We start from the raw sequence: 57671 nt of genomic DNA on the forward strand, positions 1-57671 counted from the left end.
ATTTCAATGAACTTTTACCGCCTCATCCGGCAGTATCGTAAGACTGATGTCTTAATGTACCAAGAATGAAATTTGATATATTTCATTTGCGGGTTGCAAATATAAATCAAAATTTTATTCTTTCAAAAACTGATTAGGAAAATTTACTCTTTTTTCGGAAGGTAATTGCGAGCCCGTTCAGAACATAAGTGCTTTAATCGAATCAGTGTGCCCGCGTTTGGGATTGCAAAGGTGCAAATCTTTTTTTCAAATGCAAAAGCAAAAAGACAAATAAATTGTCTTTATATCCAACTTCTCTGAATATCAGGGAGAAAAAATATTCTTGAGCCATAACTTATCAATACCTGAAGGTTGGTAACCGCCTTCTTTGGACTCTTTGCCAAAGCTGATTGACAAATGAATAGCGTATTGATACTTCATGTGCGCCACCTGAATTCCTCCAGCCCAACTGCGAAAGGGTAAAATCATAACTGTATCCAAGGTCAACACCGTTTTGGAGGGAGAAACCAATCAATGCGATTAGAGCTTCGTTATTGGGCAATCCAATCCTGGTGGGAAAGCCACGGTACCATACACCCAGAATGATTGGGTCAAAGAAAAGCTCCATTCCAAAATCCAATTGGTCATATAAACCTTGTCTTTTGTAATTAAATGCCAAAGATAATGTCCGCTCCTGTTGGGTATTGTTGAAGTAATCATTGATGGCACCAGGTGTTAAATCAAACTTAATTCCTCCATGGGCAGAGTACCTGATCGGCAAAATGTCTTTATCTAAATCCAAGTAAGAAATATTTGGCCGGGTGAGGTGATGACCCGATACTCCCAACCAAAACCTTTCATTATAGTAAAAAAGACCTGTATGCAAATCCGCAAAACTTCTTTGTCTTGCGTCCGGAATCGCCACTCCTGCACCAGGTAAGACTACTCCCTTGCTGATGTCTAGTTGTGTGCTTAAGACCACTTCATCAAAACTTGCTGAGCGGGTAGCGTAACTTCCCTGAATTCCCATGTGCAAAAAACTAGATGACCCAAGCCTCAACCTGTAAGAATAAAGCAATCCCAATTCTGTGTTTTGGAGATTGGCAAGGCTTTCCCTGGTGCCATTTACAATAATCCCTATGCCACTGTTTTTACTTTCTATAAAATGGTCTGCATAGGCAGAAAACGCCACAAAAGTCTGGTCCAAAGCCGGCCATTGGTTTCTAAAGTTGAAACCTACACGAGTTATTTCGGAACTGCCGGCAAAGGCAGGATTGAGAAATAATGGTGAAGCATAAAACTGGGAAAACTGGGTATCCTGCGCCTTGGCATTGCCAAAAGCCATTATGACTATCAAAAAGATCAAGTACTTTCCCATTTTACCTAATCAATAAAAATCTACCGCTCTGCTCCACTGATTCCCCGTCAATGGTTACCATTTTGACCCTGTATACATAATTTCCCCCCGGCATCAATTCCCCATTGACTTTACCATCCCAACCTTCTGTTTTCAAATCATTAGTTCTAAACAGCATATTGCCCCAAAGGTTAAAAACCAAAATTTCCATTTGCGCAATTCCCCTAACTTTGGGCCTAAAAAATCGGTTCTCCTCTAAGGTGGGCGTAAATCCGGTAGGAAACATTACTCTGTAACTTTTGGTGATTGAAAGCTCCTTGGCAAACTCGGCAACACAGCCCAATTCATCAGTAATGGTCAACACTATCTGAAAAACTCCTTTTTTCCCATGTATATGTATTGGATTCTGATCTGTTGAACCTGTTCCATCTCCAAAATCCCATGACCAAGTCACCACATCATCCGGCGAAAGATCAGTAAACTGAATGGTATCATCAGGAAAAATCCCTCCATCTTCATCTCCTTTGATACCAGTTCCCTGAACTTCGAAGTCAAAATTTGCCTGAAGGGATTGAGTTACTATGATTATTTCAAATGCTTTTGGCTCTGACCAACAATCCAAATCCTTGTGCTTAATTCTTAGGAGAAAATTTCCGGATGAAGATATATTACTCATACCCTCATTTTCTATCAATTCCCCACCGGGGGTTTCTAATTGGTAATCATAACTCACCTCATCATAACCCGGAATGAATTCACGGACATCAAGGGACATACCGGGTTCACATCCAACCACAGTATCGCTAATCACCAAACTTGGTAAAGGAGGATTTATCAAGGTAAAGACTGAAGATTCGGTCGGACAGCTCTTTGAATTGTAAGCAATAACTTTATACACACCCGGTAAGATGGCTTGAATCTCTGAAACATCAGAATCAGGAATCAATATGTCATCCCTGAACCATTCATGTTTTACATATACTTCATCACCAACTGCCCTTAATATTATAGGATCCCCTTCACACCGCCTTAATTCATCTATGGTGCTGTCAAGGCCTTGGGCTAAGATGCTGACTGGTTCAGGAGATTCTTTGATTAAAAGCTTGATGTAATTCCCTGAGGATGTTTTCCCATAATTATCAGTAATCGTATAATATACCTGAACAGTCTGGTCTGTGAATCCAGTATTTGGAAAGAAAGTAAACTCCCCGCCAGTGTCAGAGGCACGGAAAGTTCCTTGGGGAAGTACCAAAACCCGATTTTCGGGTCTGCACCTAGCCTGAGAACAAATGTCTCCCTCCTCTGCCTGAATATCCTCAAGCGAACCATAAAACTGCAAACACCTTATGCTTGAATTTTCATTTGGAAGTGTAGCCTCGGCGGGAGTTATTTCATAAGTGTTTTCTTGGCCTTCGCAAGAGGCTTTGTCATCAATGTCTACTCCCTCAGGATTCGAAAGACCATCCTCATTGGAAACCTCCACAATAAGATTTCTGATTTCATGGATATTGTTCAATCCACCTGTAGAAGCAGTAAATCCTATCTTTAGATTTTTAGGAGCGGGGAAGTTGTAAGGTCTATCGAAAATAGTGACCATCCTTGGATTATTTGCCTCAGTGGAAACCAGCATCTTTACTGTCAAAAAATATCCCTCTCCAAATGGATCGGGCTGCAAATCCAAAAAGACTTTCCGGTATCCCGGAAGGTTGGGGTCAGTCACCCTGTTGGTTCCTGGGCCTCCTGAACTGATGGGAAACTGGTCAGAAGCTCTAAGTCCATCATTACCGGGCTCCATGGTTTTACGCCCTACAATAAAATTATATCCAGAAAGACCATTTCCAGGACCTCTGATTACTATAGAGTTTGGCACCAAGGATTCACCAATCCCGGCAAAACCACCAATTTTTCCTTCTTGGGTAGTTCCAAAGTTTCCGTATTCATCAAATCCGATTCCCAGATATGCCCTTGATAAACCGACTTGGTTACCGCGCTGTGCATAACCGAGGGATCCACCAAATCCTCCTGTATTGAATACAGGGGTGTCGGCATCAAATAAAAATGCCACTATTCCATCTGCACCATTGCCACCATAGCTGAAATATTCGAATTCTGCTTTGATTCCGTAGGTCGAGGAAAAAGGAATATCTATATATATGTATCCATTTTGCTCATTGACAGCATCTGTTAGTCTGAGCGCACCATTCACAATCCTTGCATTTCCTCCAAAGACCGTGGCAGATTGCGTTGAATTATCCGTAAACTTCTCACAATAGGGAAAACCAACCTGTGCTTTGCCTTCTATTAAAAAGGAAAACAAAAAAATAATTGATAAAAAAAAATAGATTGGCTGTGGTATTAATGGGTCAGGATTTTTCAATTTCATGAGAAATCTATATTGAGTTTCATTTTTGGTCATGTAAAGTACAGAAACTCTTAAAAAATAAAAAGGCTTCCTTTTCAGAAGCCTTATTTTATATGTTATCTGAGAATTGTCTGCTTTCGATCTGGGCCCACTGAGACCATTTTGATCGGAACCCCAAGTTCCTTTTCGAGAAAGTCTACATAGTCTCTCAATTCCTTAGGGAATTTTTCATATTCATTGACCTCTGCCAGAGAAGTAAACCATCCCGGAACAGTTTTATAAACCGGCTTTACCTCATCATCATTCAATTCATAAGTAAGTCTATCAACCTTGGATCCATCAGGCAATTCATAATGGGTACAGATTTTTATTTCCTCAAAGATATTGAGCACGTCCGCCTTCATCATAAATAGTTGGGTTACCCCATTGATCATGATGGAATATTTCAATGCAGGCAAATCTATCCAACCACATCTTCTTGGACGGCCTGTGGTTGAACCAAATTCATTTCCTTCTTTACGCATGGCCTCGCCGGTGGCATCATGGAGTTCGGTAGGAAAAGGTCCGCTGCCCACTCTAGTACAATAGGCTTTGAATATCCCGAAGACATCACCGATTTTGGAAGGAGATACACCAAGTCCCGTGCAGGCCCCTGCGACCATGGTACTGCTTGAGGTGACGAAAGGATAACTTCCAAAGTCTATGTCCAACAAAGACCCCTGTGCACCTTCGGCCAAAACTTTCTTGCCTGAAGCAAGGTAATCGTTGACTTCATATTCACTGTCAACGAGGTTGAGCGTTCTGAAAAAAGCAACGGCATCAAAAAAGGTCTTTTCAAGTTCTGCCAATTGGCTGATATCAAAATCATAGAAGGAGAGGATTGTCTTATGCTTTTCAACAAGTGTGTTGTATTTCTCCTCAAAATCAGGAGCCAAAATATCTCCAACCCTTAATGCAACTCTTCCGATTTTATCCTGATAGGTGGGTCCAATACCTTTAAGGGTAGATCCGATTTTTTTGTCTCCTTTGGATTTCTCATAAGCGGCATCTAACAGCTTATGCGTTGGAATGATGATAGTTGCTTTTTTAGAAATGAAAAGGTTTTTCTTAAAAGCAATATTGAATTTGTGAAGTCCTTCGATTTCCTTTCTCAAGACTACAGGGTCCAATACCACTCCATTTCCGATAATATTGAGGATATTCTCCCTAAAAATACCTGAAGGAATCTGATGAAGGACATGCTTGATGCCATCAAATTCCAAAGTATGTCCGGCATTGGGACCGCCTTGAAATCTGGCGACCACGTCATATTGCGGAGCCAATACATCCACTACCTTACCTTTTCCCTCATCTCCCCATTGCAGGCCTAAAAGAACATCCATTTTCATTTTAATATTTTGTATCTAGTATTTTTAAATCAATTCGGCCGTGAAGTTTGTCATATCCCTAAAAATTACCAAATAACTCAATCCTTTTTCTCTAGATATTACAAAATTCAAGTTTAGGATATCGCTTGCTTGGCCTCAGCAATGCTAGGGTAGACGGTAAAGATATTGTTCAACTTGGTGATGATGAGCAGTTTTTGAACGTGTTCAGAAGGTGCCGTAAGAAACACCTCTCCACCTGAATTCCTCATTTTGGTCAGCATGGTGATCAGTAATCCAATGCCGCTCGAACTGATATACCTTACTTCGCTAAGGTCTACCACAAAAAATCTGATTTTATCGTTGACTGCATCGGACACCATTTCCACAAGCTTTGGCCCAACTTCGTCTCCGATAAGGTCACCTGTTACAAACAGAAGATGGGCATTCTTTTCTTTTTCAATCCTATAATTAAGCTTCATATCATTGCTTTATTTTCGCAGTTTTCTTTAAGGCAAGTTCCATATAGAATCAATGAATGGTGAAGAACTTTGAAATTCAAAATCTCGCTCACTGTATTCTGTATGTTTTGTATCCTAGGATCGCAAAACTCAAGTACTTTGTTGCATTCGATGCAAATCAAATGGTCGTGCTGCTTGTATCCGTATGATTTTTCGAATTGGGCAATGTTTTTTCCAAACTGATGTTTGGTCACCAAGTCGCACTCTTCCAATAAGTCCAAAGTATTGTAAACAGTCGCTCTGCTCACCCTGTAATTTTTGTTTTTCATGCTGATGTAGAGTGACTCTACATCAAAGTGCCCTCCGCGTCCATAGATTTCTTCCAAAATAGCATAACGCTCGGGGGTTTTTCTAAGCTTTTTATTTTCCAGGTAGGCTGTAAATATTTTCTTTACCTCATCGAAAAGGGTCTGATTTAAGGCCATGAATTTTAGGTTTTTGCAAATATAACTTATCTTATTTAGAAAAGATTCGAATAAGCAAGATAGAAATCCTTTTAATCAAACCTCATCTCCTTGAAAATTCCTTTTATTGGGAAAAATTCTAGTGCTTGATGGCGTTTTGAAAGTTTGTTCATCAAGATTTTATCAAAGAGATCAAAAGGGGTGAAGGATTGCCAAAAAAAAGCATGAATGTTCTTAAGAAAAGGGAATTTTACAGGTTGGGATCAAGTGGTGAATTATTCTGAATACCATATTTAGATAATCCGTCTTCATTACCACCAGCAAGCAGAAAAGATGAAATTGCTAATTTTGTCTGTTATCCTTTTCCACTCCTACTCTTCTCCTTTCACCAATACTTTGGCAGTATCCCATTTCTGAGTTAGCCTGGATACAACGATGATGGTTAACAAACTACTGAGCATTGCCAAAGTACGGAACGGAAACAAGACCTTTCCATCCTCAATCATCAGATAGTCAATTAAGATCGGCAAACCCAATGAAGCTTCGCCCCCTCCAAATCTCAAAATCACGCCAACTGCAAAACCTGCAATTGAGCCGATTTTATTGGCTTTTTTGTCAAAAAGCGCTGTCACTAACTGCGGAAAGAGCAGGCAATACACAAAATCGCTGCACAATACCCAAAGGGAATAAACACTTGTCACGTTTAGTGCAATCAAAGTCGCCGCAATGCCAATAACCCAAATCGAAGTTTTGATGACTTTATTTAGATTTTCGGTCGTGATATTTGGTTTCACCAAAGGCCGATACACGTTCCAACTTGCTAGGGAAGAGGCTGATAAAATGGATGAATCAATCGAGGACATCACCGCAGCAGCAATTGCTCCAAGTCCGATCGTTGCCACCACAGTAGGTGTAAGGTAGCGAATGACGTAGGGCAAAATCATGGAATTGTTTTCTAAATTGGCTTTTGCCCCAAAATCCGTCCAATCGGTCACATTGCTTCCTATTATGCCAATCATTACAGCCGGGACTGCAGCTATCAGACAGACTACACCTGCGAAAATTGAAAGGCGAACGGCTATTTGTTCGTCTTTTGATGCCAATACCCGTTGAAAATAAACCTGCCAAGGAATACCTCCAAAGATGAGCAAAAGCGCATAATCCCACCAATACCAATAATAACTCCCCAAGGCTTCTCTGCTGGGGAATAAGGTAGCCGCTCCACCTTTCATGGTTTTATAATTTGTCCAAGCCACATCCCATCCCCCGACCTCAGAAAGTGCAAAAGGAACAACTATCGCCAAGCCAATCAACAAAATTGACATCTGAATAATATCCGTCAATGCAACTGCCAAAAGTCCTCCAATAGCCGTGTAGGCAATGGTTACAACTGCTGATATGATGATAGACGTTTGGGTATCAATACCTAAAACGGTAGAAAATGTCGTGCCGAGTGCCACCAAAATGGCTGCGGTCCAAAATATTTCACCGGCCAATGCAGGCAAAAAAAGCACTGCTCCCATTTGTTTGCCAAATCGCTGGGCCAAAGGATCTAGCATGGTTTTGAAACGGTGACGCCGCATTTTCCTTGCAAAAATCAACCCTCCCAACATCAAACTCAAAGCATATCCCCAAGGTGCCTGCACCCATACCAAACCATCTCCGTAGGCATATTCCGCAGAACCATTGATATAGCCTCCTCCAACCCAAGTTGCACTCATTGTGAAAATCGCAATCCCTAAAGGCAAACCACGCCCCGCCAACATCATGTCTGCTTTTGATTCCTTTTTTTGGGCAACATGGGTCCCATAGTAAAAAATCAAAGCATAAAAAACCATCATGGATACATAGCCATACCAAAAAACCTCAGCTTTGGTAAACCAATACAAATACATTCCGAATATGATTAAAACGCCTATCAAAAAAAGTGTAGGGTAGAATTTTTTCATGGTTTTTATAGGCTGATTAAATATTATAATACTTGATCTAGATACAGAGTTAGTAGCTCCCAACATTAAATTGACGCCCTAGGTCAAACACTAAATTGGGGAATAAATTTTATTGGTGAATTAAGGAATGCCAATATAATCACTTAAAGATTTCAACTTACTTTTTCACTGACACTTCTTTCAATCAGATGAAATTGAGTCGTATTTAATCCAACAAACAAATCAATAAGTCAACACTTCATCTTTAAACCTCAAATTTCAAACCTCATCATTTTAAATAAAAAGAATAAATTTGTCCCAGAAGCCTAGTTGCTTAATTATGGCCATCCTTTTGACAAATTTGTTGTGAAAAAATTCAGCCCTTTTCAGTACGTCCTTGCATGGTCTGTACATGCCTTTACAGCATCGGGAATGGTTTTTGGGTTTTTGGCAATTTTGGCCATCCAAAGTCAAGATTTTGCTCAGGTATTCGTCTGGCTTACGGTCGCTTTTTTGGTAGACGCCATTGACGGTACGCTAGCCCGTGCGGCTAAAGTTTCCGAGGTATTGCCCAATTTCAAAGGCGACTCAATTGACCATGTCATTGATTTTGCAAACTATGCCATCATTCCAGCATATTTTATTCATGAGGCAGGTTTATTACCTGAAGAATTCAAACTGCTGGGAGTATCTGCGATCCTTTTGGTATCCTGTTTTTATTATGGAAAAACGACCTATGTTACCGAAGATCTTTATTTTGAAGGATTTCCTATTTTGTGGAATTTTGTAGCGTTTTACCTCTATTTTGTGTTTGACTTTTCGCCTATGGCAAACTTGGTTCTGCTATTAATCCTTTGCATCCTCCCCATTTTACCATGGAAATACCCCTACCCAAGCCAAACGAAAGAATATAGACTCCTCACTTTTACAGCACTCTTTTTCATTGCAATAGGAATCATTGGAACGGTAGTTATTTTCCCAGAAAAAAATAATTGGATTCAACTGTGTTCCTATGTAGGGATAGTCTATATATTTGGAATGGCAATTTTTAAAACATTCTTTTCCAAAATAAAGAGCTGAATACCTGAGTCCAAAAAAGTCATTAACGAATCATTGGTTATTTGGGCAAATGAAAACCTGGCATTTCAAGGCATCTAATCAATTGTACTCTAACAAAATTCAAATTCTGACGGCCCATTTTTCAATCAAACCTTGTCACTTTAAGGATTCCTTCGACTTTGGATAGGTTGGACATGAGTTTTTCGAGGTGTTGTGTGCTATGGACATAAAGCTTGATCGATCCTTCAAATATCCCGCTGTCAGAATCTACGGTAATGGATCTCATGTTGACTTTCAGTTCATTGGAGATTACCCTTGTGACATCATTGATCAGCCCTACCCTGTCGGTTCCGACGATCTTTAGTCCCGCCAAAAATGCGATCTGCTGTTGGCTGGTCCAACGGGCCTTGATCACCCTATTTCCGTGGTTGGAAAGCAGTTCTAAGGCATTGGGACAGGAAGTTCTGTGGATTTTGATTCCTTCATTGATCGTCACAAAACCGAAAACATCATCTCCGGGGATGGGATTACAACATTTGGCAAGGATATAATCTACCAAATCCATGTCTTCCCCGATCAATAGTTGGTCATGATCAGGTCCTTTGAGATTTTTGATCTCTTTGGTGAAAGTGGATTCGTCTTTTACTTTTTCAAATGAAGCTTTGCCTTTTTGTTTTTTCTGTTCTTTAAATTCCTTAAAGCTTTTGATTGAAGTGGCATCAATGATGCCCTTACCTACTTTGTAATAAAATTCATTTGGGGTTTTAGTCTCAAAATAAGCCCTCAGCTGCTCTACCACTTCCGAATTGAAATCCATTTTCATCTGGCGCAATTTCCTTTGGACGATTTCTTTCCCATCCATGATGGTGGATTTTTTTTCTTCACGGAGAGCATCTTTGATTTTGGCTTTGGCCCGTGATGTTACTACCGAGTTGAGCCAATCTTCGGTAGGTTTCTGTTTGTTTGAAGTGAGGATTTCTACCTGATCACCGTTTTTGAGCTTGTGGTTGATGGAAACCAATTTTTGATTGACTTTGGCTCCTATACATTTTGCCCCGACTTCAGAGTGAATCTCAAAAGCAAAATCCAAGGCTGTGGCGCCGTTGGGAAGTACTTTCAATTCCCCTTTAGGAGTAAATACAAAAACCTCATCATGGAAAAGGTTGCCACGAAAATCATCCATAAACTCTATTGCCGAACCGTCATTTGATTCCAACAAAGTCCTGACTTGGGTAATCCACTCGTCCAATCCTGTACCTTTATTTTGGGAAGTATCCTTCTCTTTATATTTCCAATGGGCGGCATATCCCCTTTCGGCGATGTCATCCATTCTTACCGTTCTGATCTGAACTTCCACCCATTGGCCGGTCTGACTCATGACCGTGGTATGTAGCGACTCATAACCGTTGGCCCTCGGGGTGCTGATCCAGTCTCTTAGCCTGTCGGGATTGGGTCTGTAAAAATCTGTCACCACGGAATACACCTGCCAACAGTCTGCTTTTTCATTTTCAAGCTCGCTATCAATGATGATCCTGACAGCAAAAAGGTCATATACCTCTTCAAAAGGTATATTCTGTGATTTCATTTTGTTATAAATCGAAAAAACAGACTTAGGCCTTCCCTTAATGGTAAAATTGAAGCTTTGCGAAAGCAACTCTTCTTCTATCGGTCCGATAAAATTCTTGATGAATTTGTTTCTAGAGAGTCTTGTTTCATTGATCTTGTTGACAATGAATAAATAAGTTTCCGAATCTGTAAACTTCAGGTAAAGGTCTTCCAATTCTGATTTGATCGCGTACAAACCCAATCTATGGGCTAGCGGCGCATACAAGTACATGGTTTCGGAGGCAATTTTCAGCTGCTTGTGTCTTGGCATGCTGTCAAGAGTCCGCATGTTGTTGAGCCTGTCAGCCAATTTGATCAGAATCACCCGCACATCGTCGGAAAGGGTAAGCAGCATTTTCCTAAAATTCTCCGCTTGTTGGGAAGAACCGTATTCGAATACACCGGATATTTTGGTCAATCCATCAATAATCTGGGCAACTTTGGCACCAAATTCCCTTTCGATGTCTTCCAATTCCCAATCGGTATCCTCGACGACATCATGCAACAGGGCCGCGACTATACTCGTGGTTCCCAACCCGATTTCTTCCACACATATCAGCGCAACTTCCAAAGGATGGTAGATATAGGGCTCTCCGGATTTGCGGCGCATTTCCTTATGGGCATCATTAGAGACGTTAAAAGCTTTTTTGATGATCTTGGCATCACCGGTTTTCAACACCGGTTTGGCCATTTTCAAAAGCTTTTTATATCTTTTTAGGATCTCCTTTCTTTCCTCTGCCAGGTCTATTTCTATCATATTATCGAAGCTAAAGCAATTCTTTTATCAAAACAACCCGTTTTGCAGGGTATTTAACAAATTTTGAAATGAATTTTATTCCAATTTTTGCAAGTTTAATTTTACTTATTACCTTTGCAACCACAAATCGCGGATGTGGCGAAATTGGTAGACGCACTAGACTTAGGATCTAGCGCCGCGAGGCATGGGGGTTCGAGTCCCTCTATCCGCACGCTTCTTAACCCTCAATCAACTTTCCGGCTTCGAACCTGAACAAGGCCTTCGAAATAAGAAATGGGATTGGGGGTTTTTAAATTCAAATCACACCAAAATACAGCAAATTGGAAATCTCATTAGACAAGCACGCAGCAAATCAGGCTTCAGTTAAAATTAAACTAAATGAAGCAGATTATCAACCAAAGGTGGATGCGAAAATCAAGGATTATGCAAAAAAAGCCACAATGAAAGGCTTTAGACCTGGCAAAGCACCTATCACCATGGTAAAAAAGATGTATGGAACTTCGGTTCTTGTGGATGAAATCAATTCAATCCTCACATCTTCCCTTAATGAATACCTGAAAGCACAGACTTTTAAGATTTTGGGAGATCCACTTCCGGTGATTGAAGAAGCGGCGAATATTGATTGGGATTCCCAAAAAGAATTTGAGTTTAAGTATCGGATAGGTTTTGTAGAAGATATTGCTGTGGACATTGAAGGTGTCGACGCGGTGTCCTACAAAATGGATATGGATAACAAAGAAGTAGAAGATGCAATCCAAAATCTTCGCAGCCAATACGGAAAGATGACCAATCCAGAGATCAGCCAGGAAAATGATTTCCTTTACGGTGACTTGAAATCTGAAAATGGATCTTTTGAGAAAACCTTTTCAATGCCGCTTTCTGCAGTTGATGCCGGTTCATTGAAGCAATTTGTAGGCTTGAAAAAGGGTGACGTGGTAACATTTGATTTGGCCAAAACCATCAAAGAAAACCTAGCAGCAACGATTGGTATCACTGAGGAAGAAGCTGCTGACCTCAAAGGAAATTTTACTTTCACTGTTCAGAACATCAACAGGACTGAACCTGCAGACCTCAACCAGGAGTTTTTCGATAAGCTTTTTGGCGAAGGTCAGGTGGATTCAGAGGAAGCGATGAGAAATAAAGTGAAAGAAATACTTTCAGAAAATTACAACAAAGAACTACGTGTTTTTGGAGAAGAAAAAATCAAAGATAAACTTGTAGCCAAAGCCAATATCGATTTGCCGGAAGATTTCCTGAAAGAGTGGTTGTTCAGAGCAAATGAAGGTAAAGTGACCACCGAGCAGGTAGAGAAAGAATATCCTATTTATGCCAAGCAACTTACCTGGACTTTGATCTCTAACAAAATTGCGAAAGACAATAACATACAGGCAGAACATGCAGATGTTATCGAAAAAACCAAAGAAATGATCCGTGAGCAATTTGCTTCTTCAGGACTCGGCTCGCAGATGGAAGCAAGCATGGATATGTTTGTAGATAATTACCTTAAGGGCAATGAAGGACAAAATTATATGCAGATGTTGACTTCAGTACAGAATGAGAAAGTTCTTGATTTTGTAAGAGAAAAAGGAAATCTGAAAGAAGAAACCATCAAAATAGATAAATTCAAAGAGCTGTTGGAAAACTAATTTTTGGATAAAATCGTTATCAAAAAGTCCTTCTTTAAGGGCTTTTTTTATTTTTGTACAAGACTAAAACAGAAATTATGATCAACAGAGACGAATTCAGAAAATACGCTGTTCACAGCAGGGGCATCAGCGGTAACGCTTTTGACCAATACAACACTTTTGTAGAAAACATGACCAGGTCAGTAATCGAAGAAAGACCTACCAATTTCCGGGAAATTGATGTGTTTTCAAGATTGATCATGGACAGAATCATCTTTTTGGGTACCCAGGTGGATGATTTTATTGCCAATATCATCACCGCACAGTTGTTGTTTTTGGAATCAACCGATCCCAAAAAAGACGTGTTGCTTTATGTAAACAGCCCCGGAGGATCCGTAACTGCCGGACTTGGAATCTATGATACCATGCAGTACATCAATCCTGATGTGGCCACTATTTGTACAGGTATTGCAGCATCTATGGGGGCAGTATTGCTCGCCGGTGGTGCCAAAGACAAAAGATCAGCGTTACAACATTCAAGGGTGATGATCCATCAGCCATCCGGAGGCATGCAGGGACAATCTAAGGACATGGAGATTTCATTGAAGTTGATTTTATCTATGAAGCAAGAACTTTATCAGATTCTTGCGGACCATTCAGGTAAGACTTTTGAAGAAATCGAAAGAGATTCTGATAGAGATTATTGGATGAAAGCACCGGAAGCCAAAGAATATGGCTTAATTGATGAAGTATTGATTAAAAAAACTAAATAATGGCACAAATTACCTGTTCATTTTGCGGAAGAAACAAGAAAGACGTGGACCTGATGGTCTCCGGGATTTCGGCGCATATCTGCAATTTCTGTATTGACCAGGCTTACCAGATTCTTGGCGAGGAAGATAAAAACAAAAAACCCGGCAAGACTCCCAAGGTCAAGCTCAAAAAACCAAAGGAGCTTACTGAATTTCTAAACCAATATGTGATCGGTCAATATGAAGCTAAAAAAGTACTGACCGTCGCAGTATACAACCACTTCAAAAGGTTGCTTCAAAAAGGGGAAGAAAATGACGATATCAGGATCGAAAAATCCAACATCATCATGGTTGGTGATACGGGAACAGGTAAAACCTATCTTGCCAAAACATTAGCCAAAGTCTTGGAAGTGCCCTTCTGTATCGCAGATGCCACTGTACTTACCGAAGCAGGCTATGTGGGTGAGGATGTGGAAAGTATCCTTACAAGGCTGCTCCAAGCCGCTGATTACAATGTAGAAGCGGCGGAAAAAGGCATCGTTTACATTGATGAAATCGATAAAATCGCAAGGAAATCTGACAATCCATCCATCACCCGTGATGTGAGTGGCGAAGGTGTGCAGCAAGCTTTGTTGAAGTTGTTGGAAGGAACGGTGGTAAATGTGCCGCCACAAGGTGGCAGAAAGCATCCTGACCAGAAAATGATTGCCGTCAATACGGAGAACATCCTATTTATCTGCGGTGGAGCATTTGACGGTATCGGAAGACACATTGCAAAGAGGCTGAACACACAACCCATGGGATTCAATAAATATGTCGAAGGCAGACAGGTGGACAGGGCCAACCTCCTTCAATATGTCACTGCACAGGATTTGAAATCTTTTGGTCTGATACCTGAACTGATCGGAAGGCTTCCTGTAGTAACCCACTTGGATCCATTGGATAGAGACACGCTGAAGAGCATCCTGACCGAACCAAAAAACGCCTTGACCAAGCAGTATAAAAAACTGATAGAAATGGAAGGTGTCAAACTGGTTTTTGAGGAAAGCGGGATTGATTATATTGTAGAGAAAGCTGTGGAATACAACCTTGGTGCAAGGGGCTTAAGGTCTATCTGCGAGGCTATCATCACCGATGCCATGTATGAATTGCCTTCGGATGACTCGATTAAGGAATTGGTCATTGATGCCAAGTACGCACAGGAGCAGTTTGACAAGTCTAAGTTTAAGAAACTACAGGTTGCTTGATGGATTGATCAGTTTTCAGTGATCAGTTTCAGAAAACCGCATAAGAAACCGAAAGGACTTCTGCGGTTTTTTTTTAATTATTCATCAATGAGGGTTTCAAAATATTCATTTACAAAAGTCTTTTGACCATGATGGAAAATATTGGTCACGTTAAAATTTATGATGATGCCTTTAGGGGCTTTTAACAGTTTCATATATGCCAATGTTTGGGCATGAAAGAGGGGAATGACTTCTTGTACAGCTTTTATTTCAAGTACCAATGACTCTTCAATATAGAAATCAAAGGTAAGGTCTAAATCCACAAACTCCCCTTTGTAGTCAAAAGGCATTTTGACTTGTTCTCTGAATTTAATACCTCTTAGGGTTAACTCTCTAGCCAGACATTTTTGATACACTTTTTCTAACAAACCGGGACCCAAAATCCTATGAACCTCAATAGCGGCCCCAATTACATCGTAGCTTAACTTATCAAGTTGTTTTTTAGACATTTCCATTTAGACAGAGGTTAAATTAAAGAGTCATTTTTGAATAATTTCTTAATTTCTAAAATTCAAAACAAAAAAGATAGTAAGTGGAAAAATTATTACCATATAGCTCATATAGGACACATAGTTCTTGGCCAAACATTCCTTGATATCAAATTATATCGGCGCCTTAAATCCTATATTAATTCCCTCTAAAAAATCTATGTGCACTATGTGTCTATATGGTAAAATAAATTAACCTCAAATCCTGTTGTCCATTGATTATTCCAACAGTATTTTGAAAAATTATTACCATGTAGCTCATATAGGACATATAGTCCTTGGCAAAACATTCCTTGATATCAAATTATATCGGCGCCTTAAATCCTATATTAATTCCCTCTAAAAAATCTATGTGCACTATGTGTCTATATGGTAAAATAAATTAACCTCAAATCCTGTTGTCCATTGATTATTCCAACAGTATTTTGAAAAATTATTACCATGTAGCTCATATAGGACATATAGTCCTTGGCAAAACATTCCTTGATATCAAATTATATCGGCGCCTTAAATCCTATATTAATTCCCTCTAAAAAATCTATGTGCACTATGTGTCTATATGGTAAAATAAATTAACCTCAAATCCTGTTGTCCATTGATTATTCCAACAGTATTTTGAAAAATTATTACCATGTAGCTCATATAGGACATATAGTCCTTGGCAAAACATTCCTTGATATCAAAAATTAAATTTGCGCCTTAAATCCTATATTAACTCCCTCTAAAAATCGATGTGAACTATGTGTCTATATGGTAAATCAAATAACCTCAATGGCTAATCGCAAGGCTGCTGCAAATCATTTTAGCAGCGGTTTCTGAAGCTGAATCGGTCCCCAATTTTTCTTTGATTTCGGTATAGCCATCCAAAATTTCGGCTTTGTGAAAAATATTGGAAAGGATCAGGTTCAGTTCCTGACTTAGGTTTTCAACGCTGTAATCATTTTGGATCAGTTCTGCCACCACCTTTCGGTCAGCGATCAAGTTGACCAATGAAATAAAAGGCACCCGGATCAACCTTTTGGCAATGGCGTAGCTTATACCTGAGGTTTTGTAGACGACTACTTGGGGAACGCGGAAAAGAGCTGTTTCCAAAGTGGCTGTTCCGGATGTGACAATGGCTGCATTAGCATGGTGCAGCAGGTCATAAGTCTGATTGTAGATGACTTTGATACCGGCTTTGATGGCAGGTTCATATAAGGCTGTGTCAAGGTTGTCGACTCCTGCAATCACAAATTGTGCATTCGGAAACTTTTTGACTACCTGAAGCATGACATGCATCATGTTGGCGAGTTCCTGTTTTCTGCTTCCAGGCAACAATGCAATGATGGGGCTATAACTCAAACTGTTCTTTTGATGAAAAAAAGGATGTGGTTCAAATTTGGAAATTTCGTCCAATAATGGATTACCAACGTAATGAGCATTTATCTCAAATTTCTTAAAAAATGGAGGTTCAAATGGAAGGATTGAATACACCTGATCGGTAAACTCTTTTATTTTAAAAGCTCTTTTCTGGTTCCAAGCCCAGACTTTCGGCGGGATATAATAATGGACAGGTATTTTGTTTTCCTTTCCAAAAGCCGCCATTTTCATATTGAAACCCCCATAATCCACCAATACCAACACATCAGGCTTGAATTTGAGAATGTCTTTTTTGATCAAAGAAAGATATTTCAGTACTTTCCTGAAGCCCAATAGCACTTCAACAAAACCCATCACAGCCACTTCATCAAAATGTGCGGCAAGTGAAAGCCCTTCATTTCTGGAGTAATCCCCTCCCATACCACGGAAATTAGCATTAGGATCCAAGGATTTGATCGCAGAGATCAGGTTGGAGGCATGGAGGTCTCCAGATCTTTCACCGGATATGATGTAGTATTTCATGGTTTTTTACCACTGAGGGCACTGAGAACTCAGAGAAAATGAGAAATAAAAAGAGAGTAATGAGTTAAAGATCATAGAATAACCCTTTTTAATCCATTAACCAACCTTTTTTCATTGAAGTTAATTAGAAGACCCAGTGGATATTTTCCAAGTTTGAGGTATGTTAACATTTGAGCTAAATGTATCTCTTTCAATTTTTTGATGCTTTTAATTTCGATAACAACAGTCTTTTCGACGACTAGATCTAAACGATAACCACAGTCTAAAAAAATTCCGTCAAAGTAAACAGGTAATGGTTTTTCTATTTCAATAGACAACCCAATTGAATTCAACCTATGAAAAAGGCATTTTTGATACGCACTTTCCAATAATCCGGGGCCAAGTTCTTTATGGACATAAATAGATTCACCGATAATCTTTTGTGTAAGAGAATTTATCTCCATTTATTCTTCCTTGAATATAAAACCTTAAATCTCTCGTAACTCTGAGCCCTCGGTGTCCTCTGAGGTGAATAATCATTCCCCAAAGTACTCTACAAAATTCCTTGGGGTTTCGTAAAGCGTGAGTTTGTATAATTTTCCTTGAGAGACGATTTTGTTGACGGCAGGTTCGAGAATTTTCCAGAATTCCATGACAAGGTTTTCGCAACTTGCCATTTTGCCCTGCATGAAATCCACATCAATATTGAGGTTTTTGTGGTCTACTTTATCTATCACCAAAGTACGGATGATGGTACTGAGTTGCTTCAAATCCACCACGAAACCTGTTTCCGGATCGGGGATTCCTTTGACAGTGACGATCAACTCAAAATTATGACCATGCCAATTTACATTGGCGCAAGGTCCAAATACAGCAATGTTTTTTTCTTCAGACCAATTGGGATTCCAAAGCTTATGTGCGGCGTTGAAATGTTCTTTTCTACAAACGTGTACCATCCTCAGATTCTAATGAGGTGCAAAAATACATAAAAAGTATAAGGATAGACAAATCAAAAGTCTATTAGAAAAGAAACCCTTTCCAAAGGAAAGGGCTTTTATCATTCTTGAATGTTTAATAATTGAATCAATCTTATGGCATCAGATTTTTCTTTGAGATCAAGCGAATAGTCACTTATCAAACTTGTTGCTTTTTCCGTATCCTCCTCAAAAGTTTCTTTCAAATACTTGGACTTGGTTTTGAGGAGCGTGGTTTCCCCATCCTTTACGATGTATAACTCTTCAATCGTTTGAAAGGCCTTCGCTCTTTGGGAGCCATAAGTAGCCGTCAAATCATCTCCCATAGTTTTGTAATGATGGGCAATCAATGAATATTTTCCATCAACCAAAATCTCAACAAATACATTTGCCCCGGCTTGGGGTATGGAATAGCCTGATCTAAATAATCTTGGATATGATTCGGTATTGAGGATAAAACCCGAAATTTTCCCAGGATAATACGCAATCAACTGACCATCCATTTTATGTTCCAGGGTATTGTCATAAGAATTAAAAGCGATGGTCAAGTTAGCTGCTGTATCTTGTTCGGAAAAAATGATACTTCCTATTTCGAAATCCAATAAATATGCAGAACCTTTAACTTCTGAATAAGGATTGGTCAAGACCGGCCTTCCGCCTGAGGCATCATCTTTCAATAACTTCAACTGTGCAATAGCAGGATTGACTAATCCTGTCAAAAGCACAAATACTGCAATTTTTAAACTAATTTTTCTCATATTCAAAATTAAAAAAAAGGCTGGTTTCCCAGCCTTTTAATCTAAACTTTTAAGCAAATAAATTAAGAATCAGGTGCAGCAGGTCTTGTAATTCTTAACTGCACTCTTTTATAATTTTCACTTGGAGCTATTTGCGCATTTCCATCCAATTCCAGCAAAAGGTCAACAGATCCACCGATAGCACCGGTATTAAGGATGGTGACCACTGCATTGGCAGTGCTTGAATTTGCAGGGATTACAAGTGAACCTGATACAGAGAAATCGGTTCCTGCAACAGCCGTAGTACCATCAGGAACAATTTTAAATGCGATCGTTTCATCTGAAGTTCTTTGAGCACCAACAAGATTTACCTGAAGGTTCACTGTACCCACTGTATTGGCTACAGTGATTCTTGGATATGCAGGATTTGATGTCCCTGCTAGAGGTGTCCTCACCACTGCATCTTGGAATTCTACAACTGCACCTGACCATGTTGGATAGTTTTGCTCAATACAAGAAGAGAATGCCAAAACCAAGGCCAATGATAATAATGATAGTATCTTTTTCATGTTAAATTCAGTTTAGTAGCCTCTATTTTGGTTCAAGTTAGGGTTACCATCAACTTCTCTTTGAGGAATTGGAGGAAGGATTTTGAAATCATCAAAAGTTAGGTTGACAACGGGAGTGGTTTTGATAACATCCTTACCATATCTTTTCAAATCAAACCATCTGTGTCCTTCGAATGCAAACTCCTTGAATCTCTCCAAAAGAATTTCGTCCAATAATGCCTGACCTGAAAGCGTGACAGGAGCCAAACCTCTAAGCGCTTTGAAAGCATTCAATTCAGTTAAAGCAGCTGCTTCATTACCAGGAATGTGGTAGTTAGCTTCAGCCCTGTTTAGGTGCATTTCAGATTTTCTGATTACAGGCACATTATCTCCGTATGCAAATCCATTCTTAGAAGCAAATTTGATACATTCGATCTGACGGCCTGCACCTCTTACGGTATTACCTGTGGTATATAAGAAAGCTCTGACATCATCATTTCTGGTTACATCCCAGTTGTTATTATCATTCGCAGGTGTACCGATCTGCAATTGGGTCAATCCAAAGAAACCTCTTACAGTTGCATTTGGAATGAAATCACCCCAACCACCCTGAGAGTTTTTATTCGCAGTCAAGCTAAGCAAAGTGGTATAAGACGTCTGAAGTGACTCATTTACACCGATAGCTTCACCTGGAATTGCAAATCTCACCTCAAACATAGACTCAGGATTTACTTCTGCTCTCCAACCATTTACATAAGCTTGTCCTCCTAATACTGTACCGACATTACTTGCCAAGGCAGTAGTTGCTTCGTCAGCAGCTTTTGCCCAATCACCTCTGTACAATGCAACTCTGGAAAGTAAAGCAGATGCTGCTGCAGAAGAAGCAAAATAGGTACCTCTTGAGGTCAACAAAGTTTTTGCAGCTTCCAAATCTGCATAAATCTGGGTGTAAACCTGGTCAATGGTAGACCTTGGAGTCTGACGTGCCAAGGCTGCATCGGAAGTAATTACACCTTCCAATACCAATGGAATACCTCCCTCATCGGTAACACCCGGTGTATAAATAGCAGTAGGGATGTAGGAATAAACCTTGATCAAATCAAAGTAGTACAAAGCTCTTAAGAATTTGGCTTCGCCTTCCCATCTCGCCAACTGCGCTGCTGACGCACCCTGAACATTAGGAAGCCCATCGATGATCAGGTTGGCTTCGTTGATGGCAAAATAACTGTTGGCCCAAAAATTTCCTAAGTTTCCAAAATGAGCGTTTGGTTGGTTATTGTTTTCCCCAATCAATCGGCCTGAGTTGGAGGTAGTCTGTCCAACATCTGCTAAGGCATCAGAAAGCGCCAACAAATCTCTACCATAATTTGAAACAGGTCTCAATCTCGCATAAACAGAATTGAGAGCAGCACCTACTGCATCAGGAGTATTCAGTGCTCCGTTAGCGTCTATTGATTGTCTAGGATCAACTTGTAACAAGTCATCACAAGAAGTCATAAAGAATGACCCTGCTAGGACAAAGGATAAGACAATTTTATTTATAAATTTCATGTTTTTCATTTCCTTAAGATGTTTAGAATCCGATTTGAACACCTATGGTATAGTTTTTAGTCAAAGGAATCTGACCTGTACCTGCACCTACGAACTCAGGATCGTATCCCGGATAGTCTGCATAAGTCCAAAGGTTCAATCCCTGTGCATAAATTCTTGCTCTTGTCAATCCAAGATTTCTTACCAAAGTTGGGCTAAATTCATAAGCCAAAGTTAACTGAGACAACCTGATAAAATCAGCTTTCAACAAATTGGCTGAACCTGTACCTCTTGATGCACCTCGCACTTCATTTCCTGCATTGGTGGTCAAGTTTCTTGGAATGTCTGTGATCTGTCCCGGAGTAGTCCATCTTCTGTCATTGACTTCTCTCAAGGCATTAAGGGTCAATCGGGTACCATTTTCTCTTAAGAAATTGTACTGACCATCAGAAACCACTGCACCATATTCATACGTGAAGAATGCAATAAGTTCAAATCCTTTGTATCTAAAGGTATTGTTCAAACCTCCGAAGGTGGTAGCCAAGTTCGAACCTTGGTACTGTCTGTCAGCAGCCAATGGTAAATAAGTGATGTTTCCATTGATATCATACCACATCGGACGGCCCGTAGCAGGATTGACACCCGCATAAGTCGCCAAGAAGAAGGATCCTGGAGCAGCAACACCGTCATTTGCAGGGTTACCTACGGGCTGTCCTACTGCAAGGCCTGGGTTAGCTGGAAGGAATTCTAATCCATCATATAAGCTGACAATCTGATTTTTGATATAAGTGAAATTGAAAGAAGTATTCCATCTGAAACCACCTTTGTCAACGTTTATGGTAGAAACTTCAAATTCGATACCTTTATTCTGCAATTCTCCGACATTGTTGGCAATTGTTCCAAAACCGTTTGTCCAAAGTATCGGCTGATCTAACAACAAGTCTTTGGTCCTTCTATCGAATACGTCCAATGAACCTGTAATCCTATTGCTCAAGAAACCGTAGTCCAAACCAAGGTTGAATGTTACGTTTGATTCCCATCCAAGATCAAGGTTTGCAAGAGATGTTGGTCTAATACCTGCCTGACCGGCGTAGTTTCCTCCACCGCCATATAGACCTCTAGCGGCAAAGTTTCCGATTTGGTCGTTCCCTGTTTTACCATAAGAAGTTCTTAACTTCAAATCTGATACTACTTCACTGTTTTGCAAGAAACTTTCTTCCACAATATTCCAGCCTAATCTGATAGAAGGGAACAAACCGTATTGATTGTTCGCTCCAAATCTTGAAGAACCGTCATATCTAGCAGTTACAGTTGCCAAGTATTTTTTCTTGTAATCATAGCTTCCTGAAATGAAAGCACCCGCTCTTTTGTAACCTGTCCAAAATCCAGTAATAGATTCAGGAGTAGCTGCCGATTGGATTGTTCTAAACTGGAAAGTAGGGAAACCGATACCAGCACCTGAAAGACCCTGTCTTGTTTCAGATACATATTCCAAACCGAAGATTCCGGATACGTTATGTACATTTCCAAAGGTTTTGTTCCAGTTCAAAGTCTGGGTAGTGATAAATCTTGTTCTCCAGTCTGACTGCTCGGAAGCTCTACCGACTACACCTGCTCCATCTGGAGTTCTAGGATCCCTGTAGGATTCTCCTTGAAGCAATCTGTAATCCAAACCAAATAATGATCTGAATACCAAATTGTCCAATATTTTGTAATTGGCGACAATATTACCTACAACGGTGTTGGTTCTTTGAAGACCTGAGTTATATTCATTGACCAAAACAATATTTTGACCTAAAACTCCACCAATTGAAGTATTAAAGGATCCATCTTCATTGTAAATTGGGTTATGAGGCAACACCGCAGATGCGGAGAAAGCCGGGTTACCCAAGAAAGCACCATCAACAGCGAAAGGAATGTTTTGCTGGAAAGTGGAAAGGTTAAGACTTGTTTCAAGATTCAATCTTGAATTTGCCTGATGAGTCAAAGCCACCCTTACAGTACCTCTTTCAAAGTCAACAGGCTTGAAAGATGATTCTTGATAATTATATGATCCTGACAAGAAGAAAGTGGTTTTGTCATCACCACCTGAAACAGAAAGTTCATAATTCTGGATTTTTCCTGTTCCCATCACTTCTCTCTGCCAATCATATGTCGGAAGACCTTGACCGATAGCTTCCAAATCAGCAGGAGTTAATGTCTGCCAGTTAGCAGGTAGACGGCCCATGTTGTTTAGGGTATTCGCCTCTGGAAGCGTATTTCCGGAGTTTTGGTAAGCTTCTCTTCTCATTTCATACCATTCAGCTCCACCTAATACATCCAGGTATTTCATTGGCTGTGTAGAACCTCCAAAAGCATTGAATTCAAATCTAGCTTTACCCTGCTTACCTCTTTTTGTTGTGATGATAACAACACCATTTGCAGCCTGAGATCCATAGATGGCAGCAGAAGCAGCATCTTTCAAAATCTCCATTGACTCGATGTCATTTGGGTTCAAGAATGCAAGTGGGTTGGATTGGGTAAAGTTGGCATTGGATTGGTTATTCAACTGAACACCATCCACAATGAACAAAGGCTCATTACCGGCATTGATTGATCCTACACCACGGATTCGGATATTCACCGCGCCACCCGGAAGACCGTTGGCAGATCTTACCTGGACACCTGAAGCCCTACCTTGCAAAGCCCTGTCAAATGACTGCATTGGCAAGTTTTGGATCAATTCCCCTTTCACAGAAGAAATAGCACCTGTAACTTCTCTTTTTTGCTGAACACCGTAACCTGTTACGATCACTTCTCCCAAACTAGCAATGTCTGGTTGCAATTCAACGACGATTTGGGATCTGTTTCCAAGAGAAACCTCTTGGTCAACGAATCCCGTAAAACTAAATACCAAGACATTACTGCCCTCTGGTACATTAAGTGAGAATTTACCATCTAAATCAGTAGCTGCACCGATTGTAGTACCTTTCACCACGACTGAAGCACCTGGAAGCGGAAGACGATCCTCACCGGATGTCACCGTTCCAGTCACAACGCGCCCTTGTGCAAATGCTGCCGCACCTACAAAAAGAAGCATTAGTCCTAGAAGTAAAACTTTCTTCATAAATTGTTTTTTTTGGTTTAACGATATTCCAATTTTATCCATTAACCTCTGATAATCCAAAATCGTTTAAAAAATTTACATATATGGCAGTGGAACAATGATTTAAGAATATTTGGTATTTAGACAAAAGGGGACATATTATTTTCCCATTTTTAGAAAATCCGCATGATATAAAAAAAAGGAACCTGTTAACGGTGTGTTAACGAAATAAAATAATTTTTAACTTTTGTTAACAATATTTTTTGAATTACAAATTAAAGAGGTCTTTGTTACTTAATTTTTAAACTTAAATATTACACATATTTAAAATGAAAAAAATAATAAAATAGAATATAAATTGACTTTTTAAAAAAAAATATATAATTATTATAATAAAAACTAAATTCTAAAAAATTACAAATAAATCAATATAATATACTGAAAAATGTACTAAATCAGAGAATTATATCAAATACAAATAAAATATCAGAATTTTTATTAATTATTGAACGATTCTAAAAAATAATGTCTATACATCAAATTTGATTTATTAACATTAAATTAAAATTACTTTATAGAAATTGTAACCCTTCGGTTTAGCGCCTTGTTTTCGGGTGTGTCATTAGGTTGTATTGGTTCCCGATCTCCCTTTCCGTCTGTAGCTACCCTGATTTCAGGTATTCCTTTTTCCATCAAAAATTTCTTCACACTTTCAGCCCTTCGAAGGCTGAGGCTCTCATTATACATTGGATTTCCCTGATTATCTGTGTGGCCGATGATGGTGATTGCTACTTTGGGGTTTTCCATCAAAAAGTTATATAACCTCTTGAGAGAACTTGCTGACTCCTGCTTTAGGTCATCTTTGTCCAAGTCAAAAAATATATTTTCGAAAACAAACTCTTCCCCTGAACCAATGGGTATGAGTGAGACCATCAGGTCTTTCTGATTTTTGAGGTTATCTCTATCTACATTGTAAATTTTTGGAAGGTATCCCTCTTTTTCCACATAAAGTCCAGAAAAGGATTTATCCGGATAAAGCATCATAAATTCCCCGGTTTTTCCATCAGAGCGGAATTCGTAAAGTGTACTGTCGTTGCTCAGGCTTACGAGGGAAAGTCTGGCATCTACCGGATCTCCGGTCTTACTGTTAAACACTTTTCCTTGGGTAACAATAAGATTTTCTCCTAATGAAATTTCTTCAGGAAATCTAAATTTGTAGAGGTAAGACCTTTCCTCCATAGTCTCATTGAAAGTGTTTTCGGTATAGTAAGCATAATCCCTCTGGGCGGTAATAAAAAGGGAAAACTGATCTAAGTGGTCATTTATGGGATAACCTAGATTCTCAGGATTTGTAAAGACTCCATTCTCAACCCTTGATACAAATATATCCTGCCCTCCAAACCCTCTATGTCCGTCTGAAGCAAAAAACAAAATTTCATTGTTGAAGTAAATGAATGGAGAAACTTCATCTTTTGGAGTATTGACAAGACTGCCGAGATTTTTGGCTTCTGACCATCCCCCATTTGGCATTCTAAGCGAATACCAAAGGTCTCTTCCGCCAAACCCTCCCCTTCTGTTTGAAGAGAAAAAAAGAATCCTTCCGTCAGCTGATAAAGAGGGTTGAGAATCCCAAAATCTTGAATTCACGGCCTTTCCCATATTTGAAGGCCTTTGCCACTCATCGTTTAACTTGTAAGCAATATAAAGGTCACAATCCCCAAAAGAATCCGGAGTCTCGCAGGAGGAAAATATCAGGATTTTGCCATCTGCAGAAATGGTGCAGGTTCCTTCATTGTAATTGGTATTGATGACACTGGAAATACTTGCAGGCTGGGACCATAGTTGGTCTTCCTCCGAAAAGTTGCTGGTAAACAAATCCTCATGTTCAAAATTTTTAAGTCCGTCTCTTTTTACAAAAATAATTTTCTTGCTATCTGCTGTAAGGACAGGAAAATATTGGAGGGAAAATCCATTTAAGGGCTCGTCCAATTTTTCCTTTTCAATAGAAAGTGCCTTTTCAAGCTGCAGGCTGATAAATTTCATTTGACTTTCAGTCTCCCTATAATCAATGCGTTGCTTGAAGCTGGGCTCTAACAATGGATTCGCATCATTATATTCCAAAAGGGATTCCTCGAACATGCCCATGGCCAAATAGCAATGCACCTTGAGCCATTTGAATTCTCCTTTGATTTGGTTTTTTGCCTGCTTTGCTCTAGCCTCTCCCCTTTCAGCGACTTTAATCGCTTCTTGGGGTTTCCCTTTGGTCAAAAGGATTCTTCCCCATTTGATGTATGATTCCAAAAAACCCGCTTCCCTTTCAATGGACGCTCTGTATTTTTCAATTGCCTCATCATACATCCGCTTTTGAACCAATTCATCACCCTCCTGATGCATTTTGATTGCCTTGTTGTCAATGATAGAATAGCCCTGACCGAATGAGAAAGAGATGAAAAAAAACAGGATTATACTAAGCAGGCTTATCTTCATGGGCTAAGGGATATCCATAAATTTATGTGTTTGTAGCGATATTTTCCAATTTGGATTTGATTTTACGTAATCAATCACTTTTTCGGTCATATTTTCTTTTTTGCTCCACTCAGGCTGAAGAAGCTTTTGGCAGCTAGGTTTTACCTTGGAAGCATGTTCTTCTGCAAACGCAAAATCCGAATTATGATAGGCGATAACTTTCAGTTCATCCGCTTTTTCATAAATACTTGGGTGCGGTTTTTTAAATTTTTTTGGAGAAAAACACACCCAATCAAAAATCCCAGAAAAAGGATGGGCACCTGAGGTTTCTATATGTATCCTAAATCCATTTTCTTTAAGTGCATAAGTCAATGGATATAAATTATACATCAAAGGCTCACCGCCGGTAATCACTACAGTCCGTGAAGGAAACTTCATTGCTTCAGAAACGATGGAATCAACGGACCAAAGCGGCCATTTAGCTGCATCCCAGGAATCCTTGACATCACACCAAACACATCCAACATCACAACCTCCTAGCCTTATAAAGTAGGATGGGCTACCTGAAAAGGTGCCTTCGCCCTGAATCGTGTAAAATGCTTCCATCACAGGAAGTGCTGTTCCTTCCGATACTTCTATTTTGGAATTTTTCATAATTTTTGATAAAGCGGGTAATTGAACCGCTGGGTAAATAATTGATTTTAAGTCTGCAAATGTAGGGTAAAAAAGGTAGAATGCTAAAAATTGACAGAAGGGGGGATTGGAAAATTGAAAGGTTAGAAGATTGGAAGATTATAAAATTGGATTGGAAGGTTCGAAGGTTGGAAGGTTGGAAGGTTAGAAGCGTCTAATGTCTATTCACTCAAAGTACTTTTTCCATCACAATCCTGTAGTCTTTGACCTCTCCTTTTTTGATCAAATCCACAATCATAAATCCCCGATTGAGTCCAAAATGGATCATTTTTGAAAGCCTGTTTCTGGTTTTGAAAGTCACTTTGACAAATCCATTGGTTTTTGCCCAAACCTCTTGGCTTTCGGCTAATTTTGTTGCGATGCCCTTTCTCCTGTATTCATCCAAAACTCCTCCCATCCAAGAGTAAAATATATCATGTCCATACCGGCGGTATCCTACTTTAAATCCAACAGGTTTGTTACCAGCAGTTGCAATCAAAATCAAATGAGGGACATCTGAAAGCCTCTCTTCATAGGTTTTTTCGGTATAAGGCTGAAAAAATTCAGGCACTTTCTTACTGAGGGCTATTACCTCCTCAATGGTCCCTTTCCTGATATTTATTTCCATTACAAATCTATTTCCATTTTGACATCACATCTTCCATACTTTCCGCATTCGGGGGTGATGTCCCTGAATCCAAACTTCCGGTAAATATTCAAGGCCGTCTCTAATTTGGAATTAGAGTAGAGAACCACTTTTCTAGCGCCCATCGACCTTGCTTTTTCTAAAATAGAGGAAGCAAGAAGTTGTCCTACTTTTTTGCCTTGAGCTTTGGGTATGACGGCCATTTTCACCATTTCAAAAATTCCCTCGTCTGATTTTGACAAACCTACAGTTCCGATAATTTCCTCTCCTTCCTTTGCGAATAGGATCACTCCGCCTTTATTCAAGATCACTTCTTGAGGATTTAGAAGCTGTTCAATATCAAATGGTTCAAGGGAAAAATATTTTTCAACCCATTCCTTATTGATTTTTTCAAAATGAGGCTGAAGGTCAGGAGAATAATCAATGATTTGGACCATAAATTTTTAAAATAGACTAGGGAGGAGAAAAAAGCTAATTTTCAATTAAATCGGGATAAAAATAAGAAAAGCCTGATAGGTTTCCCAATCAGGCTATTAAGATTCACTATTTTCAAAATAAAATAAATGATAGCGTTTTGTTCCCAATCTAAAAATTAAGCTGAACCTGTTTTCCGATTTTGTCTTTTTGCTCGAGCTCAAGCAACTTGGATTTTCTCCAAATCCCGCCTGCATATCCTGTTAACTGCCCGTATTGCCCAACTATTCTGTGGCAAGGCAACATGATCAAAATAGGATTTGCACCAACAGCCGTTCCTACAGCCCTTACTGCTTGGGGGTTTCCAAGGTTAATTGCAATCTTTTGATAAGAAACTGTTTGCCCAAATGGGATTTTGTTTACTTCCATCCATACTTTATGTTGGAAATCAGTACCTCCCAAAGCAACGGGAACATCGAACGTTTTGAGTTTGCCTTGGAAGTATAACCCAAGTTGTATCCAAATATCCATCAATATCCCATCAAAAGAATCATTTGTGGGATCTTCTTCAGTAAATTTAAGACTGACGAGATATCCGTCCCAAACTTCTGCCCTTACATTCCCAAGAGGAGTCTCCAATACCGCATATTCTCTCATATTTACTGATCTTTAAAGGTTTGTGTCCACTAGTCAATAAACATTCCCACAATTTAAACTTACAACGATTTAAAAACCATTTTGTCTTACAAAACCCTAATTTATTTAAAAAAGAATTGAAATTGTAGAATTAATCTTAGGCATTTGAAGTTTGTAATCAAGCAAAAAAACGCCTCAAAATCCCAAATCATGCCTTGTCCACAATCATAAGCCGGAACCTCCAAACCTCCCTGATGGATCTGAGGTCCACCTCAAAAGGTTTGAAAATGGGGTTAGAAGAACAAAGTAACAGTTTTTCATTTTCCTTTACTTTGTTATAAACGATTTTAAAAGTGATGCCGTCTGAATCTGTCAAAATAACATATTTTTCACCGTCTTTGATCCGGGTCCAATCATCTACATATTCACACACTATCCAAGCTCCATCAGGAATTGGAAGCATTGAATCTCCATCAATCTGAAATACCCTGTATTTTTTATCCTGAGACAAAAACGGAAGTGAAAACCTAGGAAGATCACCGATAAATTCAGGATCCGAAAATCCAGCGAGATAGCTCGCCTTTACTTTTTGGGATACTACTTCTATCAATTCTTTCCCTTCAGCATCAACAGTTGTAGCCAATATCCTAAGATTTTTACCTTTTAAAAAACGGTCAGTATCCAATAATTCCCTCAATTTGAATTCTGAAAGTTCCTCGAGATTTTTCTTAAGAAGCAAATCAACAGAAACTCCAAGGTAATCAGCAATTTGCAGCAAAGTTTCCAAAGGAGGGTTGATGTTTAACTCATATCCCGCAAGCTTGGACCTGCTGATACCAATAGAAGATGCCATCGTCTCTTGGGTGATGGATTTTCTTTTTCTCAAGATTTTTATGTTGGCACTCAAATACATTTTGGAGGATTTATCTTAAACAATTCCGCGTGATTGAATCCAAAATTAATAGTATTGTTGAAATTGTTGTCAATAAAAAGATGATAATTTAAACAATTTGGTATAAAACAAAAAAAGCCCTGCCAAAAGGCAGGGCCTGTACCAGGAGCGGGAATCGAACCCGCACGAGATTGCTCTCACAAGATTTTAAGTCTTGCGTGTCTACCTGTTCCACCATCCCGGCATTCTCTAACTTTATTAGAGATTTTGAAATTCCTGAAAACAACAAAGCCCTTCTACAAGGGCCTTTTTGAGCGAGAGACGAGATTCGAACTCGCGACCCCGACCTTGGCAAGGTCGTGCTCTACCAACTGAGCTACTCTCGCATTATCTTACTTGACCGACCAAAAACCTTACGCCTTTGTCTTTTGTGAGTGCAAATGTAAAGCAGTTTTCTAAAATAGCAAAAGCTGTACGTTAAAAAATTTCATTTTCATTGTCATCCCATACCTCAAAAATTGATAATCAGGCATTTATTTAATTTTATTGGAGATAAGAATTTTCATTAAATCATTGGAATTCTTTGCACCAAGTTTTTTCAATATTTTTTTCCGGTGGGTAAAGACTGTATTTTTTGAAATAAACATCCTGTCTGCAATTTCTTGCGAATTCAATCCTTCCAATAATAAAAGAGAAACTTCTTTTTCTTTTTTTGAAAGAAGAAGGTCAGGGCTTGGAGTTTTGGCTTTTTCATGGGTTACTTTTTCACCGTTTTCTTTGATATAAGAATAGCTCCAATCATAGCCAATCAAATGTTCATTGTTGGTAATATGAAGCCCAATGTGAAGGTCAAAAATAAAGTTTCCGTTTATATCTATCAGGTAAGGTTTCGCTTTTGTAAAAAACCAGATTTCTTTTTTGGTGATTTTATGTAACCAACGGAGGGTATAGGACAATTCAAAAGTCTTTTTCTCAACGATACTGGCCTTCTGAAATGCCTCCAAAAATCTGTTATTGAAGGCTACATGTTCCTTTGCGTCTCCCGGATGCAATGCAGAAATCACTCCAGCAAGGCCATTAGCTCTCAAAAAATCAGCAGAATGCCCACTGATTTGTTCTATATTTTCTGTGAAAAAAGGCAAACTCATATCTCGGTAGTCAAAACAACCGATTATAATCCCCTCTTTCATTCCGAGACTGAGGCTTATCTTTTCAAGATCTTTCAGCAACTCTTTCTCATCGGGGTGAGGAATAAACTCTCTGTCATTTTTATAGGAAAAAAATTCCGATAATTTATTCTGATTTCTTAATTCATCCAACAATGAAACATCCATAGACCCAAACGCAAAAGCTATCAGTTTAAAATTTTACCTTTAATTTACAAAATTCCGATTAAGTTTCAATTTCCTAATTTTTTCTTGATTTCATTCAGTTTGATCAAAGCCTCTATAGGAGATATCGTATTGATATCTATTGCCGAAAGCATTTCCTGAGCCTCTTTGAATTTGGGATCTGCGTCGAATAGACTCAATTGATAATTGCTTTTTGGCATGTCTTTGATCCTATCCTTGGGTGCATTCATCTCTTTGTCCTTTTCCAAATGTCCCATGATTTCAGAAGCTCTCAAAACAATAGGATTTGGCATCCCTGCCATTTGGGCGACGTGTATTCCAAAGCTATGTTCGCTCCCACCTTCCTTTAATTTGCGCATAAAGATGACTTTGTTTCCGACTTCCTTGACGGACACATTGAAGTTTTTGATTTTTGGAAAGTCCTCCGCCAACTGATTCAATTCATGATAATGGGTAGCGAAAAGGGTTTTTGCACGGAACTTTGGGTGATTATGCAAAAACTCTACGATCGACCATGCTATGGAAATCCCATCATATGTGGAAGTCCCACGGCCTATTTCATCCATCAATACGAGACTTCTATCGGATAGGTTATTCAAAATACTTGCCGTTTCGGTCATTTCAACCATAAAAGTTGATTCTCCCTTAGACAAATTATCAGAAGCACCTACTCTGGTAAACACTTTGTCTATAATCCCTATCCTTGAATAGGATGCAGGAACGAAGCTTCCCATCTGGGCCATCAATACGATCAATGCTGTCTGCCGGAGTAAGGCGGATTTACCTGCCATATTCGGACCTGTAATGATGATGATCTGTTGGCTTTCATTGTCTAGGTAAATGTCATTGGGGACATACTCTTCTCCTATAGGAAGTTGCCTTTCTATTACGGGATGTCTTCCGTCTTTGATTTCGAGCGAATCTGTTTCTGCGATTTTGGGTCTGCAATAATTGTTTTTTTTGGCTACAACAGAGAATGAAAGCAAGCAGTCTACTGTGGCAAGAATCCTTGCATTTTGTTGGATCTGAGAGACATATTCTGAAGCGTCGAGTACAAGGGCCAGAAAATACTTTTGCTCAATAGCCAACATCCGGTCTTCAGCATTCAATATTTTCTCTTCATATTCTTTCAGTTCTGGTGTAATATATCTTTCGGCGTTGACCAAAGTTTGCTTTCTGATCCACTCTTGGGGAACCTTGTCTTTGTGGGCGTTGGTAACCTCTAAGTAATATCCGAATACCTTATTAAAAGCCACTTTGAGTGAAGAGATTCCTGTCCTTTGGGTTTCCCTTTGCTGAAGCGCCACCAGATAATCTTTACCGGTATTGGCTAGATTCCTGTATTCATCCAACTCATCATCCACACCCGACTTGATGATTCCGCCCTGATGTATCAGCATTGGTGCATCTTCCTGAAGTTCCCTTTCAATTTTATCCAATAAAAACTCACAGGAACTGATCTGATCTGAAAGTTTTTTGAGTGAACTGTTTTTGGATTCCTTCAGGATCTCTTTGATAGGCAGGGTATTTTTCAAAGCTCTTTTCAACTGATTCATTTCCCTGGGATTGATCCTCCCTACGGCAACTTTTGAAATGAGCCTTTCCAAATCTCCAATATGCTTCAGATGGCCTAAAATCCCCTCGGACAAGTCAGGGGATTCAAAAAAGTAATCCACCACTTTCAGTCTTTCTTCTATAGGCTCTTTTTCCTTAAGAGGCAAGACCATCCATTTTTTCATCATCCGTGACCCCATTGGGGTAATGGTCTGGTCTAGGATATTGATCAGCGGAACACCACCATCCTGTTGGGAGTAGACCAGCTCTAAGTTGCGGATGGTAAACTTATCCAACCACACATATTTTTCCTCGGCAATCCTCGAGATAGAAGAGATATGTTTGACCTCTTTGTGTTCTGTCTCCTCTAGGTAATACAATATTGCACCAGCCGAGATGATTCCATGCTCTAGCGTTTCAATCCCAAAACCCTTTAGATTGGCTGTACCAAAATGCTCTGTCAGCTTATCATAGGTATAATCCAACTGAAAAACCCAATCTTCACAGTGAAAGGTTGTAAACTGGTCTTTGAGGATTTCTTGGGCTTTTGCCCTTGCCGCTTTGGAATAAATCACCTCAGATGGGCTAAAGCTTTGCAAAAGCTTTTCGATATAGGATTGCGAACCTTCCGAGCACATGAACTCTCCTGTGGAAAGGTCCAAAAAAGATATCCCCAAGGTTTCTTTTCCAAAATAAACAGAAGCCAGGTAATTGTTTTTCCTTTTGTCAAGAACATTGTCATTGAAAGAAAGCCCGGGAGTAACAAGTTCGGTCACTCCTCTTTTGACAATTCCTTTGACGTCTTTAGGATCTTCGAGCTGGTCGCAGATTGCAACTCTATTGCCTGCTCTGACCAATTTGGGCAGATAGGTGTCGAGCGAATGGTGCGGAAAACCTGCCAATTCAATATGTGAAGCTGCACCGTTTGCCCTTTTTGTCAAAACTATATCCAATACCTTGCTTGCTTTGATGGCGTCTTCCCCGAAAGTTTCATAAAAATCCCCTACTCTAAAAAGAAGTAAAGCACCGGGATGCTTCGCCTTGATGGCATTGTATTGTTTCATCAAAGGGGTTTCTTTCACTTCATTATCCCTCTCCTTGGCCATATAGTCCCTGATTTGATTCTTTATGTTACTTTTGAAAATTAATAAAAGCTGAAATTAAAAGATATCAAAAGGGAAACAAAACCGCATGAGAAAATTAAACATGGAAGAACTCAACCGCCTGTCGGTTGAGGAGTTTAAAGGGGTGGGAAAATCTCCGATTGTAGTCGTATTGGATAATGTGAGGAGCCTTAATAATGTTGGGTCTGCATTTAGAACAGCCGACGCTTTTCTCGTGGAAAAAATATACCTAAGCGGCATTACCGGAACACCTCCCCACAAAGAAATCCAAAAGACCGCTCTTGGGGCAACAGAATCGGTAGATTGGGAATATTCTGATTCGACAAAAAACACGATTCAAAAATTAAGGGAGAATGGTTACATTATTTGTTCACTGGAACAGGTAGACCAAAGTATCATGCTTCATGAATTTCAACCCAATCCCGATTCAAAATATGCCTTTGTCTTTGGGAACGAGGTTTTTGGCATAGAGGATGAAATCATTGAATTATCCGATCATGTCATAGAAATCCCCCAGCTTGGAACAAAACATTCCCTCAATATCTCAGTCACAATGGGGATTTCCATTTGGGATTTTGTTGTAAAAATGAAAATATTAAAAAAATGAGGACAAAAAAAAAAGAGACTGACAAAGTCTCTTTTTTATTTCATTTATATTGAAATTTGCATTAATCTTCTTTGAATCTGTCTACAATGTAAAGGAATAGGTTAAATGACAGTGTAGAAATCTCTTCCTTTTTAGCATCCTTCTCACCGCCCTGTTTGAATAATGGGTTTTCCTTTTTCAGAGTAGTTGATGCAGCAGGCTTATTTTCTTTTATAGCGCTAGCACTATTTCGCTGGGCATTTTCTTGTCTCGGTTCTAAAGTGGAAGATTCAGAACTTTCATATTGAGTACTTGACTCATTGTTGTTCCTAGGCAAATCAGGAAAATTTCTTTCTCTTTCAGATTGTGCAAAAGAAATAAAGCCCACAAATACTCCTAGAAATAAGGTGAGTTGAAGCTTTTTCATTCCCATTGAAGAAATTTTTGATACTTGCAACATTTATGATGGAGGTTTGAGTAGATTTAGAACTCCCTTCAGTAGAAGAAAGTTTCCAAATATAGAAAAAATCTTATTCAATGCAAACGATTGACTTCACCGAATTTCAAAGAATTGACCTTCGAATAGGTACAATTATCAGAGCGGAGGTATTTGCAAAAACGAAGAAACCTGCTTACAAAATTTGGGTAGATTTGGGAACTCTAGGCATCAAGAAGTCATCTGCTCAAATCACATTCCATTACAAGCCTGAAGACCTTTTGGGTAGACAGGTACTTTGTGTATGTAACTTCCCTCCAAAACAAATCGCAGATTTCATGTCTGAGGTATTGGTAACAGGATTTGATGATGGAAGCGGGCAGATTGTTTTGGCATCTGTAGACAAAAATGTCCCTAACGGATCAAAATTATATTAAGTAAAAAATTTAAATCCATATTTCAAGTCCCCTGTCAGTTAATCCGACCTTATACACTTTCAAATCAGGACATTGACCGGAAAGCACAGCTCCTGTCTGAAGATCAAACCTATATTGATGCAGAGGGCAAACAATTTCATTTCTTACAATAGTCCCTTGGAGCAAAGAAGCCATCCGGTGGGGGCAAAAAGGTTCAAATGCGAATAAAGCCTCACCATTCCTTGTCACACAAATTTTTTCACCTCCCAATTGGACCAATTTGATTCCCTTTTCAGGAATCATTTGAAGTACTTGTTCTTTACTTTGCCCTAGGATAAATGTTTTCATAAGCAAGTTAAAAATACTAATTTGGAAGTCTAAACCTAATACAATCACATCATGAAAAAAATGATCTTGCTACCCCTCCTATTTTTATCCGGGTTAATTTTCGCACAAAACCTGGAAGGAGCTTGGAAAATGACCCATCAAAATGGCAAGGCCATGATGGATACTGAATACATCAAAATTTACCAAGATGGCTACTTTTCTTTTGGTGCAAAGGAAGTCGCTACCAATAAATTTGTGAGTGCCGGTGGGGGCCAATTCCGTCTCAAAGACAATCTTTACCAAGAAATGCTGGATTTTTTCACAATGAAACCGGAAATCGTAGGCCAAAGAACTGATTTCAGTTTAGACATGGTGGATGGGAAAATGGTTATTTCTACTGAAATGGAAGGGAAAGCCTTGGTTGAAATCTGGGAAAAGATAAGTGATTCAAAAGATGACCTCACCAATAATTGGGTCATCACGGGAAGAAAAAGGGACAATGAAATATCAAGAAGTACTCCCGGCGCAAGGAGAACTATCAAAATCCTCAGCGGAGGCAGATTCCAATGGGTAGCTTTTAACTCCGAAACCAAAGAATTTATGGGGACAGGAGGGGGAACATATACAGCTGAGAATGGTACCTACATTGAAAAAATTGAGTTTTTTTCAAGAGATGACAGCCGGGTCGGCGCAAGTCTAGAATTTAAATATGAGGTAATTGATGGCGAATGGCATCACAGTGGCATGAGTTCAACAGGAAACCCTATCTATGAAATCTGGTCTGCTTACAGTAAAGCATATACTCCAATTAAGTAAAACAGCCAAACTGAAAAAATTCTATCTGAAATCAAATTCAATTTGAAAAGTGAAAAAGCCAAGCACATGCATATTTCCTGTGCTTGGCTTTTTTATTTTCCTAAAGCCTTGACTTCCTCATACCGAAAGCAGTCTATCAAATGGTCGTTGACCAAGCCTGTGGCTTGCATATGAGCATATAATGTGGTGCTTCCCAAAAATTTGAACCCTTTTGATTTCATATCTTTGGAAAGTTTATCTGAAACAACAGTTGTGGCCGGCACTTGGGACAAAGATTTCAGTTGGTTTTGGACTGGCTTCCCGTTGACAAAATCCCAAATATAATTTCTGAAACTGCCGTGGGAAGCCTGAATTTCCATAAACCTTCTGGCATTGTTGATGGCAGCACGGATTTTCATCTCATTTCTAATGATGCCCGTATCTAATAATAATTCCTGGACATATCCATCGGGCAAATCTGCCACTATTTTATAATCGAATTCAGCAAAAGCTTTTCTGTACCCCTCTCTCTTTTTCAAAATAGTAGACCAACTCAATCCTGCCTGTGCGCTTTCCAATACCAAAAATTCGAATTGCTTTTGATCATCAAAAACCGGTACTCCCCATTCCTCATCATGGTACTTCACATAGTCTTCAAAACCAAGACACCATGGACAGCGAAATTTTCTTGCTTCTTGTTCTATAGGCATAGCTTTTAATTTAAATACCAAATTGATGCGTTTAGCGCTGTCGCAAAACTCACCCACATCAGGTAAGGAATCATCAGATAGGCTGCAACTTTATTGATCGGAAAGAAAACCTTGATACAGACCAGAATCATCACCCAAAGTGGTACAATAACCACCAATCCCAAAATAGGTGATTCCAAGCCGAAAAAAGCCGGAGACCAGATTCCATTGAGAAAGAGTTGGATCCCAAAAAGCCAAAGTGCGGTTTTCTTTAAGGAATGATCAGATTTCCAAATCAAAAACATGGCAATTCCCATCAACAAATAAAGTGTGGTCCACGCAGGTCCAAACAGCCAAGATGGTGGTGTAAAGGAAGGTTTGTTGATCGTCTGATACCAACTGCCAACAGAAGAAATGGTAACCAAAGCACCTAATCCTCCCGCAACCTGAGGCAAAACAATCGAAATAATCAATTTGAGAGTATTGTTCATAGCTAATCTACTGTTTCGAGCAAAGTTCTGAATACCACAAAGCGATCTTTAAATTTCTCGTTTACATCCTCTTGAAGTTTGGACGCAAATGTCATCTGGTATTCCAGTATTTTTTCCATACAGTCTGCGAAATATTGCACAGAATAATTGGTTGATCCATCCTCATTGTCATGCAGGATTTTATAAAATCTGTTTTCCAAAAACATCCCTGTGGCCAATACGTCCGGAATATGCGTTTCTTTCATCCAAGCTACCCATTCTGCCTCAGATTCTTTTTCTATATTGACGGTTACATTGTATAAGATCATAATTATTTACATTTATCTTTAATTTTGTATCATTCATTTACCAACAAATATAAGTTCATGTTGTTAATCACCCGTGAATAATCCAAAATCATTTCGGTACTATGTCCCCTAGCCTTCTCAACAAAACAGAAAACCCAACCGTGATTGAGGCCATTAAAAAAATCCAAAACAATAAAATCACTCTTTTTAAAGGAATAATTTCCGCCTTTTACATCTCAGGAATAATTGGATTGTCTATTCCTATGGTAAGATCCTATTTTCAAATGATGACTCCATTTACTTTGATTTTGAGTCTTGTCATCTTACTCCTGTTTCATTCCGGTTGGAATAAATCTTTTGGACTATTTGCAGTTTTGGCTATGGTCTTGGGCTATGGGTCTGAAGTAATGGGAATCCATACCGGTTTCCCTTTTGGGAATTATGAATATGGTCAAACCCTGGGATTTAAGCTTTTTGAAGTGCCTTTAGTCATTGGCGTAAACTGGCTGCTTCTTGTTTATCTGACAGGAAATTTATTTTCAAGTAATATAAAAAATGATTGGCTGGCTGCATGCTTGGCTGCCCTTGTGATGGTGGCCATAGATTTCTTCATTGAACCTGTGGCGATCAAACTGGATTTTTGGTCTTGGGAAGGAAATATCATTCCATTGTCCAATTATCTTGGTTGGCTAGGGGTTTCATTTATTATCCAGCTTCTTTATAGAAAATCTGATTTTCTCAAAGAAAACAAAATTTCCTCCTATTTATTGATCAATTTGGTGATGTTTTTTGCCATATTGACCTTTGTAGGTTAAAAAAAAATCGCCGATAAACATTCTTATCTACTTTGAGTTATGACACTGATGTACGCTGTATTATTTATATTGATCGGGTTTGCTATAATGGAATTTTCAGGATGGTTTATCCATAAATATATCATGCATGGTCCACTTTGGAACATCCATAAAACGCACCATGAGCCTTCAAAATCATTCTTTGAGCTCAATGACCTATTTTCATTACTATTTGGGAGCATTGCGATCCTTCTGATCTTTATTGGAGTGGATGGATTGGATTACCGGTTCTGGATAGGAGTTGGAATCAGTTTATATGGTGTGTTGTATTTTATCATTCATGACGTCCTTGTCCATAGAAGAGTAAAATGGTTTGAAAGACCAAAAAACAGCTTTTTGCTTGGAATATTCCGTGCACATCAGGCACATCATGCCACCAATAAAAAAAATGATGCTGTTTCATTCGGCTTATTTATAGTACCCAAAAAATACTTTAAACGCTAAAAAACTGTGAGTACTTATTCAATAAAAGATCTGGAACAACTGTCGGGCATCAAAGCCCACACTTTGCGTATTTGGGAACAGCGTTACAATTTGTTACAGCCCATGCGGACAGATACCAACATCAGGTTTTATGATGATGCAAGTCTCAAATTGATTCTCAATGTGGCTTTGTTAAATGACAACGGATATAAAATCAGCAAAATTGCCAACATGTCGGAAGCTGAAATGAGGGAGGAAGTTGTCAAACTCACTGAAAAAACCCTTACCCATGATGATCAAATCCACGCTCTAACCTTATGCATGATCGAGATGGATGAGGAGAGATTTGAAAAAGTGCTTTCTACAAACATTTTGAAAATAGGTTTTGAGCAAACCATGCTCAATATTATCTATCCCTTTATGTCAAAGATCGGAGTGTTATGGCAGACAGGTGCCATCAATCCTGCACAAGAGCACTTTATGAGTAACCTGATCCGGCAGAAACTTATCGTCGCTATAGATGGCCAAATCTATAAAGGAGGAGGCAAAAAGTTTTTGCTGTATTTGCCTGAAGGTGAATGGCATGAAATATCAATACTTTTTGCGGCCTACCTTGTCAAATTAAAAGGGCATAAATTGATTTATTTGGGTCAAAATACCCCTGATGAAGATCTTCAAATCGTATATAGACTTCATCAACCTGAGTTTTTGATGACCGTCATCACCACTTCACCAAACAGCGAAGAAGTTCAGGATTACATTTACAGCATTTCAGAAAGGTTTAAAAATTCGGAAATCATTTTGTCGGGCTATCAAATAGTCGGTCAAGACCTTGATTTCCCCAAAAATGTCAGAGCGATGCATTATGCCAAACAGTTAAAAGAGTTTATGGAGGAAATGGATTTGGCACTTCAAGAAAAATAGTTTCATTTATTTTACAAAATATTAAACAAGGAGAGAATTACCATTCTCCCCTTTTTTTTTGCCTTTATACTCATAAAATACCACTAATAGTTATAATGGGGGTTTTTGAAAATTTACATTTAATTTTTGTTTAAACTTTTTTATTTTTTATTAGACAAAATACTTGACATTTGTTTAAGTTTTTATACCTTTGATTAAACAAAAAATAAAAAGCCATGACGACTCTAGAATTCAGTTACTCGCTACAGAAGCTTTCCAGTTCTTTAAAGCCTTTTGCGTTAAAGTTGACCAGGGACACAGATGATGCCAACGATCTTCTGCAGGATACCATGGTAAAGGCTTTTACCAACAAGGATAAATTCACAGAAGGAACAAATCTCAAGGCATGGCTTTACACGATTATGAAGAATACCTTCATTACCAATTACCAAAGAATGGTAAGAAGAGGTACCTTTGTTGACACAACAGATAATTTGCATTATCTTAATTCAGGTGATGTTCTTGTCGAGAACGGAGCTTATGGAGACTTCGCGATGGATGACATCCAAGTTGCAATCGGAAACCTAGAAGATGTCTATAAGACACCATTTATGATGCACTTCAGAGGTTTCAAATACCATGAGATTGCAGACAAATTGGAGATCCCGATCGGGACAGTTAAAAACAGAATACATATTGCGAGGAAACTACTAAAAGATGACTTGCATATGTACAAACATAGAAATTAATGTCAAAAAACAAGAAAAATGTGGTGGTGATTGGTTCGGGTTTTGCCGGATTGTCCGCTGCCACACACCTGGCAAATGCCGGATACCAAGTGACAATTTTAGAAAAAAATAATACCCCCGGGGGAAGAGCGAGACAGTTCGAATCCGAGGGTTTTGTTTTTGATATGGGTCCCAGCTGGTATTGGATGCCGGATGTCTTTGAAACTTACTTCGGATATTTTGGAAAAAAGGTCTCTGATTATTATGATCTGAAGCGCCTCAGCCCATCCTACACCGTCGTCTTCGGGGAAAACGATTTCATGGAAATCCCTGCAAACCTGGAAGAATTCAAAGGCTTATTAGAGTCATTGGAACCGGGTGTGGGACCAAAACTGGATGAATTCCTGAAGCAGGCGGCATACAAGTACAAAGTGGGGATTGAGGATTTGGTCTATAAACCGAGCAGGTATCTGACCGAGTTTACCAACCCCAAATTACTGATAGATGTAGTTCGGATGGATGTGTTTCAGTCAATGTCCAAACATGTCAGAAAGTTTTTCAAACATGAGAAAATCATCAGATTAATGGAATTCCCGGTTCTTTTTCTAGGAGGAACTGCAGACAATATTCCTGCACTCTACAGCCTGATGAATTATGCAGACATTGCTTTGGGCACTTGGTATCCTATGGGAGGCATGTTCAAAATAGTGGAGGGCATGATCAGCTTGGCCGAAGAAAAAGGCGTGAAATTCCGGTTGGGCGCTGAGGTAGACCATATCAATGTCACCAATGGCATAGCCCGCAATGTGGTTTTGAAAAATGGTGAAAAGATCGAAACAGATATTCTGGTAGCTGGTGCAGATTATCATCATGTGGAGAATGTTTTGTTGGCTCCAGAATATAGAAACTATAATGAAGGTTATTGGGATAAGCGTGTCATGGCACCATCAAGCTTACTCTTCTACCTTGGCGTGGACAAGAAAATCGAAAACGTCACTCATCACTGCCTCTTTTTTGACGAACAAATGGGCCCGCATGCGGACGCCATTTATACTCATCCTAGATGGCCAGAAAAACCACTTTTTTACCTTTCCGCTGCTTCCAAAACAGATCCAAGTGTAGCACCGAAGGGACAGGAAAACTTAGTGATATTGATTCCACTTGCACCAGACTTGGAAGATGGAGAGGAAGTAAGGGAAAAATATTACCACATGGTCATGGACAGACTTGAAAAGCTGACAGGACAGGAGATTCGGAGCCATGTCATTTTCAAGCGTTCATATGCGCATAGTGATTTCAAATCAGACTACCATGCATTCAAAGGAAATGCTTATGGACTGGCAAACACCCTATTCCAGACTGCAATTTTGAAACCTTCTCTAAAAAATAAAAAAGTCAAAAACATGTACTATACAGGACAGCTTACTGTTCCAGGACCTGGAGTCCCTCCAAGTTTGATTTCGGGCCATGTAGTCGCAAAAGAAGTTATCAAAGAAAACAATTAGTAAATTAATTGCTATATTATAGGTATGAATGCGAGGAGCCTTTTTGACAAAACTACTTTTGAATGCAGCAAATTGATTACCCAACGATACAGCACTAGCTTTACATTGGGTATCAAAACATTGGATAAAAAATTTCATTTACCTATTTATGCGGTATATGGATTTGTCCGGTATGCTGATGAAATCGTGGATACATTTCACGACAAAGACAAAAAAGCCCTCCTTGACAGGTTCAAAAGTGATGCTTACGAGGCAATCGATGAAAGAATAAGCCTAAACCCCGTATTGCATGCATTCCAATTAATTGTAAATGAATATAAGATCGATAAAGAATTGATTGAAGCTTTCCTGAGGAGTATGGAAATGGACTTGGACTTTAAAACTTACAATGATTCAAAGTACCATGAATACATTTATGGTTCAGCAGAAGTAGTTGGTTTGATGTGCCTGAAGGTCTTTTGTGAAGGAGACAACAGCATGTATGAAAGCCTCAAATCACCTGCCTGTAAGCTGGGTGCAGCTTTTCAAAAAGTCAATTTCCTTCGTGACATCAAAAGTGATTTTGAAGAAAGAGGAAGGGTGTATTTTCCTGGGGTGGACTTTAATTCTTTTGATAAATCGACCAAACAACTTATTGAAGAGGATATTCAGAAAGATTTTGATGAGGCATTGGACGGTATCAGGAGATTGCCAAAAGGGGCCAAAATGGGAGTAAAGGTTGCTTATCTTTATTATCAAAAACTGTTCGACAAAATCAAAAGCTTACCTCCCGAGACTATAACCCAGGAGAGAATCAGGATTCCAAACAGCAGAAAATTGTCCCTGTTGCTGAGCACTTACTTTGGAACAAAACTTGGTTTCAACTGATCTCAGTTAATCTAATATAAGCAAAAAACAAGTCAATAGATTCAAGAGGATAAAAGCTTAAAAACAATTTACCAAGTCCTAAGTTACTTACCTATGATGAACTTGAAAGTACAAATCGACCAACATTCAGGCTTTTGTTTTGGAGTCGTCTATGCCATTGAAATGGCGGAGGAGGTTCTTGAAGAACAAGGTTATTTATATTGTTTGGGGGATATTGTGCACAATGATGAGGAAGTAAATAGACTGACAAAAAAAGGACTCAAAATCATAGATCATGATGAATTGAAAATTCTTTTTAATGAAAAGGTATTGATAAGGGCGCATGGTGAACCACCTTCTACATATGAACTTGCGATCAACAACAACCTTACATTGATCGATGCTAGCTGTCCAGTAGTGCTGAAACTTCAAAATCGCATCAAAAACTCATTTGACAAAGACGAAACGATCTATATCTACGGCAAACATGGCCATGCTGAAGTCATAGGACTTCTTGGGCAGACCAACAACAAGGCAGTGGTTTTTCAGGATATCAATGAACTTGATCTACCGTCGTTACCGAAAAACCTGACCTTATACAGTCAGACTACAAAAAGCACAGACAATTTTTATAAAATAAACGAAGCTTTCAAAGAAAGCGGCATAGAGGTAAATACAAATGACACCATTTGCAGGCAGGTTTCTAACAGAGACAAAGAATTAAGGATATTTGCTGAGAAATTCGACAGGATTATTTTCGTCAGTGGAACCAAATCATCTAATGGAAAAGTCCTTTACAATGTTTGCAGGGAGAAAAACCCCAATACTTACTTTGTATCAAATCCCGACCAAGTAGATATTTATTGGTTTACCGAAAATGAAACTGTGGGAATATGTGGAGCTACTTCCACCCCAATGTGGCTCATGGAACAAGTAAAAGAGAGAATAGAAACTTTTTAAGCCTTTCTTTCCTAAATTTACCGCGTGAATTACAAAGAAAAATCATCAAATTTGATTGGGAATACAGGTGTCATCATCGCGGTATGCATTATTTCCTTTTGGTTTATCTCCTTGTATTTTCTCCTGAGTTTGGATATTTCATGGTCAAATCCATTGGTTTATCTGGGCATACTGATTCAAACCCACTTATATACAGGACTTTTTATTACCGCCCATGACGCAATGCACGGGATCGTGGCTGATAATAAAAAACTAAATCATAGCATTGGCTGGATTTCCGCAATTCTTTTTTCCTATAATTTTTATTGGAGACTATTTCCAAAACACCATGAACACCATCGGTTCGTAGCTACGGACAAAGATCCCGACTATCATCCTTCCGGCAAATTCCTGATCTGGTATTTGAGTTTTATAAGACAATATGTATCTGTCTGGCAGATACTTTTGATGGCAGTGACTTTCAATGTTTTAAAACTTTTTCTTCCCACGGAAAATCTGGTGGTATTTTGGATGATGCCTGCAGTACTTTCTACCCTACAACTTTTTTATTTTGGAACATTTCTGCCCCATATGGGAGAATCCGACAACAAGCATCATTCAAAAAGCCAATCAAAAAACCACTTTTGGGCTTTCCTATCCTGTTACTTTTTTGGTTACCACTATGAGCACCATGATTCTCCAGGAACACCGTGGTGGAGACTTTGGAAGATAAAAGAAGATCTCGAAAAAGGGGGTTAATTTAACATTTATCAATTTTTTAAAATTATTTGAACAATCTTGACTAAAAACAGATTAGTACTTTGAAACTAATACCAGCATATGAGACTATTATTTACAATTATCTTACTTTCATTTACGCTTTCAGATTTATTTGCCCAAGGTGGGGAAGTCAGAGGCCGAGTTTTTAACCCAGTCAATAACGAAGGGATTCCCTTTGCAAATGTGGTTGTTTTGGGAACTGATTTCGGTACAGTGACAGATGAAGAAGGAAATTATATCTTATCAGATTTACCTGCCGGATTATATAATATCAGGGCGAGTTTTATAGGATACAGAGCAAAGACATTTTTTGAAATTCAAGTGACTTTAGCCAGAGCGGTAAGGCTTGATTTTGACCTCAAAGAGGAAGCCTCTGAACTGACAGAGGTGACGGTAGATGCTGAATTTACCCGTTCGGATGAGACTCCCATTTCAGTGAGAAGACTTAATACCAATGAAATCGAAAGGTATCCTGGCGGAAACAGGGATATCAGCAGGGTAATCCAGTCTCTCCCCGGAGTGGCAAGCACAGCAAGTTTTAGAAACGATATCATTATTCGTGGCGGAGCCCCAAACGAAAATAAGTTCTTTATCGATGAAATTGAGGTTCCGGTTATCAACCACTTTTCTACCCAGGGCTCTTCTGGAGGTCCTGTCGGAATCCTGAATGTCAACCTCATCAAGAATGTAGACGTCATCACCGGCGGATTTCCAGCAGACAGAATGAACTCCCTCAGTTCTTTCTTTGAATTCCAACTGAAAGAAGGAAGAAAAGACAAAATGTTCACCCAACTTACATTGGGAGCGAGTGAGTTGACCCTATCCAATGAAGGTCCTATTGGGGAAAAAACAACTTATATCCTTTCTGCAAGAAGATCCTATCTTCAATTTCTTTTCAGACAGCTCCAGCTTCCGTTCTTGCCTACTTTCAATGATTTTCAGTTGAAAACTACGACAAAACTCAATGCAAAAACTGAATTGACATTTATTGGAGTGGGAGCCATTGATGATTTTGCATTGAATTTTGATGTTCCTGAAGATGAAACAGAAGAAGAAAGGGAAGAAAGGCTTTATACTTTGCAAAATCTCCCTGTATCCACCCAATGGAATTATGCCACGGGTTTAAAACTGAAAAGATTTAGAGAAAACGGCTTTTGGACATTTATTTTGAGTCGAAACATGCTGAACAATCGGTCATTCAAATATGCACAAAATGACGACAGTACTCCCGAAAATCTTTTGTTTGACTATACTTCTCAAGAAAGTGAAAATAAGTTCAGGGCAGAAAATTCTATTTTCAGCAATGGATTCAATCTTAAATATGGTGTGAATTATGAGTATGCCAGGTACTTCATCAGCGAATTTGACAGAAGTACTTTAGCGACTGAAGGAGAAGTGATCAATGTGGAAGCAAAAGCATTTTTCAACAGCTACGGGGCATTTGTATCAGGAAGCAAGTATTTTAACAATGAACGCTTGCTAGTTACTGCCGGATTGAGAATGGATGGAAGCGACTTTGGCAAAACTGCTCAAAATCCCTTGAATCAATTGAGTCCAAGAGCGTCGGTTTCTTACCAAATCAAACCACAACTGTTTTGGACAGCCAATGTCGGGATTTACTACCAAAAGCCACCTTATACAGCTCTAGGATACAGAAACAGTGAGGGAGAACTCCTGAACCAGATAAACGACATCAAATTCATCAGGTCTACCCATTTCATCACCGGAATCGAAAGAGTAATCCCTGAGAAAAGCAGAAGATTCAGTGTTGAAGGATTTTATAAACTCTACGCCAACTATCCTTCCTCGATCAGAAACGGTATATCTCTAGCAAATCTTGGGGCGGATTTCGGAGTAATTGGTAATGAACCTGTAACTTCTGATTCTGAAGGCCGCGCTTATGGTTTGGAGTTTTTGGCACAGCAGAGATTGTTTAACAATTTCTATGGGATAGCTGCTGTCACTTTAGTGAGGAGTGAATTTACAAATCCAAATACTGAAGGATTTGTTCCCTCCGCTTGGGACAACAGGGTCATAGTCAGCTTAACCGCCGGCAGAAGGTTCAAGAAAAACTGGGAAGTTGGGGCAAGATGGAGATATCTGGGTGGATTGCCTTTTACTCCGGTAGATGTGGAAACTTCATCATTGAGAGAAGTATGGGACCTTACAGGTAGGGCTGTTTTGGATTTTAATCAAATCAATTCCCAGAGATTGTCAGCTTTCAATCAACTGGATTTCAGGATTGACAAGAGATATTTCTTTAATAAATGGAACTTGAACTGGTATTTCGATGTACAAAATGCTTTCAATTTCCAAGCCCAACAACCTCCCGTATTGATCCCGGTTAGAGAGTCAGACGGCAGTATCAAAATCGATCCTAACGATCCAAGCAGATACCAGATGAGGTTTATTGATAATCCTGCAGGAACTATACTTCCAACAATTGGGATAATCGTGGAATTCTAAAAAAATTAATTTTTGTCCATAAATGAAAAAACCGTCCCTAACTCAGAGGGACGGTTTTTTTAGTCAAATTGATTGGGTTTACTGTACGTTTATTAATGATTCTCGTCTTCTCATTTTTCCTGCTGGCAAGCCATACATCATTTTAAATCTTCTACAGAAATAAGCAGTGTCTTTGTAGCCAACATCCTTACCGATATCCCGAATGCTCTTTTTGGAAGTTCTCAGCAATTCGACGGCAGCTTCCATTCTTTGGTATTCGATATAATCCTGTGGATTGATACCTGTCAACATCTTGAAATACTGACCCACATAATCTTCGGATACATTGGCAACCTTTGCCAATACTTTGTTAGAAAGGTCTCCACCGATATTCTTTTTGATATAATTGAACAAGTCGATAAGCCTTGGATCTTTAAAGTAGGTGCTATTTGTCGAAAGTTCTTCCACAAACAACCTGTTTTTGAGAACATGGCGTACAATTTCAATTACCAATAGTTCAGTGTATAATTTGACCACCCTTTCTTTTCCGGGTGTATTTTGCTCCGATTCTTTGATGATATCTTCTACTATTGTAGCAATCCGATCATTGAACCTAATGACGAAGGGTGGAATACCCAAAGAGTGAAAGAAATTGACAACATCAAAAACCTTCGCTTCAAAATTCAGGATTGTAACACAATCCTCCTCTACGCTTTTGATTTCTTTGAAAGAGATTGTCTGAAGGTATTTCCTTTTGTTGTCAAGAAATCCCTCAATATTGGTTTCAGTTTTTTTCCCTTGCTGACCAAAGGAAATATTTGTCTTTCTTCCTGCAGGTATAAAAAGAATTTCACCTTCATTTACCAATTCCATTTCTTCAGAAAACTTGAGCGATCCTTGATGAAGCAGTAAAATGGTATTTTCGGTATCACTGTAATCCAAAACTGTAATAGGCTTTTCAATTTTGAAATTGTTGCCCTTCAGAAACCTAACCCCGACAGATTCGATTACTTTATTGTAATATTCCATGAAAACAGTTATTATAGGTTATGCCGTAAAACTATAACAATTTTCTAAAAGCAAGGTGATTATTCAATATTTTTTTGATAAAAAAAGAAAAAAGGTATAAAAAATAGATTTTATACCTTTTTTTCCAATTAAAATTTGATTATCTTATTATACTTCTTGATATGACTATTTTTTGAATTTCGCTCGTTCCTTCATAAATCTGTGTAATTTTTGCGTCGCGCATCAATCTCTCCACATGATACTCTTTAACATATCCATATCCTCCATGTACTTGAACTGCTTCGATGGTAACATTCATCGCCACTTCTGAAGCATACAATTTTGCCATTGCACTGGCAAAAGAATAATCCTTTCCTTCATCCTTCAACCAAGCTGCTTTGAGGACAAGAAGTCTAGCAGCTTCAATCTGCGTAGCCATATCTGCCAATTTAAATTGTATGGCCTGGTGCTGACTGATTGGTTTTCCAAATGCCTTTCTTTCTTTGGAATAAGCAAGGGCCAATTCATATGCCCCTGAGGCAATTCCCAAAGCCTGGGCTGCAATTCCGATCCTACCTCCATTAAGCGTTTCCATGGCGAATGTAAAACCAAAGCCTTCATCTCCAATCCTGTTGGAAATGGGAACCTTAACATCAGAAAACATCAAGGAATGGGTGTCAGAGCCTCGAATGCCCAATTTATCTTCTTTTTTTCCAATTACAAATCCTTCTTGTCCTTTTTCTACAATAAATACAGAAATTCCTTTATGCCCTTTGGAAGCGTCAGTCTGTGCAATCACAAGATAAACAGAGGCGGAACTCCCGTTTGTAATCCAGTTTTTAGTTCCATTTAGGACGTAGTGGTCAGCTGCCAATTCAGCCGAAGTCTTTTGTGAAGTGGCATCAGACCCCGCCTCTGGTTCAGAAAGGCAAAAAGCCCCGATTATTTCCCCGGAAGCCAACCGTTTTAAATACTTTTCTTTTTGTTCCTCAGATCCATACTTTTCCAAACCCCAACATACCAGGGAATTGTTAACCGACATACAGACCGAGGCTGAGGCATCGATCTTGGAAATTTCTTCCATCGCCAACACATACGAGATGGTGTCCATTCCTCCCCCGTTGTATTTGGGATCTACCATCATGCCCATAAATCCCAGTTCCCCCATTTTTTTCACCTGTTCTTTTGGAAACTTTCCTTCTGTGTCTCTGTCAATTACACCTGCCAAAAGTTCCGAATGAGCAAACTCCCTTGCTGCATCACGGACTGCTACATGTTCTTCTGTGTATTCGAAATTCATAAGAATATTTGGGTTAATTATTTCGCTTGGAATATATAAGAAAAAAAAATAAGGGACAATTTCTTGCCCCTTAAAGTAAACTCATTTAACCAATTTAAGTTTCCTTAATCTCTGTTGCCAAAGAAAATAAAGACATAATAGGCCAAAGTAGCCAATGCCGCAAGTGCGGCTACTACATAAGTCATAGCTGCCCATTTCAAAGCATCTTTAGACATTTCAAACTCGGAAGGAGTCACAATGTTTCTTTGTTTTACCCAAGCCAATGCCCTGTTGCTCGCATCAAATTCCACAGGAAGAGTAACCAAGGTGAAAAGAGTCATGACACCATAAGAACCTACGACAATGTATCCTATTATTTCATAAGGAAGCCCCATAAACGCTCCACCTAATAAGGAAGCAATCAGGACAATATTCAATATTTTCCCACTGATATTTTGAACAGGAACCATAGCTGAACGGAGGTTGAGCCAAGCGTAAGATCGTGCATGCTGCACAGCGTGACCACATTCGTGGGCGGACACAGCAGCCGCGGCGGCGTTTCTTCCATAGAACACATCCGGGCTGAGGTTGACAGTTTTGTTCATCGGATTATAGTGGTCAGTGAGCTGACCTTCCACAGACACCACCTTGACATCATGGATATTATTATCTGCCAACATCAATTCGGCAATTTCTTTTCCTGAAAGATTTGCCATCAAAGGAGTCTGTGAATACTTTTTGAATTTGCTTTTCAGCTTTGAGCTGACTACAAATCCAAGCACTGCGAAGACAACGACAATTAGAATAATCATAGTTTTTTATTTTTTGCTTTGTGTTTACGAAATTAGAAAGTTTTGGATACTTTTTTGGAAGTTATTTTTAGGATAAACCCTAGCGAAACAAGTCCCAAGATTAACACAGTCAAAACCTGACTGCTATGGACGATCACTGCGAATATTTTACCTTCTTCCTCACTTAGTCCATATGCCATCAAAATAAAGGCCACCAATGCGTGAAAGGTCCCGATACCCCCCTGAACAGGTGCAACCATGCCAATACTTCCCATCACCATCACCATAAGCAGCGAGCTTAGTGACAAGTTGGCAGTAGAAGGAATGGCCCAAGCTACCAAAACCAAGGTAACATAATAAATCATCCAGATTGCAAATGAGCTTCCCCAAAACCCGGATTGGTTGCGGACTTGCCTGATGCTGATGATGCCTTTGACCAAATCGCGGGTAAAGTGCCTTAATTTTTTAAAAATATTACTTTCTCTGTATTTCAGAAAAGCAAAATAAAAGAATATGGCCATTACCAATAAGCCTCCGATTAGAAGAGGAAGGTATTGGGTTACTTTTTCTACCAAAGCTTCCACAGAAACAAGTTCCGAAAAAAGCTCAAGAAACAGGTTTCTTTCAATGACAAATGCCAGGAAGATGGTGAAAACGAGAAAAAGAAGGTCGACTGTTCTTTCGAGGATTACCGTCCCAAATAATTTGCCCATTTGTAAGCCATCGGTTTTTGCCAAAACCCCACAGCGGGCCAATTCCCCGGCTCTAGGCACAAGCAAATTGGTCAGATAACCGACCATCAATGCCCAAAATGCCCTGATGGATGGCGTTTTATAAGGCTCTTCCGCATCGAGTAGTAAGGTCCATCGCCAAGCTCGAAGCCAAAATCCAATGAGAGAAACAAAAATAGAGCTCATCAACAAAAGGAAAGAAGTTTCTGAAACAGACTTCCTAAGACTTTCAAAGCTGATATCCTTATACAAAAACCAAAAAATCCAGATAGCTACTATCATAGACAATGCCACCTGGACCCATTGCTTGAGGTTTAATTTCACTTTTAAATCAGTTTATTGTGCTCATCAGGAAATACGATGACCGGTTTGTGTTTTTTAGCTTCCTCAAAATCCATAGAAGCATAGGAAATAATGATGACGATATCGCCAACCTGCGCTTTTCTCGCAGCGGGACCATTGAGACAAACCATGCCGCTTCCTCTTTCTCCTTTGATGATATAAGTTTCGAGTCTTTCGCCGTTGTTGATGTTGACGATAGCTACTTTTTCATTCTCTATCATATTGGCAGCGTCCAAGATGTCTTCATCTATGGTAATGCTACCGACATAATGTAATTCTGCCTGGGTAATTTTTACCCTGTGGATTTTAGATTTTAAAACCTGAATGTGCATGTGGGAAAATTTTGCGCGAATTTAATCAAATATGGAAATGTTGTCGATCAACCTGACGTCACCGAAGTAAGCCGCGGTACAGATTGACACATTTTTCTCTTCTCCGATACCCTCTAATACGTAAAAAGAATCAGAAGTTACCAATTCGAAATATTCCAATTTGGCTTTTGGCTCGGATTCAAACATCTGGTTGATCTTTTTCCGGATGCTTAACCAAGGTCTGCCATCTAAAAGTTCTGATTTTGCAAAAAATAATGCCTTTGAGATAATTCGGGCTGCCTGTCTCGAGTCCGAATCCAATCTGAGGTTGCGGGAAGACAATGCCACTCCATCTTTTTCTCTTACTGTGGCGACGACTTGGATTTCAACATCAAAAGAAAGGTCCTGAACCAGTCTTTTTATGATAGCGACTTGCTGCAAATCCTTCTGACCGAAGTAGGCAGTATGAGGTTTAACAATATTTAACAGTTTGGAAACGACGATTCCAACGCCATTGAAATGACCAGGCCGGAAGGAACCTTCCAAAATTTTATCCAAATGTCCAAAATCTATGGAGAGCATAGGCTTTGAGGGATAAATCTCCATGGTTTCTGGCAGAAAAAGGTAATCTACCCCGGATTTATCCAACAGTTCCAAGTCTTTATCCAAAGTTTTTGGATATTTTTCAAAGTCCTCCTGGTTGTTGAATTGGGTGGGATTAATGAAAATGGACACTACTACAATGTCAGAATATTGTTTTGCGATTTTGACTAATTCCAAATGACCTTGGTGCAAAGCACCCATTGTAGGCACCAAACCAATGGTTTTATTGTTATTTCGGAGAATTTGAAGGTTATTATTTACCTCTTCTTTGGTCCCAAGGATATACACTATTGTTGTACTTTGCGAATGTAAAATAGAGGCAAAACTATGTTATTCCTTAGAAATACAATGGATTTACCGCTTTTTTTTGTATATTTGTGCGTTTATTATCACTCATCTAAACACAACAAGGTATGTCCAAACTCCGTATTCTCTACGTTGCAAGTGAAATCAATCCGTTTTTACAGACTTCTGAGGTGGCAAATTTCGTCAGGGCACTGCCCCAGGCGATGCAGGAAATGGGGATGGAAATCCGTATTCTTGTGCCGAGATTTGGGCTCATCAATGAAAGAAAGAATAGATTGCATGAAGTAGTGAGGCTGTCAGGGATCAACATTGCCGTAGGAGAAGAAGAGAAACCTTTGATCATCAAGGTTGCTTCCATTCCAAATGCCAAGCTTCAGGTTTACTTCATCGACAATGAAGACTACTTCCAAAGAAAGAGTGTGTTTCATGATAAGCATGAAAAATTCTATGAAGACAATGACGAAAGGGCTATTTTCTTTTGCAAAGGTGTCATTGAAACAGTAAAAAAATTAGGCTGGGCTCCTGATGTGGTACATTGCAATGATTGGATGACAAGTCTGATCCCCATGTATCTCAAAACCACCTACAAAAACGAGCCTCTCTTTAAGGACACAAAATCGGTTTTTGCTATTTACAATACCGGATTTACCCATAAATTTGGCGACGATTTGTTTGAGAAAGTCAAAATGGTAGACATCGATGATGCTATCTTGGCACCTCTAAAGTCAAAAGATTACGAAGGCTTCCTCAAAATTGGAATGGAATATGCCGACGTAGTCATCAAAAGTGAAGACATATCCGAAAACCTCAGCAAACTCATCGAGGAGTGCTCTAAAGAAAAACAGTGTGAGATTAACAACGAAGAAGAGAAACTTTTTGAAAGTTATTACAACATCTATAATGACTTGGCCGGCTAAACTGTCAGCGATATTATTCATTGTTCTTACCATTGCAACTTCCTGTGAGGATCCTTCCAATATAGGTTTGGAGCTGGATCCTGAAAACAACCAGATAGGGGTATTCTACCAAGAAATATCCCTATCTGCTTCTGTTGTACTTCAAGATTCCTTGAGTACCACCAATAGCGGTGTGTTGGTCTATGGAAATGAGGAAAGCGATTTTTTTGGTAAAACAGAAAGTATAGGATACACACGACTTTTTTTCAATAGAGATATTGCCAGACCTAAAGAAAATGCAATCCTTGATTCGGTCAGGTTTTTATTCAATATGCGGGAAGTACTTACCGCAGATACCATCAATCCCAAAACCATCAATGTCCATCTTCTTACTGAGCAGATTCGCGATGTGGACTATTATAATTTCAGTAGCGTAGCCTATGAGCCTACTCCTTCTTTTAGTGCTACATTTGATTTTACAGACAGACAGGATACAATAGTGTCTACCAAAATCGACAACGCACTGACTCAGGAAATTTTTGATGAATTAAAAGATGGCAGGTATTTTCAGGACATTTTCTCTTTTCGTGAGTTTTTACCAGGCCTCGCCTTCAAAGCAGAGGAGGGTGAAAACGTTGGTTTTAGTACCGTGATAGGAAATAATACTGGTTTTATTTTCTATTTCAAAAATGAAGGGGACACAGTCTCAAGAGCCTATCCAATTGCAACAGGCATAAATTTCAATTTAGCCAGGCATTTCAGCCAAGTTATCAATGACCCTACAGGGACGCCAATTGAGGTCGTCACCGAACCGACCACATCTTATGATTTGGGTCAGTATGCCGGCGGAAAATCGACATTTGGGATGTATATCAAATTGGACATGAGCCCATTGGATGAGTTTTTAGACACTTTGGAAAATGCCAATTTCAATCAGGTAACCTTGGAAATGGGTCCAGTAGTCAATTTTTCAGCTGATAGATTGCCTCCTCAGTTTCATATAATGTTTTTTACCAATGAAACCAATGAAGTTTTATTCCGAACAGATGGACTTCCTATGGCTGTACAGCCTGAAGGAAGAGTTCAGGTAGATCCGGTAACCTCAGAACCTATTTATTCTGACCAACCGGCTTTGTTAGCTTTTATTAACAACGAAAAATTTTATAGGCAATTCATCACTTCCCACGTGAATGCTTTGTATAGAAAGAAAATGCCAAGAAGAGACTTTCTTTTATATCCCGCTGTCTCCACGCAGGACAGAAATTTTATCCAATCTCTGAAAGATTATGTCATTGACCAGAATACGATTAAAATGAAAATATTCTATTCAAGAAGCAGATCTTTGTAGAATGACATATTTTAAAGAAGTGGAGATAAAAATTGTTTTATTTTAAAGAAGGGTATTTTTTAGACCATAATTTTTGCGATAATTCTAAAAAGTTTACATTTGGGCTGTTAAATTTTTATATATGTGTGGAATCGTAGCTTATGTAGGGCAAAAAGAAGCCTTACCAATCATCATCAAAGGACTTAAGAGATTAGAATACCGGGGTTATGATAGTGCCGGTGTGGCTTTACTCGGGCAAGACGGCCTCAGCATTTACAAGAAAAAAGGGAAAGTTTCAGAACTGGAAAATCATCTTGAAAGTTTCAGGGATTTGAACTCCAAAATAGGAATTGGTCATACCCGTTGGGCGACACACGGTGAACCCAATGATGTCAATGCACATCCTCATTATTCCTCCAATGAAAAATTTGCAATGATCCATAACGGAATCATTGAAAATTATGATGTCCTCAAAACCGACCTGATCAACAAGGGTTACAAATTCCAAAGTGAAACAGACTCTGAGGTTTTTATCAAATTCATTGAAGACATCTATGCTAACAATTACATCAGCCTCGAGGAAGCAGTAAGGTTGGCTTTGCATAAAGTCGTCGGTGCTTATGCCATCGTCATCATGAACATTGAAGAGCCGGACACCCTCATTGCAGCGAGAAAAGGCTCTCCCCTTGTTATCGGGGTCGGAGAAGATGAGTACTTCTTAGCTTCAGATGCAACACCAATTATAGAATATACCAATCAGGTGGTCTACCTTGATGATTATGAAATTGCAGTCATCCGTGACAACAAACTTCAGATCAAAACCATCGAGAACGTAGAGACCAATCCTTATATCAATCAACTTGAAATGGAACTTGAGGCCATCGAAAAAGGAGGCTATGAGCATTTCATGTTGAAAGAAATTAACGAGCAACCAAGATCTATCGCAGATTGTATGCGTGGAAGATTGGATGCCAAAAACGGCAGGCTGGTTCTTGGTGGCTTGAGGGATTATATGAATAAATTCCAAAACGCAGATAGAATCATCATCACTGCCTGTGGAACTTCTTGGCATGCCGGCTTGGTAGCTGAATACCTTTTTGAAGAATTTGCAAGAATTCCTGTAGAAGTGGAATATGCTTCCGAATTCAGGTACAGAAACCCAGTCATTTCAGAAAAAGATTTTGTCATCGCCATTTCCCAATCCGGGGAAACAGCCGATACTTTGGCTGCCATCGAATTGGCTAAATCCAAAGGCGCCACCATCTTCGGAGTGTGTAATGTCGTAGGATCTTCAATCCCGAGAGCAACACACGCCGGATCGTATACCCACGCAGGTCCTGAAATCGGAGTAGCTTCCACCAAAGCTTTTACAGCACAGATTTCTGTTCTGACGATGATGGCCTTGAAATTGGGATATCAAAGAGGAACTTTGTCAGAAACGCGGTACATGCACCTATTGAATGAATTGGCAACAATTCCTTCCAAAGTAGAAAGAGCGCTTAAACTTGATTCAAAGGTCAAAGCCATTGCAGCAGAATACAAAGATTCTCGCAACTTCCTTTACTTAGGAAGGGGATACAACTTCCCGGTAGCATTGGAAGGGGCATTGAAGCTCAAAGAAATTTCTTACATCCATGCAGAAGGTTATCCTGCAGCAGAAATGAAACACGGTCCAATTGCTTTGATTGATCAGGAAATGCCGGTAGTCTTCATCGCTACCAAAGACAGCTCTTATGAAAAAGTCGTCAGCAACATTCAGGAGGTAAAAGCCCGAAAAGGTAAGATCATTGCCGTAGTCACAGAGGGGGATACCACTGTCAGAGGATTAGCAGACCATGTGATCGAAATTCCTGAAACAGAAGAAGCCTTTGTTCCTTTGATTGCAGTGGTTCCCTTGCAGCAACTCTCCTACCACATCGCAGTCATGAGAGGTTGCAATGTCGATCAGCCAAGGAATCTGGCGAAGTCAGTGACAGTGGAATAAAGGGGTTAAAGGTAACTGGTAAGAGGCGAAAGGTGGGTTCAGATTACCGCTTTAGATTTTGGTAAAAAAATCAATACAAATCATAACTGCCCTTAGGTAATTCCGAAGGGCAGTTTTTGTTTTTGGTCACCAACAAGATTCCTTTTTGAAGAATTACGTCTCAATGAAGATTTTAACTATTCCCAGTGATATTAGTAGATCATTATTTATTGAACCACAAAGAAGCAAAGAAAACAAAAGCCCGATCTTTGTTCCTTTTTGTTCCTTTATGGTAAATATGCTTTTTCCTCTGCGTTTTTGAGTCTCTGCGTGAATTAAAAAATACCATTGCATCTTTCAATTTAAGCTTTTACATGAAGGGTATTTGAAGAAATTAGGAAGCATTGCATTTTGTGAACGAATTGGCAAAAAATAAATTTTCTTCCTTATTTTCCTTTCCGCCTTCAAAACCACCTTCCCATGAAAAAAATACAAAGTCTTTTCCTGTTTTTTCTGATGTCCACACTCTCTGTTTTTGGGCAAAAAAGTCCTGCAGGAACCGCAGACATCTCCCTTCAATATTACCTTCCTTCCGGATTTACTTACAATGAAAAAATCCCCAAGCCAAAAGACATTTTGGGGTTTGAAGTGGGCGAATGGAATGCAGGGTACGATCAGGTAATCCGG

The 57671-nt window shown here is 39.2% G+C and carries 54 protein-coding genes and 3 tRNA genes (1 of these 57 running past the window's edge); 21 read left to right on the forward strand and 36 right to left on the reverse strand.

Translation table 11 applies throughout. From position 1 onward, the window contains the following. Window positions 1–337 precede the first annotated feature (337 nt). The 6 genes from NU887_RS13765 to NU887_RS13790 all read right to left on the reverse strand — a co-directional run bounded on the left by NU887_RS13765 (window position 338) and on the right by NU887_RS13790 (window position 7936). Window positions 338–1357 (reverse strand): PorP/SprF family type IX secretion system membrane protein, encoded by a 1020-nt coding sequence (locus NU887_RS13765; protein WP_258423962.1) that lies wholly within the window; start codon window positions 1355–1357, stop codon window positions 338–340. Between the two features lies 1 nt (window position 1358). Further along, complete coding sequence (locus NU887_RS13770; protein WP_258423963.1) at window positions 1359–3653, reverse strand: PKD domain-containing protein; 2295 nt, start codon at window positions 3651–3653, stop codon at window positions 1359–1361. A 161-nt stretch (window positions 3654–3814) separates the two neighbouring features. Further along, window positions 3815–5086 (reverse strand): adenylosuccinate synthase, encoded by a 1272-nt coding sequence (locus NU887_RS13775; protein WP_258423964.1) that lies wholly within the window; start codon window positions 5084–5086, stop codon window positions 3815–3817. Between the two features lie 113 nt (window positions 5087–5199). Continuing rightward, on the reverse strand, window positions 5200–5544 hold the full coding sequence (locus tag NU887_RS13780; protein WP_258423965.1) for an STAS domain-containing protein: 345 nt from the start codon (window positions 5542–5544) through the stop codon (window positions 5200–5202). After that, window positions 5541–6008 (reverse strand): Fur family transcriptional regulator, encoded by a 468-nt coding sequence (locus NU887_RS13785; RefSeq protein WP_258423966.1) that lies wholly within the window; start codon window positions 6006–6008, stop codon window positions 5541–5543. The genes NU887_RS13780 and NU887_RS13785 overlap by 4 nt, the downstream gene beginning before the upstream one ends. A 350-nt stretch (window positions 6009–6358) precedes the next feature. Beyond that, on the reverse strand, window positions 6359–7936 hold the full coding sequence (locus tag NU887_RS13790) for a high affinity choline transporter 1 (RefSeq protein ID WP_258423967.1): 1578 nt from the start codon (window positions 7934–7936) through the stop codon (window positions 6359–6361). A gap of 345 nt (window positions 7937–8281) precedes the next feature. Between NU887_RS13790 and NU887_RS13795 the strand changes: the two genes are divergently transcribed. Beyond that, on the forward strand, window positions 8282–8995 hold the full coding sequence (locus NU887_RS13795) for a CDP-alcohol phosphatidyltransferase family protein (RefSeq protein WP_258423968.1): 714 nt from the start codon (window positions 8282–8284) through the stop codon (window positions 8993–8995). A gap of 121 nt (window positions 8996–9116) precedes the next feature. Here NU887_RS13795 and NU887_RS13800 read toward each other — a convergent pair whose 3' ends face one another. Beyond that, window positions 9117–11336: a RelA/SpoT family protein gene (locus NU887_RS13800; protein WP_258423969.1), complete on the reverse strand. Its 2220-nt coding sequence runs from the start codon at window positions 11334–11336 to the stop codon at window positions 9117–9119. 129 nt (window positions 11337–11465) lie between these two features. Here NU887_RS13800 and NU887_RS13805 point away from each other — a divergent pair. The 4 genes from NU887_RS13805 (at window position 11466) to clpX (ending at window position 14960) form a co-directional block, all read left to right on the forward strand. Beyond that, window positions 11466–11547 (forward strand) — tRNA-Leu (locus NU887_RS13805). Between the two features lie 109 nt (window positions 11548–11656). Beyond that, window positions 11657–12982, forward strand: coding sequence for a trigger factor (tig, locus tag NU887_RS13810; RefSeq protein WP_258423970.1), 1326 nt, complete (start codon window positions 11657–11659; stop codon window positions 12980–12982). Window positions 12983–13059: 77 nt separating this feature from the next. Continuing rightward, window positions 13060–13734 carry a ClpP family protease gene (locus NU887_RS13815; RefSeq protein WP_258423971.1) on the forward strand — a complete coding sequence of 225 codons (675 nt, stop codon included), beginning with the start codon at window positions 13060–13062 and terminating at the stop codon, window positions 13732–13734. After that, on the forward strand, window positions 13734–14960 hold the full coding sequence (gene clpX / locus NU887_RS13820; RefSeq protein ID WP_258423972.1) for an ATP-dependent Clp protease ATP-binding subunit ClpX: 1227 nt from the start codon (window positions 13734–13736) through the stop codon (window positions 14958–14960). Before NU887_RS13815 ends, clpX begins: the two co-directional genes overlap by 1 nt. A gap of 77 nt (window positions 14961–15037) precedes the next feature. Here the strand turns inward: clpX and NU887_RS13825 are convergent, their stop codons facing one another. The 18 genes from NU887_RS13825 to mutS all read right to left on the reverse strand — a co-directional run bounded on the left by NU887_RS13825 (window position 15038) and on the right by mutS (window position 33959). After that, window positions 15038–15454, reverse strand: a complete 417-nt coding sequence (locus NU887_RS13825) for a GxxExxY protein (RefSeq protein WP_258423973.1) — start codon at window positions 15452–15454, stop codon at window positions 15038–15040. An 801-nt stretch (window positions 15455–16255) separates the two neighbouring features. Then, a complete protein-coding gene (gene lpxB, locus NU887_RS13830; protein WP_258423974.1) occupies window positions 16256–17368 on the reverse strand; it encodes a lipid-A-disaccharide synthase in 1113 nt (370 codons plus the stop codon). A gap of 71 nt (window positions 17369–17439) precedes the next feature. Further along, window positions 17440–17811, reverse strand: a complete 372-nt coding sequence (locus NU887_RS13835) for a GxxExxY protein (RefSeq protein WP_258423975.1) — start codon at window positions 17809–17811, stop codon at window positions 17440–17442. A 72-nt stretch (window positions 17812–17883) separates the two neighbouring features. Then, the gene (locus NU887_RS13840; RefSeq protein ID WP_258423976.1) at window positions 17884–18303 is read right to left on the reverse strand and encodes a 6-pyruvoyl trahydropterin synthase family protein; all 420 of its coding nucleotides are present in this window, start codon (window positions 18301–18303) and stop codon (window positions 17884–17886) included. 101 nt (window positions 18304–18404) lie between these two features. After that, on the reverse strand, window positions 18405–19079 hold the full coding sequence (locus tag NU887_RS13845) for a hypothetical protein (protein ID WP_258423977.1): 675 nt from the start codon (window positions 19077–19079) through the stop codon (window positions 18405–18407). A 62-nt stretch (window positions 19080–19141) separates the two neighbouring features. Then, complete coding sequence (locus tag NU887_RS13850; RefSeq protein WP_258423978.1) at window positions 19142–19627, reverse strand: DUF4843 domain-containing protein; 486 nt, start codon at window positions 19625–19627, stop codon at window positions 19142–19144. Between the two features lie 12 nt (window positions 19628–19639). After that, the gene (locus tag NU887_RS13855) at window positions 19640–21157 is read right to left on the reverse strand and encodes a RagB/SusD family nutrient uptake outer membrane protein (protein WP_258423979.1); all 1518 of its coding nucleotides are present in this window, start codon (window positions 21155–21157) and stop codon (window positions 19640–19642) included. A 22-nt stretch (window positions 21158–21179) separates the two neighbouring features. Then, on the reverse strand, window positions 21180–24242 hold the full coding sequence (locus NU887_RS13860) for a SusC/RagA family TonB-linked outer membrane protein (protein ID WP_258423980.1): 3063 nt from the start codon (window positions 24240–24242) through the stop codon (window positions 21180–21182). Window positions 24243–24788: 546 nt separating this feature from the next. After that, the gene (locus NU887_RS13865; RefSeq protein ID WP_258423981.1) at window positions 24789–26708 is read right to left on the reverse strand and encodes an OmpA family protein; all 1920 of its coding nucleotides are present in this window, start codon (window positions 26706–26708) and stop codon (window positions 24789–24791) included. A 3-nt stretch (window positions 26709–26711) separates the two neighbouring features. Then, window positions 26712–27341 (reverse strand): 7-carboxy-7-deazaguanine synthase QueE, encoded by a 630-nt coding sequence (locus tag NU887_RS13870; RefSeq protein WP_258423982.1) that lies wholly within the window; start codon window positions 27339–27341, stop codon window positions 26712–26714. Window positions 27342–27549: 208 nt separating this feature from the next. Further along, window positions 27550–27987, reverse strand: a complete 438-nt coding sequence (locus NU887_RS13875) for a GNAT family N-acetyltransferase (protein WP_258423983.1) — start codon at window positions 27985–27987, stop codon at window positions 27550–27552. Next, window positions 27987–28442, reverse strand: coding sequence for a GNAT family N-acetyltransferase (locus NU887_RS13880; protein WP_258423984.1), 456 nt, complete (start codon window positions 28440–28442; stop codon window positions 27987–27989). The genes NU887_RS13875 and NU887_RS13880 overlap by 1 nt, the downstream gene beginning before the upstream one ends. 148 nt (window positions 28443–28590) lie before the next feature. Then, a complete protein-coding gene (locus NU887_RS13885; protein ID WP_258423985.1) occupies window positions 28591–29076 on the reverse strand; it encodes a methylated-DNA--[protein]-cysteine S-methyltransferase in 486 nt (161 codons plus the stop codon). Window positions 29077–29263: 187 nt separating this feature from the next. Beyond that, window positions 29264–29968 carry an XRE family transcriptional regulator gene (locus NU887_RS13890; RefSeq protein ID WP_258423986.1) on the reverse strand — a complete coding sequence of 235 codons (705 nt, stop codon included), beginning with the start codon at window positions 29966–29968 and terminating at the stop codon, window positions 29264–29266. Window positions 29969–30107: 139 nt separating this feature from the next. Next, window positions 30108–30191, reverse strand: a tRNA-Leu gene (locus tag NU887_RS13895). 69 nt (window positions 30192–30260) lie between these two features. Further along, window positions 30261–30333, reverse strand: a tRNA-Gly gene (locus tag NU887_RS13900). Window positions 30334–30480: 147 nt separating this feature from the next. Continuing rightward, window positions 30481–31281 carry a response regulator transcription factor gene (locus tag NU887_RS13905; RefSeq protein ID WP_258423987.1) on the reverse strand — a complete coding sequence of 267 codons (801 nt, stop codon included), beginning with the start codon at window positions 31279–31281 and terminating at the stop codon, window positions 30481–30483. Between the two features lie 65 nt (window positions 31282–31346). Beyond that, window positions 31347–33959 (reverse strand): DNA mismatch repair protein MutS, encoded by a 2613-nt coding sequence (mutS, locus tag NU887_RS13910; RefSeq protein WP_258423988.1) that lies wholly within the window; start codon window positions 33957–33959, stop codon window positions 31347–31349. Window positions 33960–34044: 85 nt separating this feature from the next. Between mutS and NU887_RS13915 the strand changes: the two genes are divergently transcribed. Continuing rightward, entirely contained in the window at window positions 34045–34584 is a 540-nt protein-coding gene (locus tag NU887_RS13915; RefSeq protein ID WP_258423989.1) for an RNA methyltransferase, read from the forward strand. A gap of 61 nt (window positions 34585–34645) precedes the next feature. Here NU887_RS13915 and NU887_RS13920 read toward each other — a convergent pair whose 3' ends face one another. Further along, entirely contained in the window at window positions 34646–34990 is a 345-nt protein-coding gene (locus NU887_RS13920) for a hypothetical protein (protein ID WP_258423990.1), read from the reverse strand. Between the two features lie 110 nt (window positions 34991–35100). On the opposite strand from NU887_RS13920, the gene NU887_RS13925 reads away from it, so the two are divergent. Then, the gene (locus NU887_RS13925) at window positions 35101–35436 is read left to right on the forward strand and encodes a tRNA-binding protein (protein WP_258423991.1); all 336 of its coding nucleotides are present in this window, start codon (window positions 35101–35103) and stop codon (window positions 35434–35436) included. A gap of 9 nt (window positions 35437–35445) precedes the next feature. On the opposite strand, the gene NU887_RS13930 is transcribed toward NU887_RS13925, so the two are convergent. After that, window positions 35446–35763: a Rieske (2Fe-2S) protein gene (locus NU887_RS13930; protein ID WP_258423992.1), complete on the reverse strand. Its 318-nt coding sequence runs from the start codon at window positions 35761–35763 to the stop codon at window positions 35446–35448. Between the two features lie 51 nt (window positions 35764–35814). Between NU887_RS13930 and NU887_RS13935 the strand changes: the two genes are divergently transcribed. Beyond that, window positions 35815–36558 (forward strand): hypothetical protein, encoded by a 744-nt coding sequence (locus NU887_RS13935; RefSeq protein ID WP_258423993.1) that lies wholly within the window; start codon window positions 35815–35817, stop codon window positions 36556–36558. Between the two features lie 92 nt (window positions 36559–36650). Here NU887_RS13935 and NU887_RS13940 read toward each other — a convergent pair whose 3' ends face one another. The 3 genes from NU887_RS13940 to NU887_RS13950 are packed head-to-tail and all read right to left on the reverse strand — an operon-like array spanning window position 36651 to window position 38025. Beyond that, complete coding sequence (locus NU887_RS13940; RefSeq protein ID WP_258423994.1) at window positions 36651–37247, reverse strand: DNA-3-methyladenine glycosylase I; 597 nt, start codon at window positions 37245–37247, stop codon at window positions 36651–36653. A gap of 5 nt (window positions 37248–37252) precedes the next feature. Beyond that, complete coding sequence (locus NU887_RS13945) at window positions 37253–37717, reverse strand: TspO/MBR family protein (RefSeq protein WP_258423995.1); 465 nt, start codon at window positions 37715–37717, stop codon at window positions 37253–37255. Window positions 37718–37719: 2 nt separating this feature from the next. Further along, the gene (locus NU887_RS13950) at window positions 37720–38025 is read right to left on the reverse strand and encodes a DUF4286 family protein (protein WP_258423996.1); all 306 of its coding nucleotides are present in this window, start codon (window positions 38023–38025) and stop codon (window positions 37720–37722) included. Window positions 38026–38126: 101 nt separating this feature from the next. Between NU887_RS13950 and NU887_RS13955 the strand changes: the two genes are divergently transcribed. From NU887_RS13955 to NU887_RS13995, 9 genes are all read left to right on the forward strand, one after another. Beyond that, window positions 38127–38819 (forward strand): carotenoid biosynthesis protein, encoded by a 693-nt coding sequence (locus NU887_RS13955; RefSeq protein WP_258423997.1) that lies wholly within the window; start codon window positions 38127–38129, stop codon window positions 38817–38819. A 39-nt stretch (window positions 38820–38858) separates the two neighbouring features. Continuing rightward, window positions 38859–39302, forward strand: coding sequence for a sterol desaturase family protein (locus tag NU887_RS13960; protein WP_420839768.1), 444 nt, complete (start codon window positions 38859–38861; stop codon window positions 39300–39302). 6 nt (window positions 39303–39308) lie between these two features. Next, entirely contained in the window at window positions 39309–40205 is an 897-nt protein-coding gene (locus NU887_RS13965) for a MerR family transcriptional regulator (RefSeq protein ID WP_258423998.1), read from the forward strand. 215 nt (window positions 40206–40420) lie between these two features. Further along, window positions 40421–40933, forward strand: coding sequence for an RNA polymerase sigma factor (locus NU887_RS13970; protein WP_258423999.1), 513 nt, complete (start codon window positions 40421–40423; stop codon window positions 40931–40933). After that, window positions 40933–42417: a phytoene desaturase family protein gene (locus NU887_RS13975; RefSeq protein ID WP_258424000.1), complete on the forward strand. Its 1485-nt coding sequence runs from the start codon at window positions 40933–40935 to the stop codon at window positions 42415–42417. Before NU887_RS13970 ends, NU887_RS13975 begins: the two co-directional genes overlap by 1 nt. 24 nt (window positions 42418–42441) lie before the next feature. Beyond that, window positions 42442–43284, forward strand: a complete 843-nt coding sequence (locus NU887_RS13980) for a phytoene/squalene synthase family protein (protein ID WP_258424001.1) — start codon at window positions 42442–42444, stop codon at window positions 43282–43284. 93 nt (window positions 43285–43377) lie between these two features. After that, window positions 43378–44223, forward strand: a complete 846-nt coding sequence (locus tag NU887_RS13985; protein WP_258424002.1) for a 4-hydroxy-3-methylbut-2-enyl diphosphate reductase — start codon at window positions 43378–43380, stop codon at window positions 44221–44223. Window positions 44224–44247: 24 nt separating this feature from the next. Then, entirely contained in the window at window positions 44248–44961 is a 714-nt protein-coding gene (locus NU887_RS13990; protein WP_258424003.1) for a fatty acid desaturase, read from the forward strand. Between the two features lie 81 nt (window positions 44962–45042). Beyond that, window positions 45043–47448, forward strand: a complete 2406-nt coding sequence (locus NU887_RS13995) for a TonB-dependent receptor (protein WP_258424004.1) — start codon at window positions 45043–45045, stop codon at window positions 47446–47448. 78 nt (window positions 47449–47526) lie between these two features. On the opposite strand, the gene NU887_RS14000 is transcribed toward NU887_RS13995, so the two are convergent. From NU887_RS14000 to panC, 6 genes are all read right to left on the reverse strand, one after another. Continuing rightward, window positions 47527–48456, reverse strand: a complete 930-nt coding sequence (locus tag NU887_RS14000) for an AraC family transcriptional regulator (protein ID WP_258424005.1) — start codon at window positions 48454–48456, stop codon at window positions 47527–47529. A 139-nt stretch (window positions 48457–48595) separates the two neighbouring features. After that, window positions 48596–49735: an acyl-CoA dehydrogenase gene (locus NU887_RS14005; protein WP_258424006.1), complete on the reverse strand. Its 1140-nt coding sequence runs from the start codon at window positions 49733–49735 to the stop codon at window positions 48596–48598. A gap of 104 nt (window positions 49736–49839) precedes the next feature. Beyond that, the gene (locus NU887_RS14010; RefSeq protein ID WP_258424007.1) at window positions 49840–50526 is read right to left on the reverse strand and encodes a zinc metallopeptidase; all 687 of its coding nucleotides are present in this window, start codon (window positions 50524–50526) and stop codon (window positions 49840–49842) included. 32 nt (window positions 50527–50558) lie between these two features. After that, a complete protein-coding gene (locus NU887_RS14015; protein ID WP_258424008.1) occupies window positions 50559–51560 on the reverse strand; it encodes a lysylphosphatidylglycerol synthase transmembrane domain-containing protein in 1002 nt (333 codons plus the stop codon). Window positions 51561–51562: 2 nt separating this feature from the next. After that, a complete protein-coding gene (gene panD, locus NU887_RS14020) occupies window positions 51563–51910 on the reverse strand; it encodes an aspartate 1-decarboxylase (RefSeq protein WP_113926275.1) in 348 nt (115 codons plus the stop codon). 21 nt (window positions 51911–51931) lie between these two features. Then, window positions 51932–52780: a pantoate--beta-alanine ligase gene (panC, locus tag NU887_RS14025; RefSeq protein WP_258424009.1), complete on the reverse strand. Its 849-nt coding sequence runs from the start codon at window positions 52778–52780 to the stop codon at window positions 51932–51934. 125 nt (window positions 52781–52905) lie between these two features. Here panC and NU887_RS14030 point away from each other — a divergent pair, with 125 nt between their 5' ends. The 4 genes from NU887_RS14030 to NU887_RS14045 form a co-directional block, all read left to right on the forward strand. Next, entirely contained in the window at window positions 52906–53715 is an 810-nt protein-coding gene (locus NU887_RS14030; protein ID WP_113926273.1) for a glycogen/starch synthase, read from the forward strand. Next, window positions 53699–55042: a DUF4270 domain-containing protein gene (locus tag NU887_RS14035; protein WP_258424010.1), complete on the forward strand. Its 1344-nt coding sequence runs from the start codon at window positions 53699–53701 to the stop codon at window positions 55040–55042. Before NU887_RS14030 ends, NU887_RS14035 begins: the two co-directional genes overlap by 17 nt. 121 nt (window positions 55043–55163) lie before the next feature. Next, window positions 55164–57005 carry a glutamine--fructose-6-phosphate transaminase (isomerizing) gene (glmS, locus tag NU887_RS14040; RefSeq protein WP_258424011.1) on the forward strand — a complete coding sequence of 614 codons (1842 nt, stop codon included), beginning with the start codon at window positions 55164–55166 and terminating at the stop codon, window positions 57003–57005. A gap of 459 nt (window positions 57006–57464) precedes the next feature. Beyond that, a protein-coding gene (locus tag NU887_RS14045; RefSeq protein WP_258424012.1) for a M14 family zinc carboxypeptidase crosses the window boundary here: on the forward strand, window positions 57465–57671 show its beginning. The gene runs 2382 nt beyond the window's last position; only the first 207 of its 2589 coding nucleotides appear in the window; the start codon lies at window positions 57465–57467; its stop codon lies beyond the right edge, outside the window.

This window comes from Aquiflexum gelatinilyticum (assembly GCF_024741135.1).
Classification (GTDB): domain Bacteria; phylum Bacteroidota; class Bacteroidia; order Cytophagales; family Cyclobacteriaceae; genus Cognataquiflexum; species Cognataquiflexum gelatinilyticum.

Excerpts from the sequence above, each read along its gene's own strand:
- NU887_RS13765 (WP_258423962.1), bottom strand. The coding sequence starts at position 1,357 with ATGGGAAAGTACTTGATCTTTTTGATAGTCATAATGGCTTTTGGCAAT.
- NU887_RS13775 (WP_258423964.1), bottom strand. The coding sequence starts at position 5,086 with ATGAAAATGGATGTTCTTTTAGGCCTGCAATGGGGAGATGAGGGAAAA.
- NU887_RS13780 (WP_258423965.1), bottom strand. The coding sequence starts at position 5,544 with ATGAAGCTTAATTATAGGATTGAAAAAGAAAAGAATGCCCATCTTCTG.
- NU887_RS13785 (WP_258423966.1), bottom strand. The coding sequence starts at position 6,008 with ATGGCCTTAAATCAGACCCTTTTCGATGAGGTAAAGAAAATATTTACA.
- NU887_RS13790 (WP_258423967.1), bottom strand. The coding sequence starts at position 7,936 with ATGAAAAAATTCTACCCTACACTTTTTTTGATAGGCGTTTTAATCATA.
- NU887_RS13800 (WP_258423969.1), bottom strand. The coding sequence starts at position 11,336 with ATGATAGAAATAGACCTGGCAGAGGAAAGAAAGGAGATCCTAAAAAGA.
- NU887_RS13815 (WP_258423971.1), top strand. The coding sequence starts at position 13,060 with ATGATCAACAGAGACGAATTCAGAAAATACGCTGTTCACAGCAGGGGC.
- clpX (WP_258423972.1), top strand. The coding sequence starts at position 13,734 with ATGGCACAAATTACCTGTTCATTTTGCGGAAGAAACAAGAAAGACGTG.
- NU887_RS13825 (WP_258423973.1), bottom strand. The coding sequence starts at position 15,454 with ATGGAAATGTCTAAAAAACAACTTGATAAGTTAAGCTACGATGTAATT.
- lpxB (WP_258423974.1), bottom strand. The coding sequence starts at position 17,368 with ATGAAATACTACATCATATCCGGTGAAAGATCTGGAGACCTCCATGCC.
- NU887_RS13835 (WP_258423975.1), bottom strand. The coding sequence starts at position 17,811 with ATGGAGATAAATTCTCTTACACAAAAGATTATCGGTGAATCTATTTAT.
- NU887_RS13840 (WP_258423976.1), bottom strand. The coding sequence starts at position 18,303 with ATGGTACACGTTTGTAGAAAAGAACATTTCAACGCCGCACATAAGCTT.
- NU887_RS13845 (WP_258423977.1), bottom strand. The coding sequence starts at position 19,079 with ATGAGAAAAATTAGTTTAAAAATTGCAGTATTTGTGCTTTTGACAGGA.
- NU887_RS13850 (WP_258423978.1), bottom strand. The coding sequence starts at position 19,627 with ATGAAAAAGATACTATCATTATTATCATTGGCCTTGGTTTTGGCATTC.
- NU887_RS13855 (WP_258423979.1), bottom strand. The coding sequence starts at position 21,157 with ATGAAATTTATAAATAAAATTGTCTTATCCTTTGTCCTAGCAGGGTCA.
- NU887_RS13860 (WP_258423980.1), bottom strand. The coding sequence starts at position 24,242 with ATGAAGAAAGTTTTACTTCTAGGACTAATGCTTCTTTTTGTAGGTGCG.
- NU887_RS13865 (WP_258423981.1), bottom strand. The coding sequence starts at position 26,708 with ATGAAGATAAGCCTGCTTAGTATAATCCTGTTTTTTTTCATCTCTTTC.
- NU887_RS13870 (WP_258423982.1), bottom strand. The coding sequence starts at position 27,341 with ATGAAAAATTCCAAAATAGAAGTATCGGAAGGAACAGCACTTCCTGTG.
- NU887_RS13875 (WP_258423983.1), bottom strand. The coding sequence starts at position 27,987 with ATGGAAATAAATATCAGGAAAGGGACCATTGAGGAGGTAATAGCCCTC.
- NU887_RS13880 (WP_258423984.1), bottom strand. The coding sequence starts at position 28,442 with ATGGTCCAAATCATTGATTATTCTCCTGACCTTCAGCCTCATTTTGAA.
- NU887_RS13885 (WP_258423985.1), bottom strand. The coding sequence starts at position 29,076 with ATGAGAGAATATGCGGTATTGGAGACTCCTCTTGGGAATGTAAGGGCA.
- NU887_RS13890 (WP_258423986.1), bottom strand. The coding sequence starts at position 29,968 with ATGTATTTGAGTGCCAACATAAAAATCTTGAGAAAAAGAAAATCCATC.
- NU887_RS13905 (WP_258423987.1), bottom strand. The coding sequence starts at position 31,281 with ATGGATGTTTCATTGTTGGATGAATTAAGAAATCAGAATAAATTATCG.
- mutS (WP_258423988.1), bottom strand. The coding sequence starts at position 33,959 with ATGGCCAAGGAGAGGGATAATGAAGTGAAAGAAACCCCTTTGATGAAA.
- NU887_RS13915 (WP_258423989.1), top strand. The coding sequence starts at position 34,045 with ATGAGAAAATTAAACATGGAAGAACTCAACCGCCTGTCGGTTGAGGAG.
- NU887_RS13920 (WP_258423990.1), bottom strand. The coding sequence starts at position 34,990 with ATGAAAAAGCTTCAACTCACCTTATTTCTAGGAGTATTTGTGGGCTTT.
- NU887_RS13925 (WP_258423991.1), top strand. The coding sequence starts at position 35,101 with ATGCAAACGATTGACTTCACCGAATTTCAAAGAATTGACCTTCGAATA.
- NU887_RS13930 (WP_258423992.1), bottom strand. The coding sequence starts at position 35,763 with ATGAAAACATTTATCCTAGGGCAAAGTAAAGAACAAGTACTTCAAATG.
- NU887_RS13935 (WP_258423993.1), top strand. The coding sequence starts at position 35,815 with ATGAAAAAAATGATCTTGCTACCCCTCCTATTTTTATCCGGGTTAATT.
- NU887_RS13940 (WP_258423994.1), bottom strand. The coding sequence starts at position 37,247 with ATGCCTATAGAACAAGAAGCAAGAAAATTTCGCTGTCCATGGTGTCTT.
- NU887_RS13945 (WP_258423995.1), bottom strand. The coding sequence starts at position 37,717 with ATGAACAATACTCTCAAATTGATTATTTCGATTGTTTTGCCTCAGGTT.
- NU887_RS13950 (WP_258423996.1), bottom strand. The coding sequence starts at position 38,025 with ATGATCTTATACAATGTAACCGTCAATATAGAAAAAGAATCTGAGGCA.
- NU887_RS13955 (WP_258423997.1), top strand. The coding sequence starts at position 38,127 with ATGTCCCCTAGCCTTCTCAACAAAACAGAAAACCCAACCGTGATTGAG.
- NU887_RS13960 (WP_420839768.1), top strand. The coding sequence starts at position 38,859 with ATGACACTGATGTACGCTGTATTATTTATATTGATCGGGTTTGCTATA.
- NU887_RS13970 (WP_258423999.1), top strand. The coding sequence starts at position 40,421 with ATGACGACTCTAGAATTCAGTTACTCGCTACAGAAGCTTTCCAGTTCT.
- NU887_RS13975 (WP_258424000.1), top strand. The coding sequence starts at position 40,933 with ATGTCAAAAAACAAGAAAAATGTGGTGGTGATTGGTTCGGGTTTTGCC.
- NU887_RS13980 (WP_258424001.1), top strand. The coding sequence starts at position 42,442 with ATGAATGCGAGGAGCCTTTTTGACAAAACTACTTTTGAATGCAGCAAA.
- NU887_RS13985 (WP_258424002.1), top strand. The coding sequence starts at position 43,378 with ATGATGAACTTGAAAGTACAAATCGACCAACATTCAGGCTTTTGTTTT.
- NU887_RS13995 (WP_258424004.1), top strand. The coding sequence starts at position 45,043 with ATGAGACTATTATTTACAATTATCTTACTTTCATTTACGCTTTCAGAT.
- NU887_RS14000 (WP_258424005.1), bottom strand. The coding sequence starts at position 48,456 with ATGGAATATTACAATAAAGTAATCGAATCTGTCGGGGTTAGGTTTCTG.
- NU887_RS14005 (WP_258424006.1), bottom strand. The coding sequence starts at position 49,735 with ATGAATTTCGAATACACAGAAGAACATGTAGCAGTCCGTGATGCAGCA.
- NU887_RS14010 (WP_258424007.1), bottom strand. The coding sequence starts at position 50,526 with ATGATTATTCTAATTGTCGTTGTCTTCGCAGTGCTTGGATTTGTAGTC.
- panD (WP_113926275.1), bottom strand. The coding sequence starts at position 51,910 with ATGCACATTCAGGTTTTAAAATCTAAAATCCACAGGGTAAAAATTACC.
- NU887_RS14030 (WP_113926273.1), top strand. The coding sequence starts at position 52,906 with ATGTCCAAACTCCGTATTCTCTACGTTGCAAGTGAAATCAATCCGTTT.
- NU887_RS14035 (WP_258424010.1), top strand. The coding sequence starts at position 53,699 with ATGACTTGGCCGGCTAAACTGTCAGCGATATTATTCATTGTTCTTACC.
- glmS (WP_258424011.1), top strand. The coding sequence starts at position 55,164 with ATGTGTGGAATCGTAGCTTATGTAGGGCAAAAAGAAGCCTTACCAATC.